Origin of the sequence: Pseudonocardia oroxyli (genome assembly GCF_900102195.1) — a bacterium.
In the GTDB taxonomy this organism is placed as follows: domain Bacteria; phylum Actinomycetota; class Actinomycetes; order Mycobacteriales; family Pseudonocardiaceae; genus Pseudonocardia; species Pseudonocardia oroxyli.
In genome coordinates this window covers 280,856-337,609 of the sequence record NZ_FNBE01000002.1, presented here as the reverse complement: position 1 = coordinate 337,609, position 56,754 = coordinate 280,856, and the positions used below count along the sequence as shown (strand labels likewise).

The 56,754-nt window shown below is 71.5% G+C and carries 56 protein-coding genes and 3 tRNA genes (2 of these 59 only partly in view); 14 read left to right on the top strand and 45 right to left on the bottom strand.

From position 1 onward, the window contains the following. The 10 genes from rpsS to rpsL form a co-directional block, all read right to left on the bottom strand. Window positions 1–30, bottom strand: the 5' end (the start) of a protein-coding gene (gene rpsS, locus BLS43_RS04295; protein ID WP_020622935.1) for a 30S ribosomal protein S19. It extends 252 nt beyond the left edge of the window; only the first 30 of its 282 coding nucleotides appear in the window; the start codon lies at window positions 28–30; its stop codon lies beyond the left edge, outside the window. Window positions 31–45: 15 nt separating this feature from the next. Further along, complete coding sequence (rplB, locus tag BLS43_RS04290; protein ID WP_093076984.1) at window positions 46–879, bottom strand: 50S ribosomal protein L2; 834 nt, start codon at window positions 877–879, stop codon at window positions 46–48. 16 nt (window positions 880–895) lie between these two features. After that, window positions 896–1,195 (bottom strand): 50S ribosomal protein L23, encoded by a 300-nt coding sequence (rplW, locus tag BLS43_RS04285; RefSeq protein ID WP_093076981.1) that lies wholly within the window; start codon window positions 1,193–1,195, stop codon window positions 896–898. Next, entirely contained in the window at window positions 1,192–1,869 is a 678-nt protein-coding gene (gene rplD / locus BLS43_RS04280; protein ID WP_093076976.1) for a 50S ribosomal protein L4, read from the bottom strand. The genes rplW and rplD overlap by 4 nt, the downstream gene beginning before the upstream one ends. Further along, window positions 1,869–2,522, bottom strand: a complete 654-nt coding sequence (rplC, locus tag BLS43_RS04275) for a 50S ribosomal protein L3 (protein ID WP_093076973.1) — start codon at window positions 2,520–2,522, stop codon at window positions 1,869–1,871. The genes rplD and rplC overlap by 1 nt, the downstream gene beginning before the upstream one ends. A 7-nt stretch (window positions 2,523–2,529) precedes the next feature. Next, on the bottom strand, window positions 2,530–2,835 hold the full coding sequence (rpsJ, locus tag BLS43_RS04270) for a 30S ribosomal protein S10 (protein ID WP_003938093.1): 306 nt from the start codon (window positions 2,833–2,835) through the stop codon (window positions 2,530–2,532). A gap of 419 nt (window positions 2,836–3,254) precedes the next feature. Then, the gene (gene tuf / locus BLS43_RS04265) at window positions 3,255–4,448 is read right to left on the bottom strand and encodes an elongation factor Tu (RefSeq protein WP_093076970.1); all 1,194 of its coding nucleotides are present in this window, start codon (window positions 4,446–4,448) and stop codon (window positions 3,255–3,257) included. Window positions 4,449–4,578: 130 nt separating this feature from the next. Further along, window positions 4,579–6,681 (bottom strand): elongation factor G, encoded by a 2,103-nt coding sequence (gene fusA / locus BLS43_RS04260; protein ID WP_093076967.1) that lies wholly within the window; start codon window positions 6,679–6,681, stop codon window positions 4,579–4,581. A gap of 44 nt (window positions 6,682–6,725) precedes the next feature. Beyond that, window positions 6,726–7,196: a 30S ribosomal protein S7 gene (gene rpsG, locus BLS43_RS04255; RefSeq protein ID WP_093076965.1), complete on the bottom strand. Its 471-nt coding sequence runs from the start codon at window positions 7,194–7,196 to the stop codon at window positions 6,726–6,728. Then, window positions 7,196–7,570: a 30S ribosomal protein S12 gene (gene rpsL / locus BLS43_RS04250; protein WP_093076962.1), complete on the bottom strand. Its 375-nt coding sequence runs from the start codon at window positions 7,568–7,570 to the stop codon at window positions 7,196–7,198. Before rpsL ends, rpsG begins: the two co-directional genes overlap by 1 nt. A 488-nt stretch (window positions 7,571–8,058) precedes the next feature. On the opposite strand from rpsL, the gene BLS43_RS04245 reads away from it, so the two are divergent. Continuing rightward, the gene (locus tag BLS43_RS04245) at window positions 8,059–10,338 is read left to right on the top strand and encodes an alpha/beta hydrolase fold domain-containing protein (protein ID WP_093076959.1); all 2,280 of its coding nucleotides are present in this window, start codon (window positions 8,059–8,061) and stop codon (window positions 10,336–10,338) included. A gap of 145 nt (window positions 10,339–10,483) precedes the next feature. On the opposite strand, the gene BLS43_RS04240 is transcribed toward BLS43_RS04245, so the two are convergent. The 3 genes from BLS43_RS04240 to rpoB form a co-directional block, all read right to left on the bottom strand. After that, complete coding sequence (locus BLS43_RS04240; RefSeq protein WP_093076956.1) at window positions 10,484–11,182, bottom strand: helix-turn-helix transcriptional regulator; 699 nt, start codon at window positions 11,180–11,182, stop codon at window positions 10,484–10,486. A gap of 157 nt (window positions 11,183–11,339) precedes the next feature. Continuing rightward, window positions 11,340–15,242, bottom strand: coding sequence for a DNA-directed RNA polymerase subunit beta' (locus tag BLS43_RS04235; protein ID WP_093076953.1), 3,903 nt, complete (start codon window positions 15,240–15,242; stop codon window positions 11,340–11,342). Between the two features lie 31 nt (window positions 15,243–15,273). Continuing rightward, the gene (gene rpoB, locus BLS43_RS04230) at window positions 15,274–18,780 is read right to left on the bottom strand and encodes a DNA-directed RNA polymerase subunit beta (RefSeq protein ID WP_237196632.1); all 3,507 of its coding nucleotides are present in this window, start codon (window positions 18,778–18,780) and stop codon (window positions 15,274–15,276) included. A 589-nt stretch (window positions 18,781–19,369) separates the two neighbouring features. Here rpoB and BLS43_RS04220 point away from each other — a divergent pair. Next, a complete protein-coding gene (locus tag BLS43_RS04220; RefSeq protein WP_093076944.1) occupies window positions 19,370–21,022 on the top strand; it encodes a class I adenylate-forming enzyme family protein in 1,653 nt (550 codons plus the stop codon). 58 nt (window positions 21,023–21,080) lie between these two features. Here BLS43_RS04220 and rplL read toward each other — a convergent pair whose 3' ends face one another. From rplL to BLS43_RS04135, 17 genes are all read right to left on the bottom strand, one after another. Then, entirely contained in the window at window positions 21,081–21,473 is a 393-nt protein-coding gene (gene rplL, locus BLS43_RS04215; protein WP_093076941.1) for a 50S ribosomal protein L7/L12, read from the bottom strand. Window positions 21,474–21,522: 49 nt separating this feature from the next. Beyond that, window positions 21,523–22,074, bottom strand: a complete 552-nt coding sequence (gene rplJ / locus BLS43_RS04210; protein WP_093076938.1) for a 50S ribosomal protein L10 — start codon at window positions 22,072–22,074, stop codon at window positions 21,523–21,525. Window positions 22,075–22,371: 297 nt separating this feature from the next. Then, the gene (locus BLS43_RS04205; RefSeq protein ID WP_093076936.1) at window positions 22,372–22,911 is read right to left on the bottom strand and encodes a nuclear transport factor 2 family protein; all 540 of its coding nucleotides are present in this window, start codon (window positions 22,909–22,911) and stop codon (window positions 22,372–22,374) included. A gap of 337 nt (window positions 22,912–23,248) precedes the next feature. Then, window positions 23,249–23,812: a hypothetical protein gene (locus tag BLS43_RS04200; RefSeq protein WP_143029935.1), complete on the bottom strand. Its 564-nt coding sequence runs from the start codon at window positions 23,810–23,812 to the stop codon at window positions 23,249–23,251. A 31-nt stretch (window positions 23,813–23,843) separates the two neighbouring features. After that, a complete protein-coding gene (locus BLS43_RS04195) occupies window positions 23,844–25,082 on the bottom strand; it encodes an MCE family protein (RefSeq protein WP_093076931.1) in 1,239 nt (412 codons plus the stop codon). Then, window positions 25,079–26,365, bottom strand: coding sequence for an MCE family protein (locus BLS43_RS04190; RefSeq protein ID WP_093076928.1), 1,287 nt, complete (start codon window positions 26,363–26,365; stop codon window positions 25,079–25,081). The genes BLS43_RS04195 and BLS43_RS04190 overlap by 4 nt, the downstream gene beginning before the upstream one ends. Then, entirely contained in the window at window positions 26,362–27,705 is a 1,344-nt protein-coding gene (locus BLS43_RS04185) for an MCE family protein (RefSeq protein ID WP_093076925.1), read from the bottom strand. The genes BLS43_RS04190 and BLS43_RS04185 overlap by 4 nt, the downstream gene beginning before the upstream one ends. Beyond that, complete coding sequence (locus tag BLS43_RS04180; RefSeq protein WP_093076922.1) at window positions 27,705–28,664, bottom strand: MCE family protein; 960 nt, start codon at window positions 28,662–28,664, stop codon at window positions 27,705–27,707. The genes BLS43_RS04185 and BLS43_RS04180 overlap by 1 nt, the downstream gene beginning before the upstream one ends. Next, on the bottom strand, window positions 28,661–29,824 hold the full coding sequence (locus BLS43_RS04175; RefSeq protein ID WP_093076919.1) for an MCE family protein: 1,164 nt from the start codon (window positions 29,822–29,824) through the stop codon (window positions 28,661–28,663). The genes BLS43_RS04180 and BLS43_RS04175 overlap by 4 nt, the downstream gene beginning before the upstream one ends. Next, a complete protein-coding gene (locus tag BLS43_RS04170; protein ID WP_093076916.1) occupies window positions 29,821–31,227 on the bottom strand; it encodes an MCE family protein in 1,407 nt (468 codons plus the stop codon). Before BLS43_RS04170 ends, BLS43_RS04175 begins: the two co-directional genes overlap by 4 nt. 28 nt (window positions 31,228–31,255) lie before the next feature. Next, window positions 31,256–32,083 (bottom strand): MlaE family ABC transporter permease, encoded by an 828-nt coding sequence (locus BLS43_RS04165; RefSeq protein WP_093076913.1) that lies wholly within the window; start codon window positions 32,081–32,083, stop codon window positions 31,256–31,258. 1 nt (window position 32,084) lies between these two features. Then, window positions 32,085–32,879, bottom strand: coding sequence for an MlaE family ABC transporter permease (locus BLS43_RS04160; RefSeq protein ID WP_093076910.1), 795 nt, complete (start codon window positions 32,877–32,879; stop codon window positions 32,085–32,087). Window positions 32,880–33,032: 153 nt separating this feature from the next. Next, entirely contained in the window at window positions 33,033–34,223 is a 1,191-nt protein-coding gene (locus tag BLS43_RS04155; RefSeq protein WP_093076907.1) for an ABC transporter ATP-binding protein, read from the bottom strand. 233 nt (window positions 34,224–34,456) lie between these two features. Then, complete coding sequence (locus tag BLS43_RS04150) at window positions 34,457–35,377, bottom strand: oxygenase MpaB family protein (RefSeq protein WP_093076904.1); 921 nt, start codon at window positions 35,375–35,377, stop codon at window positions 34,457–34,459. Continuing rightward, window positions 35,374–36,321, bottom strand: a complete 948-nt coding sequence (locus tag BLS43_RS04145; protein ID WP_093076902.1) for a R2-like ligand-binding oxidase — start codon at window positions 36,319–36,321, stop codon at window positions 35,374–35,376. The genes BLS43_RS04150 and BLS43_RS04145 overlap by 4 nt, the downstream gene beginning before the upstream one ends. 16 nt (window positions 36,322–36,337) lie before the next feature. Next, entirely contained in the window at window positions 36,338–37,444 is a 1,107-nt protein-coding gene (locus BLS43_RS04140) for an NDMA-dependent alcohol dehydrogenase (protein WP_093076899.1), read from the bottom strand. Window positions 37,445–37,522: 78 nt separating this feature from the next. Further along, entirely contained in the window at window positions 37,523–38,809 is a 1,287-nt protein-coding gene (locus BLS43_RS04135) for a sensor histidine kinase (protein WP_093076897.1), read from the bottom strand. Window positions 38,810–38,991: 182 nt separating this feature from the next. Here BLS43_RS04135 and BLS43_RS04130 point away from each other — a divergent pair, with 182 nt between their 5' ends. The 5 genes from BLS43_RS04130 (at window position 38,992) to BLS43_RS04110 (ending at window position 43,335) form a co-directional block, all read left to right on the top strand. Continuing rightward, window positions 38,992–39,639, top strand: a complete 648-nt coding sequence (locus BLS43_RS04130; RefSeq protein ID WP_093076894.1) for a response regulator — start codon at window positions 38,992–38,994, stop codon at window positions 39,637–39,639. 136 nt (window positions 39,640–39,775) lie between these two features. After that, a complete protein-coding gene (locus BLS43_RS04125) occupies window positions 39,776–40,186 on the top strand; it encodes a sterol carrier protein (RefSeq protein WP_093076891.1) in 411 nt (136 codons plus the stop codon). A gap of 49 nt (window positions 40,187–40,235) precedes the next feature. Then, window positions 40,236–40,493 (top strand): hypothetical protein, encoded by a 258-nt coding sequence (locus tag BLS43_RS04120; protein WP_093076888.1) that lies wholly within the window; start codon window positions 40,236–40,238, stop codon window positions 40,491–40,493. 232 nt (window positions 40,494–40,725) lie between these two features. Beyond that, a complete protein-coding gene (gene yczR / locus BLS43_RS04115; RefSeq protein WP_093076885.1) occupies window positions 40,726–42,180 on the top strand; it encodes a MocR-like transcription factor YczR in 1,455 nt (484 codons plus the stop codon). Between the two features lie 60 nt (window positions 42,181–42,240). Then, entirely contained in the window at window positions 42,241–43,335 is a 1,095-nt protein-coding gene (locus BLS43_RS04110) for a CaiB/BaiF CoA transferase family protein (protein ID WP_093076882.1), read from the top strand. Between the two features lie 105 nt (window positions 43,336–43,440). Here the strand turns inward: BLS43_RS04110 and rplA are convergent, their stop codons facing one another. From rplA to BLS43_RS04085, 5 genes are all read right to left on the bottom strand, one after another. After that, window positions 43,441–44,157 (bottom strand): 50S ribosomal protein L1, encoded by a 717-nt coding sequence (gene rplA, locus BLS43_RS04105; RefSeq protein WP_093076880.1) that lies wholly within the window; start codon window positions 44,155–44,157, stop codon window positions 43,441–43,443. A gap of 64 nt (window positions 44,158–44,221) precedes the next feature. After that, a complete protein-coding gene (gene rplK / locus BLS43_RS04100) occupies window positions 44,222–44,653 on the bottom strand; it encodes a 50S ribosomal protein L11 (protein ID WP_093076877.1) in 432 nt (143 codons plus the stop codon). A 55-nt stretch (window positions 44,654–44,708) separates the two neighbouring features. Next, window positions 44,709–45,608, bottom strand: a complete 900-nt coding sequence (gene nusG / locus BLS43_RS04095) for a transcription termination/antitermination protein NusG (protein WP_245707282.1) — start codon at window positions 45,606–45,608, stop codon at window positions 44,709–44,711. 48 nt (window positions 45,609–45,656) lie between these two features. After that, entirely contained in the window at window positions 45,657–46,004 is a 348-nt protein-coding gene (secE, locus tag BLS43_RS04090; RefSeq protein ID WP_093076874.1) for a preprotein translocase subunit SecE, read from the bottom strand. A 66-nt stretch (window positions 46,005–46,070) separates the two neighbouring features. Then, window positions 46,071–46,146: transfer RNA gene (locus BLS43_RS04085), tRNA-Trp, on the bottom strand. A 157-nt stretch (window positions 46,147–46,303) separates the two neighbouring features. On the opposite strand from BLS43_RS04085, the gene BLS43_RS04080 reads away from it, so the two are divergent. Next, entirely contained in the window at window positions 46,304–47,545 is a 1,242-nt protein-coding gene (locus BLS43_RS04080; protein WP_093076871.1) for a pyridoxal phosphate-dependent aminotransferase, read from the top strand. Window positions 47,546–47,596: 51 nt separating this feature from the next. Here BLS43_RS04080 and BLS43_RS04075 read toward each other — a convergent pair whose 3' ends face one another. The 10 genes from BLS43_RS04075 to rpmG (BLS43_RS04030) form a co-directional block, all read right to left on the bottom strand. Beyond that, entirely contained in the window at window positions 47,597–47,821 is a 225-nt protein-coding gene (locus tag BLS43_RS04075) for a hypothetical protein (protein ID WP_237196592.1), read from the bottom strand. 60 nt (window positions 47,822–47,881) lie between these two features. Then, on the bottom strand, window positions 47,882–48,301 hold the full coding sequence (locus BLS43_RS04070) for a MaoC/PaaZ C-terminal domain-containing protein (RefSeq protein ID WP_093076868.1): 420 nt from the start codon (window positions 48,299–48,301) through the stop codon (window positions 47,882–47,884). After that, window positions 48,298–48,732 carry an FAS1-like dehydratase domain-containing protein gene (locus tag BLS43_RS04065; RefSeq protein ID WP_093076865.1) on the bottom strand — a complete coding sequence of 145 codons (435 nt, stop codon included), beginning with the start codon at window positions 48,730–48,732 and terminating at the stop codon, window positions 48,298–48,300. The genes BLS43_RS04070 and BLS43_RS04065 overlap by 4 nt, the downstream gene beginning before the upstream one ends. A gap of 3 nt (window positions 48,733–48,735) precedes the next feature. Beyond that, the gene (gene rpmG / locus BLS43_RS04060) at window positions 48,736–48,903 is read right to left on the bottom strand and encodes a 50S ribosomal protein L33 (RefSeq protein ID WP_093076862.1); all 168 of its coding nucleotides are present in this window, start codon (window positions 48,901–48,903) and stop codon (window positions 48,736–48,738) included. Between the two features lie 44 nt (window positions 48,904–48,947). Beyond that, window positions 48,948–49,020 (bottom strand) — tRNA-Met (locus tag BLS43_RS04055). Between the two features lie 30 nt (window positions 49,021–49,050). Continuing rightward, window positions 49,051–49,123 (bottom strand) — tRNA-Thr (locus BLS43_RS04050). 90 nt (window positions 49,124–49,213) lie between these two features. Further along, a complete protein-coding gene (rpsN, locus tag BLS43_RS04045; protein ID WP_093076859.1) occupies window positions 49,214–49,510 on the bottom strand; it encodes a 30S ribosomal protein S14 in 297 nt (98 codons plus the stop codon). After that, entirely contained in the window at window positions 49,510–49,740 is a 231-nt protein-coding gene (gene rpmB / locus BLS43_RS04040) for a 50S ribosomal protein L28 (RefSeq protein WP_093076856.1), read from the bottom strand. Before rpmB ends, rpsN begins: the two co-directional genes overlap by 1 nt. Further along, window positions 49,737–49,964 (bottom strand): 30S ribosomal protein S18, encoded by a 228-nt coding sequence (gene rpsR / locus BLS43_RS04035; RefSeq protein WP_093076853.1) that lies wholly within the window; start codon window positions 49,962–49,964, stop codon window positions 49,737–49,739. The genes rpmB and rpsR overlap by 4 nt, the downstream gene beginning before the upstream one ends. After that, on the bottom strand, window positions 49,964–50,113 hold the full coding sequence (gene rpmG, locus BLS43_RS04030; protein WP_237198161.1) for a 50S ribosomal protein L33: 150 nt from the start codon (window positions 50,111–50,113) through the stop codon (window positions 49,964–49,966). Before rpmG (BLS43_RS04030) ends, rpsR begins: the two co-directional genes overlap by 1 nt. Before the next feature lie 100 nt (window positions 50,114–50,213). Here rpmG (BLS43_RS04030) and mrf point away from each other — a divergent pair, with 100 nt between their 5' ends. The 6 genes from mrf to BLS43_RS04000 all read left to right on the top strand — a co-directional run. Continuing rightward, window positions 50,214–51,440 carry a ribosome hibernation factor-recruiting GTPase MRF gene (gene mrf / locus BLS43_RS04025; protein ID WP_093076847.1) on the top strand — a complete coding sequence of 409 codons (1,227 nt, stop codon included), beginning with the start codon at window positions 50,214–50,216 and terminating at the stop codon, window positions 51,438–51,440. 1 nt (window position 51,441) lies between these two features. Then, a complete protein-coding gene (rpmF, locus tag BLS43_RS04020; protein ID WP_093076844.1) occupies window positions 51,442–51,606 on the top strand; it encodes a 50S ribosomal protein L32 in 165 nt (54 codons plus the stop codon). 157 nt (window positions 51,607–51,763) lie between these two features. Then, window positions 51,764–51,961, top strand: a complete 198-nt coding sequence (locus tag BLS43_RS04015; RefSeq protein ID WP_143029934.1) for a hypothetical protein — start codon at window positions 51,764–51,766, stop codon at window positions 51,959–51,961. Window positions 51,962–52,047: 86 nt separating this feature from the next. Continuing rightward, a complete protein-coding gene (locus tag BLS43_RS31605) occupies window positions 52,048–55,164 on the top strand; it encodes a helix-turn-helix transcriptional regulator (RefSeq protein WP_281245807.1) in 3,117 nt (1,038 codons plus the stop codon). 51 nt (window positions 55,165–55,215) lie between these two features. Next, window positions 55,216–56,478, top strand: a complete 1,263-nt coding sequence (locus BLS43_RS04005) for a cytochrome P450 (RefSeq protein WP_093076835.1) — start codon at window positions 55,216–55,218, stop codon at window positions 56,476–56,478. Beyond that, window positions 56,475–56,754 carry the 5' portion of a class I adenylate-forming enzyme family protein gene (locus BLS43_RS04000; protein ID WP_093076832.1) on the top strand. 1,361 nt of this gene lie beyond the right edge of the window, so the window shows 280 of its 1,641 coding nt (coding positions 1–280); the start codon lies at window positions 56,475–56,477; its stop codon lies beyond the right edge, outside the window. Before BLS43_RS04005 ends, BLS43_RS04000 begins: the two co-directional genes overlap by 4 nt.

The following is a 56,754-nucleotide window of genomic DNA, read 5'->3' as shown; positions in this document are numbered from 1 at the left end:
GAACGGGCCCTTCTTCAGGCTGCGCGGCATGTCTTACCTCCTGCTCTAGCGCTTCTTGCCGGTACGACGCCGGCGGACGATCAACTTGTCGGACGGCTTGGTGCGGCGGGTGCGGCCCTCGGGCTTGCCCGCGGGGTTGACCGGGTGGCGACCACCGGAGGTCTTGCCCTCACCACCACCGTGCGGGTGGTCGACCGGGTTCATGGCGACACCACGGACGGTCGGGCGCTTGCCCTTCCACCGCATGCGGCCCGCCTTGCCCCAGTTGATGTTGGAGTGCTCGGCGTTGCCCACCTCGCCGACGGTGGCGCGGCAGCGCACGTCGACGTTGCGGATCTCGCCGGACGGCATGCGCAGCTGCGCGTAGGGGCCGTCCTTCGCCACCAGCTGCACGCTCGAGCCGGCCGACCGCGCGATCTTGGCGCCGCCACCGGGGCGGAGCTCGATCGCGTGGATCACGGTGCCGGTCGGGATGTTGCGCAGCGGCAGGTTGTTGCCGACCTTGATGTCGGCGCGGGGGCCGGACTCGACCTTGTCCCCCTGCTTCAGGCGGGCGGGCGCGATGATGTAGCGCTTCTCGCCGTCCGCGAAGTGCAGGAGCGCGATCCGAGACGTCCGGTTGGGGTCGTACTCGATGTGCGCGACGGTGGCCGGGATGCCGTCCTTGTCGTTCCGCCGGAAGTCGATCAGGCGGTAGGCACGCTTGTGGCCGCCGCCCTGGTGGCGGGTGGTGACCTTGCCGTGCGCGTTGCGACCGCCCTTGTTGTGCAGCGGACGGATCAGCGACTTCTCCGGGGTGTCGCGGGTGATCTCCGCGAAATCGGAGACGCTGGAACCGCGGCGGCCGGGAGTCGTCGGCTTGTACTTACGGATACCCATGAGTCAGCTCAATCCCTCAGCTCGCCCGGGCACCGAAGACGTCGATGTCCTTGCTCTCCTCGGAGAGCGTGACGATCGCGCGCTTGGTGTCCTTGCGCTTGCCGTAGCCGGTCTTGGCGCGCTTGCGCTTCCCGGGGCGGTTCAGCGTGTTCACGCTGACGACCTTCACCCCGAAGACCTTCTCCACAGCGATCTTGATCTGGGTCTTGTTCGCGTCCGGGTGGACCAGGAAGGTGTACTGCTTGCCGTCCAGCAGGCTGTAGCTCTTCTCGGACACCACCGGCGCGAGCAGGATGTCGCGCGGGTCGGGGATCACTTGCCCGCCTCCTTCTCCGCGCGCTCGGCACGCTTCGTCTTGACCGCGATCGGGCCGGCCAGGAACGCGTCGAGCGAGGCCTGCGTGAACAGCACGACGTCGTTGACCAGCACGTCGTAGGTGTTCAGCTGGTCCGGCGCGATCAGGTGCACCTCGGGGAGGTTGCGCAGGCTCAGCAGGTTCACCGAGTCGTCCCGGTCGACGACCGCGAGGACCTTGGTCTCGGCGCCCGCGACGGCCGCGAGGGCCTGGCGCGCCGACTTCGTCGACGGGGTGTCCCCCTCGACCAGCCCGGAGACGACGTGGACCAGCCCGGCGCGGGCGCGGTCCGACAGGGCGCCACGCAGGGCGGCGGCCTTCATCTTCTTCGGGGTCTTCTGGGCGTAGTCGCGCGGCGTCGGGCCGTGGACGGTGCCACCGCCCGCGAACTGCGGCGCGCGGGTCGAGCCCTGGCGGGCCCGGCCGGTGCCCTTCTGGCGGTACGGCTTCTTGCCGCCGCCGCGGACCTCGCCCCGGGTCTTGGTGTCGTGCGTGCCCTGGCGGGCGGCCGCCTGCTGGGCGACGACGACCTGGTGCATCAGCGGGACGTTCGCGGTCACGTCGAAGACGTGCTCCGGGAGCTCGGCCGAACCGGTCTTCTCGCCCTTGGCGTCGACCACGTTGACGGTGGCCATTACTTCGCACCACCCTTCGCAGCGCTCTTCACCACGACGAGGCCGCCCTTGGGGCCGGGAACGGCACCCTTCAGCAGCAGCAGGCCGCGCTCGGCGTCGACGCGGTGGATCTTCAGGTTCTGCGTGGTCTGCCGCGCGACACCCATGCGACCCGCCATCCGCACGCCCTTGAAGACGCGACCGGGGGTGGCACACCCGCCGATCGAGCCGGGCGAGCGGTGCTTGCGCTGGGTACCGTGCGACGCGCCCAGGCCCTTGAAGCCGTGGCGCTTCATGACACCCGCGGTGCCCTTGCCCTTGGTGGTGCCGACGACGTCGACGATCGCGCCGGGCTCGAAGGCCTCGGCGGTGATCTCCTGGCCGAGCTCGTAGCTCGCCGCGTCGGTCGTGCGCAGCTCCACCGTGTACCGGCGCGGCGTGACGCCCGCCTTGGCGAAGTGGCCCGTCTCGGGCTTGTTCACCTTGCGGGGGTCGATCGCACCGAAGGCGAGCTGGACCGCGACGTACCCGTCCGTCTCCTGCGAGCGGATCTGGGTCACGACGTTCGGCCCGGCCTGAACCACGGTGACCGGAACAACGCGGTTGTTCTCGTCGAATACCTGGGTCATCCCGAGCTTGCGCCCCAGGATCCCGGTGATCTGCCTGTCGCTCATCGGTGCCCTACTGGATGTTGACGTCGACACTGGCCGGCAGGTCGATGCGCATGAGCGCGTCGACCGTCTTCGGCGTCGGGTCGAGGATGTCGATCAGCCGCTTGTGCGTGCGCATCTCGAAGTGCTCGCGCGAGTCCTTGTACTTGTGCGGCGAGCGGATGACGCAGTACACGTTCTTCTCGGTGGGCAGAGGCACAGGGCCGACCACACGAGCACCGGTACGCGTCACCGTCTCCACGATCTTGCGAGCAGACGCGTCGATTGCCTCGTGGTCGTAGGCCTTGAGCCTGATGCGGATCTTCTGTCCCGCCATGGTCGTGGGTCGTCCTCTTCTTCCTGCCGCCGTTGCGGTGTCTCCGGGTGTCCACCCGTCTGGGGAGCCCCGACCAGCTCGCTCGCACCACAAGTGATCGACGCACGGTTCTGCCGTGGCATCCGATGCGGATCTGGTGCGTCCGCGCTCTGTTCACGTCTCACCCAGTGGGCTCCGGTCCACGAGGTCGGGCGTGTCGCCCTACGCTTCGCATACCGGTCCCCGGGACTCCGCTCACCCCCCAGGGGGATCACTTCACTCCGGGGTCGGCACGGCGGGTATGTCACGGAGTATCGGAGGCCGACTTCCGCGTGCGCACCCGTCGCGCGCAACCCGTCAAGGATGCCACACCGAAAAATGTGGCCCTCAACCGGGGTGCGGCCCGTGCCCCACCAGGGGACACGGGCCGCAGAAGGGTCTTACTTGACGATCTTGGTGACCTGGCCGGCGCCCACGGTCCGCCCACCCTCACGGATGGCGAGCTGGAGGCCCTCCTCCATGGCGATGGGCTGGATCAGCTGGACGCTGATCTCCGTGTTGTCGCCCGGCATGACCATCTCGGTGCCCTGCGGGAGGGTCACCACGCCGGTCACGTCCGTCGTCCGGAAGTAGAACTGCGGACGGTAGTTGTTGAAGAACGGCGTGTGACGGCCACCCTCGTCCTTGCCCAGGATGTAGACCTGGGCCTCGAACTCGGTGTGCGGGGTGATCGAGTTCGGCTTCACGACGACCTGGCCGCGCTCGACGTCCTCGCGCTTGATGCCGCGGAGCAGCAGGCCGACGTTCTCACCCGCGCGACCCTCGTCGAGGATCTTGCGGAACATCTCGACACCGGTGACGGTGGTCGTGGTGGCCTTCTCGCGGATGCCGACGATCTCGACGGTCTCGTTGACCTTCACGATGCCGCGCTCGATACGGCCGGTGACGACCGTGCCGCGCCCGGTGATGGTGAAGACGTCCTCGACCGGCATGAGGAACGGCTTGTCGGTGTCGCGCTCCGGCTCCGGGATCGACTCGTCCACGGCGTCCATGAGCTCGAGCAGCTTGCCGCCCCACTCCGCGTCGCCCTCGAGCGCCTTGAGCGCCGAGACGCGGACGATCGGGAGGTCGTCGCCCGGGTAGTCCTGCGACGAGAGGAGCTCGCGGACCTCGAGCTCGACGAGCTCCATGATCTCCTCGTCGTCCACCATGTCGGCCTTGTTCAGGGCCACCACGATGTACGGCACGCCGACCTGGCGGGCGAGCAGCACGTGCTCACGCGTCTGCGGCATGGGGCCGTCGGTCGCCGCGACCACCAGGATGGCGCCGTCCATCTGCGCCGCACCGGTGATCATGTTCTTGATGTAGTCGGCGTGACCGGGGCAGTCGACGTGCGCGTAGTGCCGCTTCTCGGTCTGGTACTCGACGTGCGCGATCGAGATCGTGATGCCGCGCTGACGCTCCTCGGGAGCCTTGTCGATCATGTCGAACGCCGAGGCCTCGTTGAGGTCCGGGTACTTGTCGTGCAGGACCTTGGTGATGGCCGCCGTCAGCGTGGTCTTGCCGTGGTCGATGTGACCGATCGTGCCGATGTTGACGTGCGGCTTGGTCCGCTCGAACTTCGCCTTCGCCACTGTGCTGTCCTCCTGGACTTGGTATTCGTACTCCGCCGTGCTGACGGCAGGTCTTGGATTGAGAAGGTGGGGGCCGGGAATTGGCGGAGACCCTACCGATCCCCGGCCCACACCTCGCGAGCGGTCCGGACTACTCGCCGGTCGCCTTCGCGATGATCTCCTTGGCCACGCTCGAGGGGACCTCGGCGTAGCTGTCGAACACCATCGTGTAGTTCGCCCGGCCCTGGGTCCGCGACCGGAGGTCACCGACGTAGCCGAACATCTCCGACAGCGGGACCAGCGCCTTGACGACGCGGGCGCCCGCACGCTCCTCCATGGCCTGGATCTGGCCGCGGCGGGAGTTGAGGTCGCCGATGACGTCGCCCATGTAGTCCTCGGGCGTCGTGACCTCGACGGCCATCATCGGCTCGAGGATCGCCGGGGAGGCCAGCCTCGCGGCCTCCTTCAGCGCCATCGAGCCGGCGACCTTGAACGCCATCTCGGACGAGTCGACCTCGTGGTACGCACCGTCGACGAGGGTCAGCTTGATCCCGACGAGCGGGTAGCCCGCGAGGATGCCGTACTGCATGGCGTCCTGCGCGCCGGCGTCCACCGACGGGATGTACTCCCGCGGGATGCGGCCACCGGTGACCTTGTTGTCGAACTCGTAGAGCGCACCGTCGGTCGTGTCGAGCGGCTCCAGGTTGATCAGGACCTTCGCGAACTGCCCCGACCCACCGGTCTGCTTCTTGTGCGTGTAGCTGTACTTCTCGACGGCCTTGCGGATCGTCTCGCGGTACGCCACCTGCGGCTTGCCGATGTTGGCTTCGACCTTGTAGTCGCTCTTCATCCGGTTGACGAGCACCTCGAGGTGGAGCTCGCCCATGCCGGCGATGATCGTCTGTCCGGTCTCGTCGTCCAGGGAGACCTGGAACGTCGGGTCCTCTTCGGCGAGCTTCTGGATCGCGATGCCCAGCTTCTCCTGGTCCGCCTTCGTCTTGGGCTCGACGGCGACCTGGATGACCGGGTCCGGGAAGGTCATCGACTCGAGGACGATGGGCGCCTGCGGGTCGCAGAGCGTGTCGCCCGTGGTCGTGTCCTTCAGCCCGATGACCGCGTAGATGTGGCCCGCGAGGGCCTCGTCCACCGGGTTCTCCTTGTTGGCGTGCATCTGGAAGAGCTTCCCGATGCGCTCCTTGCGGTCCTTGGTCGAGTTGACGACCTGGGAGCCCGCGGCGACCCGGCCCGAGTACACCCGGACGTAGGTCAGCTTGCCGAAGAACGGGTGCGCGGCGATCTTGAAGGCCAGGCCCGCGAAGGGCTCGTCCTTGCTGGGCTTGCGGCTGGCCGGGGTCTCCCCGTCGGTCAGCGTGCCCTCGACCGGCGGCACGTCGTACGGCGAGGGCAGGTAGTCGATGACCGCGTCGAGCATGGGCTGGACGCCCTTGTTCTTGAACGCGGAGCCACAGAGCACCGGGTACGCCGAGCGGTCCTTCACGATCCGGCGGATGCCCGCCTGGATCTGCTCGACGGTCAGCTCCTCGCCACCGAGGTAGAGCTCCATGAGCTCGTCGTCGGTCTCGGCCACGGCCTCGACGAGGGCGGTGTGGTACTCCTCCGCGCGCTCCTTGAGGTCCGCCGGGATCTCCTCGACGGTGTAGTCCTCGCCCTTCTGCACGTCCCCACGCCAGGTGAGGGCACGCATGCGGACCAGGTCCACGACGCCGATGAAGTCGTTCTCCGAGCCGATGGGCAGCTGGATCGGCAGCGGCGTGGCGCCGAGCCGGTCCTTGATGGTGCCGACGGTGAAGTAGAAGTCCGCGCCGAGCTTGTCCATCTTGTTGACGAAGCAGATGCGCGGGACGTCGTACTTGGTGGCCTGCCGCCAGACCTGCTCGGACTGCGGCTCGACCCCCTCCTTGCCGTCGAAGACCGCGACGGCGCCGTCGAGCACGCGCAGCGACCGCTCCACCTCGACGGTGAAGTCGACGTGGCCGGGCGTGTCGATGATGTTGATCTGGTGGTCTTTCCAGAAGCAGGTCGTCGCGGCGGACGTGATCGTGATGCCGCGCTTCTGCTCCTCCTCCATCCAGTCCATCGTGGCCGCGCCGTCGTGGACCTCACCGATCTTGTAGTTGATCCCCGTGTAGTACAGGATCCGCTCGGTGGTGGTGGTCTTACCGGCGTCGATGTGGGCCATGATGCCGATGTTGCGGACCTTGGTGAGGTCCGTCAGCACATCCTGTGCTGCCACTTCTCAGCTCTCCCTAGACCAGGTTGGCGCGGACGGTCGGCCCGTCACCAGCGGTAGTGGGCGAAGGCCTTGTTGGACTCCGCCATCTTGTGCATGTCCTCGCGACGCTTGACGCTGGCGCCGAGACCGTTGCTCGCGTCGAGCAGCTCGTTCATCAGGCGCTCGACCATCGTCTTCTCGCGGCGCTGGCCCGCGTAGCTGACCAGCCACCGCAGACCGAGCGTGGTCTGCCGGACGGCACGCACCTCGACGGGCACCTGGTAGGTCGCGCCACCGACACGGCGGCTGCGGACCTCGAGGGCCGGCTTGACGTTGTCCAACGCGCGCTTGAGCGTGACGACCGGGTCGGTGCCGGTCTTGTCCCGGGTGCCCTCGAGCGCGGCGTAGACGATCCGCTCGGCGAGCGAACGCTTGCCGTCCTTGAGCACCTTGTTGATGAGCTGGGTCACCAGCGGCGAGCTGTAGACCGGGTCCGAGACGAGCGGACGCTTGGGAGCGGGGCCCTTGCGAGGCATCAGCTCTTCTCCTTCTTCGCGCCGTACCGGCTACGGGACTGCTTGCGGTTCTTGACACCCTGGGTGTCGAGCGAACCGCGGATGACCTTGTAGCGGACACCCGGGAGGTCCTTCACACGGCCGCCACGCACGAGCACGATCGAGTGCTCCTGCAGGTTGTGGCCCTCACCCGGGATGTACGCGGTGACCTCGATGCCGGAGCTCAGCTTGACGCGAGCGACCTTCCGCAGCGCGGAGTTCGGCTTCTTCGGGGTGGTGGTGTAGACGCGGGTGCAGACCCCGCGGCGCTGGGGCGAACCCTTGAGCGCGGCGGTCTTGGTCTTGCTGACCTTGTCCTCGCGGCCCTTGCGGACCAACTGCTGGATCGTGGGCATGAACCCTCTGTTCTCTTTCCCTGCTCGTGATGCTCAGGTGTCTCACCCGGGCGGAGGCCCGGCTGGGCGGATCGTGCGTGCCCGCTCGGGTCCGGGAGCCCCGGTTCCACTCCGGGTGCCGACCCCCGAGGTCGGGCGTGTCGCGACTCGTGCACCCACCGGGAGTCGGGGAACCCTCGGGAGCGTCCGGGACGGACGGAGGGCACGCGAATGAACGCGCGCACGTCACAAGGGTACGCGGCCCCGGAAACGAGGGTCAAAACGGGTCCACACCCGCACGCCTCGTCCGCCCGCCGGTCGTCTCCCGGCCACCGCCGCGTTCCCCGCAGGGTGCCGCATCCGCCCGACGCCGGGCAAGGCGACTCACCCGCTCGTCGCAGATCGACTCGCGCTCGCCGCACCCGACAGTCCTTCGGGCCCCGCCGGTGCCACGGACGGCCCGTGCGGCCCCTCGGCTGTCGTGACCTGCATCGTTACCCTCCCCGATCATGCGCCTCACACTGCCGTGTGCCGCTGTCCGCACGGCGACCCGACTGCTGGTCGCCCCGTCGCTCTCGCCCCGACTGCCGACGTCGGTCGCCCGCAGGCTGGTCGACGTCCAGGGCAGACTGCTGCCCGTCCCGCGCGGGACCCGGACGGACCGGACCGCGGACGGACTGCGTGTCCGGACCCCCGGGGCCGACCCGCAGCGCCGCGTGCTCTTCCTGCACGGCGGCGGCTACATCGTCGGCTCGCCCTGGTCGCACCGCTCGCCGGCGGCCTGGCTCGCGGAGTCCACGGGCGCGCCGGTCGACCTGCTCGACTACCGGCTCGCCCCGGAACACCCGTACCCGGCGGGGCTGGACGACGCGGAGCAGGCCTATACCGCCCTGCTCCGCACGCACTCTGCTCAACACCTCGCCCTCGCCGGAGATTCCGCGGGCGGCGGGCTGGTTCTCGCGCTGCTGCTCCGCCTGCGCGACAAGGGGATCCCGCTGCCCGCGACCGTCGGGCTGATCTCGCCCTGGGTGGACCTCTCGCTGACCGATCCGCACATCGAGGGCAACGCGGGCTCCGACGCGATGCTGGGGCCGGGCCTGCTCCGGGCGGGACTCGAGGCGTACCTCGGGGGCCGCCCGGTCCCGCCCGAGCTGCGGCCGCTGGAGGCCGACCTCTCCGGTCTGCCGCCGGTCCACGTGCTGGCGGGTGCGGACGAGGTGCTGGTCGGGGATGCGGACCGGCTGGTCGAGAAGCTGGACCGGGTCACCTACCGCCGCTCCCCCGGCATGTGGCACGACCACGCCCTCGAAGCGGGCCTGCTCGACCGCGCGCACGCGGACGTCCGCGAGCTCGGCCTGGCGCTGCGCCGGGACCTGGCCGCCCGACGGCCGCGGGTCGCCGTCGTCGGGGCGGGGTTCGGCGGCATCGGGATGGGCACGGCGCTGCGGGAGGACGACCTCGGCGAGGTCACGGTGCTGGAGAAGGCGGCGCGGCCGGGCGGGGTGTGGCGGGACAACACCTATCCCGGCGCGGCCTGCGACGTCCCCTCCCACCTCTACTCGTACTCGTTCGCCGCGGGCGACTGGAGTCGCCGCTTCGCCCCGCAGCCGGACATCCTGCGCTACCTGGAGGGGGTCGCGGGTGAGCTCCCCGTCCGCTACGACACCGAGGTCACGTCGGCGAGCTGGGACGACGCCGCGGCGGTGTGGCGCCTGGCCACGTCCGACGGCGAGATCGAGGCCGAGGCCCTGGTCTCCGCCTGCGGGCAGCTCTCCCACCCCGCCGTTCCCGAGCTGCCCGGCCTGGGGTCCTTCACCGGCCCCGTCTTCCACTCCGCCCGCTGGGACCACTCGGTGGACCTGCGCGGCAAGCGGATCGGCGTCGTCGGCAGCGGCGCGAGCGCCATCCAGTTCGTGCCGGCGATCGCCCCGGAGGCCGCCCGGGTGACGGTCTTCCAGCGCTCCGCGCCGTACGTCATCCCGAAGACCGACCGCCCCTACCGACGGCCCGCCTCGCGCCTGCGCGCCCGGCTGGCGCGCACCTTCTGGACCGGGTTCTTCGAGTTCGGCGCCCTCGGCTTCACCGCGATCAAGCCCTTCGCCCGCGTCTTCGCCCTGGCCCACCACGCCCAGCTGCGCCTGCAGGTCCCCGAGGCGGGTCTGCGGTCCCGGCTCGCGCCCGACTACCCCGTCGGGTGCAAGCGGGTGCTGCTCTCGTCGGACTGGTTCCGGGCGCTCGCCCGGCCGAACGTGGAGGTCCGGACGGAGAAGATCGTCGAGGTCACCGCGGAGGGCCTCCGGACCGCGGACGGCGTACTCCACCCGTGCGACGTGATCGTCTTCGGCACGGGGTTCCGCACCCAGGACTTCCTGGCGCCGATGCGGGTGACCGGGCGCAGCGGGCGGGAGCTGTCCGAGGAGTGGCGGGACGGGGCGCGGGCCCACCTGGGCGTGACGGTCCCGGGCTTCCCGAACCTGTTCGTGCTCTACGGTCCCAACACCAACGTCGGGTCCGGCTCGATCGTGCACATGCTGGAGTGCCAGATCCGCTACGCGCGCGAGGGCATCCGGCGGCTCGCGGGCGGCGCCCGCTCGATCGAGGTCCGCCCCGACGTGGCGTCCGCCTACGACGTCGAGATGCAGGGCAGGCTCGGCGACAGCGTCTGGACCGAGTGCACCAGCTGGTACCGCACCGACTCCGGCCGCATCACCAACAACTGGCCGGGCACCATGCGCGAGTACGCCCGCCGCACCGCCGACTTCGACCCCGCCGAGTACGTCCTCGACTGAGGGGCGGGGCGGGTGCACGTTTCGTGCTCTCAGCGCTGTCCGGGCAACGCTGAGGGCACGCGAACGCTGATCATGCCGCGCTGAGCGCACGAAACGTGGGCTCTCAGTGCGCCCGGCGCGCAGCGCGCTCCACGATCCCGCCCGGCTACCCGCGGGCGGCGCGGGCGGCGAGCTCGGTGCGGTTCTGCACGCCGGTGCGGGCGAAGATCCGCTTGAGCGTCTGCTTCACCGTGTTCGCGCTGATGTGCAGCGCGGCGCCGATCTCGGCGTTCGTCCGGCCGCGTACGACGAGCGCCACGATCTCGCGGTCCCGCGCGGTCAGCGGCAGCGCCGACCCCGGCTCGACCGGCTCGGTGGGGAAGCGGGCGACGAGGGCGGACACGTGGTGGGCGAGCGCGGCGGCCCGGCCGATCTCCGCGGCGGTGAACGGTGCCGCGCCCCGCCGCCGGGTGAACCCGAGGGTTCCCACGATCCGCCCCTGTCCCAAGAGGGGGGCCGCGATGTAGTGCTCCAGGTCCGCGGGCGCCATCACGTGGTCGTAGAGGTCCGTCGCGTGCCAGCGATCCGGCCCGAGCAGGTCCAGCGCGCTGACCGCGACGTGCTCGGCGACGATCAGGTCGAGGACCGGGTCACAGTCGCGGCCGAGATCCTCGTAGCGCCGCAGCACCGAGTCGCTCAGGCCGACCGCGTCCGCCGAGACCGGGCGGTCGTCCGGTCCGTGCAGGTAGATGGCCCGCACATCGCTCCCCAGGGCCGCGCCCGCATGCTGCAGGAACGCCGCGCGCACGTCCGCCACGGAGCCGGCGGCGGCCATCCGGTCCGCCACCACCTGGAGCGCGCTCATCGAAGTACTCACCCGGGTACTAGCTCGGAAGCGTGTGTGGATTCGAGTATGACAGCCCGTCCGCAGCCCAGGGGGGTGCCGCGGGCGGGCCCACCGCTCCCGAGACGACGAACGGGCCGGCCACCCGAAGGTGACCGGCCCGTTCGCGTGCTGCGGACTAGCGGAAGTCCCGACCGAAGTCGTAGTCGTCCAGCGGGACCGCCGCACCGGTGCCGGTGCCGAACACGTCGGGGCTGTAGTAGCCGTCGTCGTAGCTCGGCAGCGCGTAGGCGGCCGCGCGGGCCTCCTCCGTGGGCTGCACCTGGATGTTGCGGTACCGGCCGATCCCCGTGCCCGCGGGGATCAGCTTGCCGATGATCACGTTCTCCTTCAGCCCGACGAGCTTGTCGCGCTTCCCGTTGATCGCGGCATCGGTGAGGATCCGGGTGGTCTCCTGGAACGAGGCCGCGGACAGCCACGACTCCGTCGCCAGCGAGGCCTTGGTGATCCCCATGAGCACCGGGCGGCCGGAGGCCGGCTCGTTGCCCTCGGACACCACGCGCCGGTTCTCCGACTCGAACTCGCCCCGCTCGGCGAGCGCGCCGGGCAGGAACTCGGTGGCACCCGAGTCGATGATCGTCACCCGGCGGAGCATCTGCCGGACGATGACCTCGATGTGCTTGTCGTGGATGTCCACGCTCTGCGTGCGGTACACCTTCTGCACCTCACGCACGAGGTGCAGCTGCACCTCACGCGGACCCATGACCCGCAGGACCTCGTGGGGGTCCGCGGTGCCCTCGAGCAGCAGCTGCCCGACGGCCACGTGGTCACCGTCGCGGAGCGGGCGCTCCTCGCCGTCGGCCACGGTCATGGCCAGCCACTGACGCTTCGACAGCTTCTCGTAGACGATCTCCTCGCCGCCGTCGTCCGGCGTGAGGGTGATCTTCCAGAAGCGGTCGCCGTCCTCGATGCGGATCCGGCCGTCGACGTCCGCGATGGGCGCCTTGCCGCGCGGCACGCGAGCCTCGAAGAGCTCCGTGACACGGGGCAGACCGGTCGTGATGTCGTCACCGGCGACACCACCCTGGTGGAAGGTACGCATCGTCAGCTGCGTACCCGGCTCACCGATGGACTGGGCGGCGACGATGCCGACGGCCTCGCCGACGTCCACCAGCTTGCCGGTGGCCATCGAGCGGCCGTAGCACATGCCGCAGATGCCGGTGGTCGACTCGCAGGTCAGGGCGCTGCGCACCCGGATCGACCGGATGCCCGCCGCCACGAGGGCGTCGAGTGCCGGGTCACCGAGGTCACCGCCCTTCTCGACGATGACGTTGCCGTCCGCGTCCTTGACCTCGTCCGCCGAGCAGCGGGCGTACACCGACGTGCGGATGTAGCGGTGCGGGATCAGCGTCCCGTCCGCCGTCTCCTCGGTGACGGCCATGTTCACGGCGCGGGAGGTCCCGCAGTCGACCTCGCGGACGATGACGTCCTGCGACACGTCGACCAGACGACGGGTCAGGTAACCCGAGTCGGCGGTCCGCAGCGCGGTGTCCGCCAGACCCTTCCGGGTGCCGTGCGTGGAGATGAAGTACTCCAGCACCGTCAGGCCCTCGCGGAAGTTCGCCTTGATCGGCCGGGGGATGTACTCACCCTTGGGGTTGGCGACCAGACCACGCATGCCGGCGAGCTGCCGGACCTGCGTCATGTTGCCCGCCGCGCCCGACTTCACGATCATCGGGATCGGGTTGTCGTCGGGGAAGTTGTCCTCCATGGCCTTGGCGACCTCTTCGGACGCCTGGGTCCAGATCTTGACCATCTCGTCGTTGCGCTCCTGGTGGGAGAGCGCACCGCGCTGGTACCGCTTGTTGACCTGGTCCGCCTTGGCCTCGTACGAGTCCAGGATCTCCTGCTTGTTCGGCGGCACCACGACGTCGTCGATCGCGATCGTGACGCCGGACCGGGTGGCCCAGTAGAACCCGGCGTCCTTCAGGCGGTCGAGGCACTGCGCGACCTCGGTCATCGAGTACTGCTCGGCCAGCTCGTTGATGATCGCGGCCTGGCGCTTCTTCGGGAGCGCCTCGTTGACGAACGGGTAGTCCGCCGGGAGGAGCTCGTTGAAGAGCACCCGGCCCAGGGTCGTCTCGGCGAGCCAGACGTCTCCCTCGGGCACCTCGATGCCGGCGACCGGGGCGACCCCGGGGAGCCGGATCTTGATGGGCGCCTGCAGGTGCAGGGCCTTGCGGTCGTACGCCATGATCGCCTCGGCGACCGAGCTGTACGACTGCCCGTTGCCGAAGGCGTCCGGCCGCTCGCGGGTCAGGTGGTACAGACCCGTGACCATGTCCAGACGCGGCATGGCGAGCGGACGACCCGACGCGGGCGACAGGATGTTGTTGCTCGAGAGCATCAGCACCCGGGCCTCGGCCTGGGCCTCGGCCGACAGCGGCAGGTGGACGGCCATCTGGTCACCGTCGAAGTCCGCGTTGAACGCCTCGCAGACCAGCGGGTGCAGCTGGATGGCCTTGCCCTCCACCAGCTGCGGCTCGAAGGCCTGGATGCCGAGGCGGTGCAGCGTGGGCGCACGGTTGAGCAGCACGGGGTGCTCGGAGATGACCTCCTCGAGCACGTCCCACACCTGCGAGCGCCCGCGCTCCACCATCCGCTTGGCGGACTTGATGTTCTGCGCGTGGTTCAGGTCGACCAGCCGCTTCATCACGAACGGCTTGAACAGCTCCAGCGCCATCTGCTTGGGCAGACCGCACTGGTGCAGCTTGAGCTGCGGGCCGACGACGATGACCGAACGGCCGGAGTAGTCGACGCGCTTGCCGAGCAGGTTCTGACGGAACCGGCCCTGCTTGCCCTTGAGCAGGTCGGACAGCGACTTGAGCGGCCGGTTGCCCGGGCCCGTCACCGGACGGCCGCGGCGGCCGTTGTCGAACAGCGCGTCGACGGCCTCCTGCAGCATCCGCTTCTCGTTGTTGACGATGATCTCGGGCGCGCCGAGGTCGATCAGTCGCTTGAGGCGGTTGTTCCGGTTGATGACCCGGCGGTACAGGTCGTTCAGGTCGGATGTGGCGAAGCGGCCACCGTCGAGCTGCACCATGGGGCGCAGGTCCGGCGGGATGACCGGGACGCAGTCGAGCACCATGCCCATGGGCGAGTTGCCCGTGGTCTGGAACGCGGCGACGACCTTGAGGCGCTTGAGGGCGCGGAGCTTCTTCTGCCCCTTGCCGCTGCGGATGATCTCCCGCAGCTTCTCGGCCTCGGCCGGGATGTCGAAGGTCTGCAGCAGGTTCTGGATCGCCTCGGCACCCATGGCGCCGGTGAAGTAGTCCCCGTACCGGTCGTACAGCTCGCGGTACAGCGACTCGTCCGGGATCAGCTGCTGGACGTCCAGCTTCGAGAACGTCGTCCAGATCTCGTCCAGCCGGTCCAGCTCGCGCTGGGCGCGGTCGCGGAGCTGGCGCATCTCGCGCTCGCCACCGTCCTTGACCTTGCGGCGCACGTCACCCTTGGCGCCCTCGGCCTCGAGCTCGGCCAGGTCGGCCTCGAGCTTCTGGGCCCGGGCCTCCAGGTCCTGGTCGCGGCGCTGCTCGACCCGCTTGCGCTCCACGCTCATCTCGTTCTCGAGCGTGGACAGGTCCTGGTGACGCAGCTCGGTGTTCACCGAGGTGATCACGTAGGCGGCGAAGTAGATGATCTTCTCGAGATCCTTCGGCGCCAGGTCGAGCAGGTAGCCCAGCCGGCTCGGCACACCCTTGAAGTACCAGATGTGCGTGACCGGGGCGGCCAGCTCGATGTGGCCCATCCGCTCACGCCGCACCTTGGCGCGAGTGACCTCGACGCCGCAGCGCTCGCAGATGATGCCCTTGAACCGGACGCGCTTGTACTTGCCGCAGTAGCACTCCCAGTCCCGGGTCGGACCGAAGATCTTCTCGCAGAAGAGTCCGTCCTTCTCGGGCTTGAGGGTGCGGTAGTTGATGGTCTCCGGCTTCTTGACCTCGCCGTGCGACCACTGGCGGATGTCCTCAGCGGTAGCCAGGCCGATCCGCAGCTCGTCGAAGAAGTTGACGTCGAGCAAGATTGACTTCCTTCTCTACGGTTCGGCCGGGTCAGTTGACGACGTCGTCGACGGTCATCGAGTCGCTGCCGGGGCGGCTGGACAGGTTGATGCCCAGGTTCGCCGCGGCGCGCTCGAGGTCCTCGTCGTCCGTGTCGCGCATCTCGATGGCGGCACCGTCGGAGCTGAGCACCTCGACGTTCAGGCAGAGCGACTGAAGCTCCTTCAGCAGCACCTTGAACGACTCCGGGATGCCCGGCTCGGGGATGTTCTCCCCCTTGACGATGGCCTCGTAGACCTTGACCCGACCCACCACGTCGTCCGACTTGATGGTGAGCAGCTCCTGCAGCGTGTACGCCGCGCCGTAGGCCTGCATCGCCCAGCACTCCATCTCACCGAAGCGCTGGCCACCGAACTGGGCCTTACCGCCGAGCGGCTGCTGGGTGATCATCGAGTACGGACCGGTGGAACGCGCGTGGATCTTGTCGTCCACCAGGTGCGCCAGCTTCAGGATGTACATGTAGCCGACGGCCACCGGGAACGGGTACGGCTCGCCGGAGCGCCCGTCGAACAGCTGCGCCTTGCCGTCCGGCCCGACCATGCGGTCGCCGTCCCGGTTCGGCCGCGTGCTCGCCAGGAGCCCGGTGATCTCGTTCTCCTTGGCACCGTCGAACACCGGGGTGGCCGTGTTCGTGTCGGGGGCCACGGAGTAGAGCTCCTCGGGCATCTTCGACGCCCACTCGGGCTTGCCCTCGATCTCCCAGCCGGACTTGGCGATCCACCCGAGGTGGGTCTCCAGGACCTGGCCGATGTTCATCCGTCGCGGCACACCGTGCGTGTTCAGGATGATGTCGACCGGGGTGCCGTCCGGCAGGAACGGCATGTCCTCGGCGGGCAGGATCTTGCCGATGACGCCCTTGTTGCCGTGGCGCCCGGCGAGCTTGTCGCCGTCGGAGATCTTGCGCTTCTGGGCCACGTAGACGCGGACCAGCTCGTTCACGCCGGGGGGCAGCTCGTCGTCGTCGTCCCGCGAGAACACGCGGATGCCGATGACCTTGCCGTTCTCGCCGTGGGGCACCTTCAGCGACGTGTCGCGCACCTCGCGCGCCTTCTCGCCGAAGATCGCGCGGAGCAGGCGCTCCTCCGGGGTCAGCTCCGTCTCGCCCTTGGGCGTGACCTTGCCGACCAGGATGTCGCCGGGCTGGACCTCGGCGCCGATCCGGATGATGCCGCGCTCGTCCAGGTCCGCGAGGACCTCCTCGGAGACGTTCGGGATGTCCCGGGTGATCTCCTCGGCGCCGAGCTTGGTGTCCCGGGCGTCGATCTCGTGCTCCTCGATGTGGATCGAGGTGAGCACGTCGTCCTGCACGAGGCGCTGCGACAGAATGATCGCGTCCTCGTAGTTGTGGCCCTCCCACGGCATGATCGCCACGAGCAGGTTCTTGCCCAGGGCCATCTCGCCGTTCTCGGTGCACGGCCCGTCGGCGAGCACCTGGCCCACCTCGACGCGCTGGCCCTCGTCGACGATCGGCTTCTGGTTGTTGCAGGTGCCCTGGTTCGAGCGCCGGAACTTGTTCAGCCGGTACGTCTGCCGGGTGCCCTCGTCCGCCATGACGGTGATGTAGTCGGCGCAGAGCTCCTCGACCACACCCGCCTTCTCGGTGACGACCACGTCGCCCGCGTCGACCGCGGCGCGCAGCTCCATGCCGGTGCCGACGAGCGGCGACTCGGAGCGGAGCAGCGGCACGGACTGGCGCTGCATGTTCGCGCCCATGAGGGCGCGGTTCGCGTCGTCGTGCTCGAGGAACGGGATGAGCGCGGTCGCGACCGACACCATCTGCCGCGGGGAGACGTCGATGTAGTCGACGCCCGTGGGCGAGATCAGGTCGACCTCGCCGCCCTTCATGCGGACCAGGACGCGGTCCTCGGTGAAGGAGCCGTCCGCGTTCAGCGGCGCGTTGGCCTGCGCGACGACGAAACGGTCCTCCTCGTCGGCCGTCAGGTAGTCGATCTGGTCGGTGACCTTGCCCTCGACGACCCGGCGGTACGGCGTCTGGATGAAGCCGAACGGGTTGACCTGGGCGAACGTGCTCAGCGAGCCGATCAGGCCGATGTTCGGGCCCTCGGGGGTCTCGATGGGACACATGCGGCCGTAGTGCGACGGGTGCACGTCTCGCACCTCGAAGCCCGCCCGCTCACGCGACAGACCACCCGGACCCAGCGCGGAGAGCCGCCGCTTGTGCGTCAGCCCGGCGAGCGGGTTGTGCTGGTCCATGAACTGGGACAGCTGCGAGGTGCCGAAGAACTCCTTGATCGCGGCCACGACGGGCCGGATGTTGATCAGGGTCTGCGGCGTGATGGCCTCGACGTCCTGCGTGGTCATCCGCTCCCGGACGACGCGCTCCATCCGGGACAGGCCCACGCGGACCTGGTTCTGGATGAGCTCGCCGACGGTGCGCAGACGACGGTTGCCGAAGTGGTCGATGTCGTCCGTCTCGACGGGGATGTCCCGCCCGTCCTTGGCCGCCATCTCCGTCTCGCCCGCGTGCAGGCGCACGAGGTACTCGATGGTGGTGGCGATGTCCTCCTCGGTCAGCGTGCCGACCTCGGTGGGCTCGGTCAGGCCGAGCTTCTTGTTGACCTTGTACCGGCCGACCTTGGCGAGGTCGTAGCGCTTGTCCTTGAAGAACAGGTTCTCCAGGAGCGTCTGCGCGCTCTCGCGGGTCGGCGGCTCGCCCGGGCGCAGCTTGCGGTAGATGTCCAGCAGCGCCTCGTCCTGCCCGGCGGTGTGGTCCTTCTCCAGCGTCGCGAGGATGGTCTCGGAGAACCCGAACCGCTCGCGGATCGCCTCGGTGGTCCAGCCGAGCGCCTTGAGCAGCACGGTGACCGGCTGGCGGCGCTTGCGGTCGATGCGGACACCGACGGTGTCGCGCTTGTCCACGTCGAACTCCAGCCACGCGCCGCGGCTGGGGATGACCTTGACCGAGTAGACGTCCTTCTCGGTGGTCTTGTCGATGGCGTGGTCGAAGTAGACGCCCGGGGAACGGACGAGCTGCGACACGACGACGCGCTCGGTGCCGTTGATGATGAACGTGCCCTTGTCCGTCATCACCGGGAAGTCACCCATGAACACCGTCTGGCTCTTGATCTCGCCGGTGGTGTTGTTGGTGAACTCCGCGGTGACGAACAGCGGGGCACCGTAGGTCATGTCCTTGTCCCGGCACTCCTCGACGGAGGCCTTGACCTCGTCGAAGCGGGGGTCGGAGAAGGACAGCGACATGGACCCCGAGAAGTCCTCGATCGGAGAGATCTCCGTCAGGATCTCCTCGAGCCCGCCGACGGGGTTCTCGTCCCCGGCGTCGATACGGCGCTGGAACCACGCCTCGTCGCCGACCAGCCACTGGAACGACTGGATCTGCAGGTCCAGGAGGTCCGGGACCTCCAGGGGCTCGGCGATCTTCGCGAAGGAGACGCGGGTGGGTGCGCCGGGGAAGTTCGGGTTCGCCGAGACGACGCTCCCAGGGGTCGCAGTGGTCACGGTGGCGCGGGAGACAGCCAAGATGCGTCCTTCCGAGAACTACGCTCTCGTCTGGCGAATGCGGCCCCTCAGGCGCTACCGTCTTCGTCGTCCGCACCGGGTACCGGGCCGTACCGTGGCCGATCCGGGCGACGTTGTCGGGTGTCACCGGGGAGCTGAACTCGCCGTCTGTTGTCAGGGCGCGGCCACCCGACCAGGTCCGCCGAGCACGATGACGGACCTTCCGACCGGCTCGAAGACCGGTGAGACTTCCGACAGCGTGCACGCCGAACCTGGGCGGAGGCAGCGCAAAGAGTCAGTCTAGCCGCCGATGCAGCCGCTGTCGAGACACGTCGCTCAGCTCACCAGGGTCAGCCAAGCACCGTGACGTAAGAGTGACCTGACAGGCGCACCGAGTCAAGACCGTACGCGTCGGTAAGTGGTCCTTCTCGGAGGACGACCGGCAAAGACGTGGTGGCGACCACCCGGTCGACGGTCGGCCCGCCGCGCGTCACCATCTGCCGCTCGGCCGAGAGTTCACTCTTCCGGACCATCCGAGGATCCAGTTTACGCCTCCGTCGCGAGGGGCGATCATGGGACCTGCTCCCTCACCGTCGACGGAGGACCACTCGTGAGTGTCTACGACTCCAAGCCCTGGCTCGCCCGCTACGACGACGGGCAGCCCGCCTCGCTGACTCCCGAGTTCCCGGACATGGTGTCGCTGTTGCGGGCCACAGTCGCCGCCCACCCGGACGCGGACGCGATCCGGTACTTCGACGGCCGGATCAGCTACGCCGAGCTCGACGCCCGGTCCGACGCCCTCGCCGTCGGGCTGCTCGACGCGGGGTTCGCCCCCGGCGAGCGCGCGGCCCTGTTCGTGCAGAACGACCCGCAGTACGTCGTCGCGCTGATCGCGGTGTGGAAGGCGGGCGGGATCGCCGTCAACGTCAACCCGATGAACCGGGAGCGGGAGCTCACGCTGCTGCTCACCGACTCCGGGGCCGCCGCGCTGGTCACCCTCGAGTCGATGTATTCCGTCGCCGCGGCGGTGCTGGCGGAGACCGACGTGCGGATCGTGGTCACGACCTCGGAGCTGGAGGACCAGACCCGGAACGACCCGCGGATCCTCGGCGGGGTCTCCCGGGTCGCCCACGAGGGCACGCTGGACCTGGCCGAGCTCGTCGCGCGGTTCCGGGGGCGGCGCCCGCCCGCGGTCGACCTCGCGCCGGAGGACACGGCCGTGCTCACCTACACCTCCGGCACCACCGGCCCGCCCAAGGGGGCGATGAACACCCACGCCAACCTGGTGTTCAACTCCCAGACCTACCGGCAGCTCTGCGAGCTCGGGCCGGACGACGTGATCCTCGGCGTCGCCCCGCTGTTCCACATCACCGGGCTGATCGGACACGTCACCGCCGCGCTGCTGCTGGGCTGCCCGCTGGTGCTGTTCCACCGGTTCGACCCCGCCGTGGCGCTGGAGGTCATCGAGCAGGAGCGGGCGACGTTCACGGTCGGCTCCATCACCGTGTTCATCGCGCTGATGAACGCGCCCGGCGCGCGTCGGGAGTCCCTGTCCAGCCTGACGAAGATCTGGTCCGGCGGGGCGCCGATCCCGCCGTCGACGGTGAAGGCCTTCGAGAGCACGTTCGGGCAGTACATCCACAACATCTACGGGCTCACGGAGACGACCTCGCCGAGCCACGGGGTGCCGGCCCACGCGCAGGCACCCGTCGACGAGGCGTCCGGGGCGCTGTCGGTGGGCGTGCCCGTCTACGACACCGTGGTGCGGATCGTGGGCGAGGACGGCGAGGACCTGCCGCCCGGCGAGGTGGGCGAGATCGTCACCACCGGGCCGCAGGTGGTGAAGGGGTACTGGAACAAGCCCGAGGAGACCGCCAAGGCGCTGCCCGGCCGGTCGCTGCACACCGGCGACGTGGGGTACATGGACTCCGACGGCTGGTTCTACATCGTCGACCGCAAGAAGGACCAGATCAACGTCTCGGGCTACAAGGTCTGGCCGCGCGAGGTCGAGGACATGCTCTACGAGCACCCGGCCGTGCGCGAGGCCGCGGTGATCGGGGTGCCGGACGACTACCGGGGCGAGACCGTCAAGGCCTTCGTCTCGCTGCGCCCGGGGGCCTCGGCGACGGCCGCGGAGCTGATCGCCTTCACCAGGGAGCGGATGGCGGCCTACAAGTACCCGCGGCAGGTGGAGTTCCTCGACGAGATCCCGAAGACGGTCAGCGGCAAGCTCCTGCGCCGCGAGCTGCGCGACCGGCCCTGAGAAGCCCGAAGGGCGGGCACCCGAGGTGGGTGCCCGCCCTTCGCGCGTGGAACGGCTGTCAGGTCAGCGAGACCTTGGCGCCGGCCTCCTCGAGCTTCGTCTTGGCGGCCTCGGCCGCATCCTTGGCGACGCCCTCGAGGACGGGCTTCGGGGCGGACTCGACGAGGTCCTTGGCCTCCTTGAGGCCCAGGCCCGAGACCAGCTCGCGGACGACCTTGATGACCTGGATCTTCTTGTCACCGGCGGCGTCGAGGACGACGTTGAACTCGTCCTTCTCGGCCTCGGCCTCGGCCGGGGCACCACCGGCGGCGGGGCCGGCGGCCGCGACGGCGACCGGGGCGGCCGCGGTGACCTCGAAGGTCTCCTCGAACTTCTTCACGAACTCGGAGAGCTCGATGAGGGTGAGCTCCTTGAACGCGTCGAGCAGCTCGTCGCTGGACAGCTTCGCCATGACTGGCTCCTTCTGTGTTGCTGAGTGTGTGGGGGGTGGTGGAGCCGGATCAGCTCTCGGCGGCGGCCGCGTCGGGCTCGCCACCTTCGGCGGCCTTCTTGTCGGCCAGGGCCTGGACCAGACGCGCGACCTGAGACGCCGGAGCGTTGAACAGACCGGCGGCCTTGGCGAGGTTGCCCTTCATCGCGCCGGCCAGCTTGGCCAGCAGGACCTCGCGGGACTCGAGATCGGCGAGCCGCTCGACCTCCGTGCCGGTGAGGGCACGGCCGTCCATGTAGCCGCCCTTGATCACCAGGCCCTTGTTGTCCTTGGCGAAGGTCTTCAGCGCCTTGGCGGTGTCGACCGCCTCGCCGGTGACGAACGCGATCGCCGTCGGGCCGGCCAGGAGCTCGTCGAGGCCGTCGATGCCCGCATCCGCCGCCGCACGCTTGACCAGCGTGTTCTTGGCGACGCGGAAGCTGGCGTTCTCGCCCAGCGCGCGCCGCAGCTCCTTGAGCTGCGCCACGCTCAGACCGCTGTAGCCCGTGACCACCGAGGCGGACGAGCCCCGGAAGCGCTCGGCGATCTCCTCGACCGCCTCGACCTTGTCGGGACGTGCCATGTGGTGCCTCCTCTCGGGTGTCGGGTGGGACCACCGCATCCGGTCCGGAGACGACGAACGCCCCGTGCGCAGGGCACGGGGCGTAGGAGGCGCACGACGGCGCTACTGCAACCTCGTCCTCCTGCGCGGGCCGCCCGGCGAGCCGGACCTTCGTATGCCCCGAGGGGCACAGACCTGCGGTCTTCGGTGGAACTGACGACAAGCATACGCGCGGCCGTCCCGGCCCGACGCCGGGGGGTCGAGATGAACCTCAGCCACGTCGCGAGGGGTCGCGGACGTGGCTGAGGTTCATCTCGGTCAGGCGACCTGGACGTCCGCGATCTTCCACTGCCCGTCGACGTACTGGCCGGTCACCGTCAGCCTGCCGGCCGCCGCGACCTGCTGCTGGTCACCGGCCGCGCGGGTGGCCTGCTGGTCGAGGAAGACGACCATCGTCGCCCGGTCGCCCTCGATGGACTCGACGGCGGACTGGCTGATCGTCGCGGTGACGACGGCCTGCTGCTGCGGGGCCAGGTTCCGGACCTCGCCGAAGAGCTGGTCGAACTGCTGCCCGAACTCCGGCGTGATGACCGTGCGGGCCGCCGCCTCGTTCTGGTCGAGCCGGGTGAAGTCGTAGGAGTAGACGGTCTTCACCGCATCCCCGAGCTGTTGGCTGACCTGCGTGGTCGCCGCGACGTCCACCAGCGCGGCGTTCCGCGCCGCCGCGGTGTGGCTCATCGTCCACCAGCTCACCCCGGCCAGCACGGCCAGCGCGACGAGGACCACGGTCACCCCCGCCAGGATCGCGGTGCCGCGCCGGGTGGTGGGCGGGGCGGGGAGCCGCGGGCGCCGGAGCACGCCGAACCGCCCCCCTGCCGGCGCCGCGGAGGTCCCCGACGCTTGGGCGTCCCGAGCGTCCCGAGCGTCGCTGGGTGGTGCTTGGGCGTCCCGAGCGTCAACGGCGTCGGGCGCGGAATCCGTGGCCACTGACGCTTGGGCGTCCCGAGCGTCAGTGAGTGGCGCTCGGGCGTCCCGAGCGTCAACGGCGTCGGGGGCGTCAGTGGAGTCGAGGGCGGCGCGCTCGGGGCGGGACGACGGGCGACCCGCGACCGTGGGGCGGCGGATGCCGGTGCTCGCGCGGCGCCGCTTGCCGGTGGTGGTGCCGTTCTGGGGAGTCATGACCTGTTCCTCCTGGTCAGCTCGCGCCACCGGGCGCACGGACGGGGGCCAGCCTGCTGACCTTCCAGCCGTCGTCCGTCTTGGTCATCTCGAGCTGGAGGCGCTGTCGGGTGGTGATGGGCTGCTGGCCGTCCGGGGTGACCTGCACGTCCACCCCGACGAGCACCCGGGCGATCCCGGCCTGCTCGTTCAGCTCGCTCACGGCGGCGTCGGACACCGTGGCGGCGGTGGTGCGCTTGGACTCCCCCACGAACTGCGCGTACTGCGCCCGGTTGGTGCGGAACTCGTCCAGCACGGCGCCGGTCGAGGTCTGCTCCCAGCGGTCGAGACCGCCGTCGACGTCGTGGAAGTCCAGGGTGTTCAGGCTGATCGCGGCCTGCCGGGCGGCGACGAGGACGTCGTCTCGCTCCTCGGCGAGCGTGCGCCCGCCGCTGAGCAGCGTGGTCAGCCAGAGCACCCCGAAGACGACCGCGGCCAGGGCCGCGACGGCCGCGGCCAGCTGCAGGGCACGGCCGCGACGCGAGGGGGCGGCGTCGGGGGTGGGGGCGTCGACCTGACGCTCTGACACGGGGGCTGTCATGCGTGGTTCTCCATCCGGTGGGGGAGCGACCTCAGGCGAGGATCCCGGCGGGAGTGCTGAGGGGGAGCGTAGGCACCACGGGGCCGTCCGCACCCGCGGGAAGCGGCTGTTCGGCGGACGGGTTCCCACCGGCGGTGGCCGGTGCGTTCGGCGTGGTGGAGTCCTTCTGCCGGGGCGCGTTCTGGGCCCCGCGGACGTTGGTGGGGCTGCCCTGGGGCTCGGCGCAGTAGGCCTTCGCGTTGGCCGGGATGTCGCTGACGTCGCTGCCGGCGCGGTGCGGGGTGCCCTCGTACCCGGCGACACAGGGGACCGGGTCGAAGACGTTGAGCACGAGCCCGAGGTGCGCGGTGCCGTCGTTGGGCGCCACCGTGTACGAGTTGGCGACGGCACCGGGGTAGGTCGCCAGGAGCTGGTTCAGGTTCGCCTGTCGGGGCTCCGCGATCCGGGAGACGGTCAGCAGGTTCGCGACCACCTCCGACAGCCCGCCGCCGCTCTCGCGGAGCAGCCCGCGGATCTGGTCGGCGGCCTGCGGCGCGGTGTCGATCAGCCGGCGCAGGTCGGGGTCGGAGGTCTTCAGCTGCTCGGCGAGCAGCTTGAGCGAGGACGCGAAGTCCGCGAACTGGCCCGCCGTGTCGTTCTGCGTGGTCAGCACGGTCCGGCCGTCTCGCAGCAGGTCCCGCGTCTGCGGCAGGGCCTCGATCGCGGCGCGGGAGAACTCGTCGGTGGTGTCGAGCAGCCGCTGCAGCGGCACGCCGGTGTTCGCGAAGCCCCGCCCCAGCTCGTCGACGACGGTCTGGAGGCTGTCCAGCGGCACCGACCGGACGAACCCGTCGAGGCTGCCGACGAGCTCGTCCACCTGCACCGGGACCGTCACCCGGGAGGCCGGGATCACCGTTCCCGACGCCAGCACGGGGCCGCCGTCGGACGCGGGCTGCAGGTCCACGTACTGCTCGCCGATCGCGGAGAGGTTGCGCACAGCGGCATTGAGGTCCGCCGGGATGTCCGGGCCGCCGCGGTCGAGGTCGAGCTGGACGTCGACGCCGTCCCCGGTGAGGGTGAGCGGGCCGACCCGCCCGACGCTCACTCCGCGGTAGGTCACGTCCGCGCCGGTGAAGATGCCGCCGGAGTCCTTGAGCGACAAGGTGACCGGGTAGGTCGTGGCGCCGAAGACCCGCCCGAGGTCCGCGTAGCGGAAGCCGACGTAGCCCACGCCGACGACGGCGATCACCAGCAGCGCGAGCAGCTGGAGCCGGATGGTCCGGGTGATCATCGACCGCCTCCCAGCAGTCCGCCGAGCAGGCCGCCGCGCCCACCCGAACCGGTCGGCGCCCCGGGGTCGCCCGAGCCGTCCGTCGGCCCGGGCGGGACGGGGGTGGCCGTGCGCGGGACCGTCGACGGGGGGTCCGCCCGGCCCTGGCCGGTGGTCGTCGGGACCGGGCCGAGCAGCGGGATCTGCGGCTGCCCGGACCCGTTGCCGCCCACGAGCGGGGCGAGCAGCTGGGCCGTGGGCGGCAGCTGACCGAGGATCGGCAGGTCCGGGCTGAGCGGGGTGTTACCGCGGATCAGGTTGTCGAGCAGGTTCTTCGCGTCGGCGTCGACCCGCACGTAGAGGTTCGCGTAGTCGCCCGCGAAGGCGTCCTTGCCCGCGTCGGTGAAGGGGAAGGAGCCGATCAGCTGCAACGAGTTCGGCAGGTCCTGACCCGACTCGGCGAGCTTGGCCAGGGTGGGCTGCAGCGCCTTGAGGTCGGCGAGGACGTCCTCGCGGCTCCGGTCGATCGTGTCGGTCGCCGTGCCGGAGAGCCGGTCGAGCGCCTGGAGCATGTCGACGAGCTGTCCGCGCTGGCGCTCCAGCTCGGCGATGCCGGGCTCGAGGTTGTCGAGCGCGTTCTCGATCTGGGGCCGCCGGTCGTTCAGGGTCGCGGCGAGCCGGTTGATGCCGTCGAGGGCGCGGGTGATCTCGCCCTTGCGGTCGTCGAGCGCGCCGACGAGCGTGTTCAGGTTGTCCAGCAGCGAGCGGATCTGCGGCTCGCGACCGGTCAGCGCCGCGTTCAGCTCGGTGGAGATGGTCTTGATCTGCGCGACGCCGCCGCCGTTGAGCAGCATGGACAGCGCGCCGAACACCTCCTCGACCTCGACGGCGCGGCCGGCGCGCTCGATCGGGATCTGCCCGCTGTCCCGCAGCGAACCGGTGGCGCCCTGCGCGGGTGCCGCGAGCTCCACGAACTTCTCGCCGAGCAGCGACGTCGTGCGCACCCGGGCGGTGGCGTCGGCGGGCAGCGCGACCGCGCCGTTCACGGCGACGGTGACGCGGGCGTTCCAGCTCTGCGGGTCGACGTCGATGCTGCGCACGGTGCCGACGCTGACGTCCGCCACCTTGACCAGGGACTGGGGCACGAGGTCCACGACGTCCGGGAACTCGATCGTCACCTGGTACGGGTCGTCGCCGAGGTCCGCGCCACCGGGGAGCTCGACGCCGCGCAGGCCGCCGGAGAGCACCCCGCAGCCGCTGAGCGCGAACGTGGCGACGGTCAGGGCCGCGACCAGCCGCTTCACGAGCCACCTCCGAACAGCGTGGAGAAGAAGCCGCCGATGCCGCCGGACTCCTGGGGGGCCGCCGGGCCCGCCGGGGCCGTCGTCGGCGCCGCGGGCAGCGGGGCCGCCGGAGCGCCACCCTGCTGCGGGGCGGGTGCCGCGGGGTCCGGGTTCTGCCCGGTGGGCGGCGGGATCGTCGGGATCGCCAGACCGGCCACCGGGATGGGCCGGCCCTTGTACAGCGAGTCGAGGATCTGCACCGGGCTCGGGATCACGCCCGGGTCCGGGAGCTGCCGGCAGGCGTCGAGCAGGCCGGTCAGGGCCTGCAGCTGCTCCGGCGTCACCGTCTTGACCTGGTCGCAGACGATGTACAGCAGGCCGCCGCTGCCCAGCTCGTTGAGGTTCGCCCGGGTGTCGAGGGTGCCGCTCGCCCCGTTGTAGGTGTTGGCGAGGTTGGAGACGCCCAGCGGCGCCACGTCCAGGATCTCGGTGAGCGCCCGGCGCTGCTCGACGAGGGTGGAGGTCACGTCGCTCAGCCGGTCGACGTTCGAGCGCAGGATGTCCCGGTTGTCCCGGACGAAGCCCGCGACGTCCCCGAGCGCGATGCCCAGGTCGTGCAGCGCGCCGCCGAGCTCCTCGCGGTCGTCGGCGAGGAAGCCGGTCACGTCCGCGATGCGGCCGTTGAACTCGCGCACCTTCGCGTCGTCCTGGGCGAGGGTCTGCGTGAACTTCTGCAGCTCGGTGACGGTGCCGTAGAGATCGTCACTGGACCCGGCGAGTGTCGAGGACAGGTTGCCGAGCCCGGTGATCGTGTCGTTGAGCGCCTGGCCGTTGCCCGCCAGGTTCTGCGCGCCGACGTCGAGGGCGTCGGACACCGCGCCGTTCGCGTTCGCCCCGTTGGGCCCCAACGCCTTCGACAGCTCCGTGGCCGTGCGCGCCAGGTCGTCCACGCCGAGCGGGACGGCGGTGCGCTCGAGCGGGATCGTCGCCCCGTCCGGGAGCTGCGGCGCGTCCTCGGCGACGGTCGGGAAGAGCTGGACATAGCGGCCGGTGACCAGGCTCGGCGACACCACGGCGGCCTTCGCGTCCGGCGCGAGGTGCACCTTCGGGTCGGTGATGGTCATGTCGACCTTCACCTGCGTGCCCTCCGGGGTGATCGTGTCGATCGTCCCGACGGGCACGCCCAGCACGCGCACCTCGTTGTCCTCGAACAACGCCGAGGCGTTGGTGAAGTACGCGGTGACCTTCCGGCCGCCGCCGGAGTTGATCAACCACACCCCGGTGGCCGCCAGCACGGCGATGACGGACCCGAGCGCCACGATCTGGATCAGGCGCTTGTCCCCCGCCCACGATCCGGCCATCAGCAGCCTCCTGGGTTCAGCGGGCCGAGCGTCGGGACCGGCAGCAGACCGCAGATGTAGTTGTCGAACCAGCGCCCGTTGCCGAGGGCGTTGGAGAACAGCCGCACGAAGACCGCCTCGTTCTTCAGCGTCTCGGCGAGGTTGTCCTGGTTGCGCTGCAGCACCGCGACGACGCGGTCGAGGGTCTCCAGCGTCGGCCGCAGCTGCTCCCGGTTGTCCGCCACCAGGCCCGACAGCTGCTGCGAGAGCAGCCGGGTGCCGGAGAGCAGCCGGTCGATCGCGTCCCTGCGCTTCTGCAGCTCGCCGAGCAGCAGGTTGCCGTCGGAGAGCAGCTGGTCGAAGTCCTGCCTGCGGTCCGCGAGGATCCCGGACAGGTTCCGGGCGCCCGCCAGGAGCTTCCGGATCTGCTCGTCCCGGCTGGAGATCGTCGTGGACAGCCGGGACAGCCCGTCGAGGGTGCCGCGGACGTCGTTCGGGGTGTCGCGGAAGGTGTCCGAGAGCGTCTCCAGGCTGGTGGCCAGCTGGGCCGTGTCGATCTGGTCGATGGTGCCGGAGAGCCCGTTGAAGGCCTCGACGACGTCGAACGGCGAGATCGTCCGCTCCCGCGGGATGGCCACGGACGGGTCGAGCTCCTGGTCGCCCTGCACGTCGAGGGCCAGGTACTTCGAGCCGAGCAGCGTGGCGATCTCGATGGAGGCCGCGGTGCGGTCCCCCACCCAGGCCGAGTCGACGCGGAAGTCGACGGCCACGTGGTCGCCCTCGAGCTCCACCGACGTCACCCGCCCGACCTCGACGCCGGCGACGGTCACCCGGTCGCCCGACTGCAGCCCGGCGGCCTCGCCGAACTCGGCCTGATAGGTCCGGCCGCCGAAGAGCGACGGGGCCTGGAAGGCGACGACGGCGACCACGGCGATGAGCACGAGCCCCACCACGGCGAGCAGGACGGGACGGCGGGTCATCGGTTCCCTCCCGTCAGCGGGGCGAAGATGGGCAGGTCGGGGGCACCGGGCGGCACCAGGCCGTTCGCCAGCTGTTGCAGCGCGGGCGGCACGCCGGGCACCAGCGGCGGGGACTGGCCCTGCACGCCGTCGGGGTCCGGGCCGCAACGCGGCGAGTCGGACTTGAACACGGGGATCTCGACGGCGGGCAGGAGGTCACCCAGCCCGATCGAGCCGGAGGCCCCGCAGAGGTAGAACTGGAACCAGCTGCCGTAGCTCGCCGCGCGGCTGATCGTGTTCAGCTTGCCCGGCGCGAACTGCAGGAACCGCTCGATGGTCGGCTCCGCCCGGTCGAGCCGGCCCGCCAGGTCACCGAGCGCGGAGATGTCCTGGCGCAGGGGCTCGCGGGCCTCGCGGAGGAAGCCGCCGGTGGTCTCGGTGAGGTCGCCGAGCGAGGTGATGGCGTTCCCGATGGGCTCGCGGTCCTGGGCGAGCCCGGACACCAGCTGCCGCAGCGAGATCACCAGCTGGTTGAGCTGCTCGTCGTGGCTGTTGACGGTGTCGAGCACGCCGTTGAGGTTGTCGACGACCTGGCCGATGACCGCGTCCCGGTCGGCGATGGTGCTGGTCAGGGACGCCGTGCTGGCCAGCAGGCTGTCGATGGTCCCGCCCTGCCCCTGCAGGGTGCTGACGATCTCGTTCGACAGCCGGTTGACCTGCTGCGGGTCGAGGCCCTGGAACAGCGGCTTGAAGCCGTTGAACAGGGTCGTCAGGTTGAGCGGCGGCCGGGTCTGCGCCACCGGGATGGTGTCGCCCGGGGCGAGCCTGCCGCTGCCGCCGCCCTGGGCCAGGGAGAGGAAGCGCTGCCCGATCAGGTTCTTGTAGAGCACGCTCGCGGTCACCGACTGCGGGACGGTCAGGGTCGAGTCGACGCTGAAGTCCACCTGCGCCTCGCGCCGGTCCACGATCTCGATCTTGTCGACGGAGCCGACCGCCACCCCCGCGATCCGCACGTCGTCCCCGACCAGCAGGCCGTTGACGTCGGTGAAGCGCGCCGAGTACGTCGTCTTGTCCCCGCCCTGGCTGTTGGCGATGGTCAGCGCGAGCACGGTCGTCGCCAGGGCGGTGACCAGGGCGAACGCCAGGAACTTGGTGAGCGGTCCGAGCGGGAGCTGCTTCACGTGAAGGTCACCTCCGCACCGCGGTAGAGCGGGCCCACGAGCACGGAGCCCCACTCGGGGACCTCACCCGGCGCGACGCCCTGCCGGGCGCCGACGAGCTCGGCGATCTGCTGCTGCTCCCCCGGCGAGTTGGTGATGCCCATGTCGTACGAGATCGGCTTCACCGTGCCGCCCGCGCCGACCTGGGTGCCCGGCCGCCACGCGAACCCGCGGACCAGGTCCCACGAGTACGTGCCGTCGAACGTGCCGTAGTCCTCCACGCCGAACTGCGCGGGCGGCCCGACGGGCTGGCCGACGGGCGGGGCGGGCGGCACCGCGCCGTCCCGGAACGGACCGTCCGGCGGGTACTGCGGCCCGGGGTCGATCATCGGGTAGCAGCGCGGGCCCCGGTCGTCCCGGTACTCCGGCTCGTCCTGGTTCGGGATGTACTTGCCCATCGTCGGGCCGATCTCGAGGGTGATGTGCACGCCCGGCTCGTTCGTCCCCTTGCCGAACACCTGGTCCAGGTACGGGATCAGGCCGGTGACCTGGGAGAAGAAGCACGGCAGCTCGGGCGAGTAGCGCCGCAGCGTCTCCAGGGTCGGCCTGCCCGAGGCGGCGAGCCGGATCAGGTTCTCCTTGTTGGCGTCCAGGAAGGCCCGCAGGTCGTCCGAGGCGCCGCCCACGGAGGCGTAGAGCGCACGCAGGTTCGCCGCCTCGTCGGTGATGGTCCGGCTGGTCGTGGTGAGCGCGTCGAGCGCGTCGAGCAGGTCGGGTGCGGCGTTCGACAGGTTCTCGGAGAAGTCCGCGAGCTGGGAGATGTCCTCCTGCAGGTCCGGGATCGCCGGGCGCAGGCCGCCGGTCAGCGTGTTCAGCTGCTCCAGGGTCCGTCCGAGCTGGTCGCCGCGGCCCTGCAGCCCCTGCGACAGCGCGCCGAGGGTCGTCGCCAGGTCCTGCGGCCTGACCGCCTGGAGCAGCGGGAGGAGATCGTCGAGCACCCGCTCGACCTCGATGCCCGCCACGCTGCGGTCCTGCTGGATGGTGTCGTAGGAGGCGAGCTTCACGGCCCCGGGGTCCGAGGGCGGGACCAGCGACACGAACTTCTCGCCGAAGAGCGTCTTGGGCAGCAGGCGGGCGGTGACGTTCGCCGGGATCAGGTCGGCCTTGTCCTCGTCGATCATCAGCTCGACGTCCGCGCCACTGCCCGTCGTGCTGATCTGCTCCACCCGCCCGACGATCAGGCCCCGGATCTTGACGTCCGCCTTCTCGTTGAGCTGCGTCCCGACCCGGTCGACGTGCAGGGTCACCGGCACGCCGCCGCGGAACGCACCCGCGTACCGGGCCACCGCCAGCCCCAGCAGCAGCGCGATGACCAGCACGAACACCAGCCCGCGCAGCGCCTTCCCACCGTCGACGGTTCTCATGTCGCCACTCGCACGCTCGTGTCGGCCCTCATCCCGCGACCCGCACGCTCGTGTCCGTCCCGAACAGGACCAGGGTCAGGAAGAAGTCCAGGATCGCCGTGCTCACGATGGACAGCCGGACCGCGCGCCCCACGGCGACGCCGACGCCCGCAGGCCCGCCGCGGGCGTGGTAGCCGTAGTGGCAGTGGATCAGGATGACCACCGTGGCGAAGATGATCACTTTCAGGTAGGACGCCAACACGTCGCTGACCGGCAGGAACAGGTCGAAGTAGTGGTCGTACGTGCCACCCGGCAGCCCGTTGATCACGGTCACGTTGATCCGCGCCGCGGCGAAGCTCATGAGCAGGCCGATGGTGTACATCGGCAGCACGGCGATGATCCCGGCCAGCACCCGCGTCGTCACGAGGAAGGGGACCGACGGGACGGCCATGACCTCCAGCGCGTCGACCTCCTCCGAGATCCGCATCGCGCCGAGCTGGGCGGTGAAGCCCGCACCCAGGGTCGCGGTCAGCGCGGCCGCCGCGACCAGCGGCGCGATGTCGCGGGTCGTGAAGTACGCGGTGATGAAGCCGGTCAGGGCCTCGACGCCGAGCGAGTCGAGCGCGCGGAAGCCCTGCAGACCGACGAGCGAGCCGACGAACAACGACAACGCGGCCATGACGCCCGCGGTGCCGAGGATGACGATCAGGGCACCCGAGCCGAAGCTGACCTCGGCGAGCAGCCTGCCGATCTCCTTCGGGTAGCGGCGGACGGTGCGCGGGATCCACGCGATCGCGCGCGCGTAGAGGGACAGCTGGTCGCCCAGCTCCTCCAGCTGTCGGACCGGCTCGCGGACGAGCTGCGCTGCACGTGCCACGTCAGATGCCCTTCGGGGGAACGAGCTCGAGGTACAGGGCCGTCAACACGAGGTTGATCAGGAAGACCAGGACGAAGGAGATGACCACGGACTGGTTCACCGCGTCGCCGACCCCCTTGGCGCCCGGCGGCGGGTTGAGCCCGCGGTAGGCGGCCACGATCCCGGCGACGAAGCCGAACAGGAACGCCTTGACCTCGCTGACCACGATGTCGCTGACCTGGGCGATCGCCGAGAAGCTCGCGACGTACGCACCGGGCGTCCCGCCCTGGATGATCACGTTGAAGAAGTAGCCGCCGCCCACCCCGACGACGGTCGCGAGGCCGTTCAGCACCACGGCGGTGGTCGCCATGGCGAGCACCCGCGGCACGACGAGGCGCTGGATCGGCGAGATGCCGAGCACCTTCATCGCGTCGATCTCCTCGCGGATGGTGCGCGCCCCCAGGTCCGCGCACACCGCGCTGCCGCCCGCGCCGGAGATGAGCAGTGCGGTGACGATCGGCGCCGCCTGCTGCACGATGGCGAGCACCGAGCCCGCGCCCGTCTGGCTCTGCGCCCCGAACTGCTGGGTCAGGGACGCCAGCAGCAGCGCGATCGTCGCGCCGAACGGAATGGTGAACAGCGCCGTGGGCAGCGCGGAGACCTTCGTGACGAACCAGGTCTGCTCGATGTACTCGCGCAGCTGGAACGGCGGCCGGAAGATCTGCTTCGTGATGTCCAGGCCCAGCGCGAACAGCCGGCCCACGGGGGTGAGGGCACGGGTGATCGGGCTGGGGCCTGCCTGCTGGGGAGCGGACACGACATTCCTCGGGGAGCCTGTGCGTGGCGATCGTCGCCAGGGCGACGATCGCCGCTCACGAGGGGCGGGCGGGGAGCAGGTTCGCGGTGGATCTCGGGGGATCCCCCGCGACGGGGTGCGGTCGGGGCCGGGTGGGGAGCCCGGCCGGGTGGGCTAGCGGAAGCGGTGCCGACCGGGGCCCGCGGTGGGCCCGGACGGCGGTCGGGTGGTGATCGGGGAACCGAGCGGAGGTTCGGGGGCCTCAGGGTTCTCGGGGTTCTCGGGGTTCCGGGGGTGCTCGGGGGTCTGGGGGGCGTCGAGCCGCGGGATGGTCTGCGTCGGCGCCTCGGCGGCGGGAGCGCTGTAGGGGCTGGCTCCGACGGCGGTGGCGCGCTGCGGGACCTCCTGCTGCTGCGACCGCAGGATGGCCTCCTGCGCGGCGGGCGGCAGGGTGTGCATCATGTCCCGCACCCGCGCCTGCCTGCGCTGCACCGCCTTGCGCTCCGGCAGCCCCGCCGTCGCCTCCAGCTGCGGCTTGACCGGCGGCAGGCCCTCCAGCTCCTCGATCTCGGCCATCTCCCGGGCCGCCTGCGCGGTGTCCTTCTCCTCCGACATCCCGATCGGACCCTGCCGGCGGCCGTTGAGGAACTGCGCGACGACCGGGTCCTCGCTGGTCAGCAGCACCTCGCGCGGACCGAACATGGCCAGGTGCTTGCGGTAGAGCATGCCGATGTTGTCCGGCACGGTCTGCGCGGTGTTGATGTCGTGGGTGACGATCAGGAACGTCGAGTCGGTCTGCGCGTTCAGGTCGATGATCAACTGGTTCAGGTACGCCGTGCGGACCGGGTCCAGACCGGAGTCCGGCTCGTCGAACAGGATGATCTCCGGGTCCAGCACCAGCGCCCGGGCCAACCCGGCCCGCTTGCGCATCCCGCCGGAGATCTCGCCCGGCAGCTTCCCCTCATCACCCTTGAGCCCCACCATGTCCATCTTCTCCGCCACGATGTCGCGGATCTGTGCCTCGGACTTCTTGGTGTGCTCCCGCAGCGGGAACGCGATGTTGTCGTAGAGGTTCATCGAGCCGAACAGCGCGCCGTCCTGGAACAGCACCCCGAACAGCTTGCGGATCTCGTACAGCTTCGACTCGCTACACCGCACCAGGTCGGTGTCGTGGATGACGATCGAGCCCCGCTCGGGCTTGAGCAGCCCGATCAGCGACTTCAAGAACACCGACTTCCCGGTGCCCGACGGGCCGAGCAGCACGCTGACCTCACCCGGCGGCAGCGTCAGTGTGACGTCCGACCAGATGTTGGCGCGCCCGAAGGACTTGGTCAGCCCCTCGACCTTCACCTCGACACCAGGCACGTCGCCTCCTTGCGCGTTCCGGGCGCCCGACCGTGGGCGCACCCGTCCTGGAGCGTCCAACGACGCCGACCCAGTCTGGTTACTCCTCGGTATCCCCGTCTCACCAGGGGGTCGGTTCGCGACCTGAGAACACCGGCGACGGGCCGTGACGGCGACGCGGCGGTCCGTCGCCGTGTGCGCACGCAACGACCCATCGCTACTCCGTCCGGCCCCATGCCGGTACAACCGGGTTCTCAGGTTGCGGATGGAGTGACAGGGCTCGAGTTCACTCGATCGGAGTACGTGTCGTGCGGGACCGGGCAGCCCCGCGGGAAGGTCCCGAGCTGTCGGACGTCGTAGCCGTTCGGGTAGCTCCGGATGTTCGGCGAGTCCTTCACGAAGTGGGGACGGGTGCGGACCGGGAACCGGCGCAGCAGCCGACCGCGCGCCCGCAGCGCGCCCCGCGACAGTGCCTGGAACCACCGCGGCGGAGCCGGGTAGCGGAACGCCTCGCGCAGCGGGGCGTCCATCAGGGACCGGGAGAAGGCGTCGATCAGCGCCGCGGGCGCCTTGTCGTTCGGCGGGAACGTGCAGAGCAGCGCCAGCGTGGAGTCCGCGACGGCGCGCCCGCCCGGGTCGAACGCGAGGTGCGCGCGCTCGTACTCGTCGTGGATCGTGCAGAACTCCTGCCAGGTGTCCGGGATGCCCTTGATCCCCATGTGCCTGCCGAGCTCGCGGTAGTAGTTCGCGCTCGCGACCTTCTCGGTCTCGGAGAAGGGCCGCCAGCCGTAGGCGTCCATCCAGCGGATGGGGCTCACGACGAACGTGGACAGCGTGTAGAGCAGGTCCCCGTTGCTGATCGGGTAGCTGCGGTGCATCTGGTTCATGCGCCGGATCGCGTCGGTCCCGGTGCCCTGGAAGCCGTGCTCGAGCACCGCCTCGAGGATCAGCCCGGTGTCGTCGTAGCGCTTCTGCACGCGCTCGGTGAACTCGCCGGTCTCCGCCAGCAGCTTCCCGATCGTGGGCACGGCGTAGGTGCGGAACAGCGCGAAGGACAGCGCCTGGTTGACGTCCCACGGGAACTCGTAGAGGGTCATCAGGCGGTTGATCTCGACGTAGTCGGTGTGCGGGTCGAGCTGCTCGATCTCCCGCAGCCGGGCGTAGCGGGAGCTCATACCGCCGCCAGCTCCTTCTGGTCCTCGACGTGGAAGCGCTCCTCCAGGGCCTCCGGCGAGGCGTCGACGTCGATCGCGAGGAGGTCCGCCCCGCGGGCCGACTCGATGGCGCCGAGCCTGCGGCCCAGCTTGTCCATCGCGTACTCGGCCATCTCCGAGATGTCGATGCCGAAGGGTGCGGTGTCGTACTGCTCGAAGGTCGCGGTGACGACCCCCATCGCCGGGACGAGGAGCTCCTGCATGCGCTCGTCCACGGCGTCGAACAGGCTGTCGTCGGCGGCGACGTGGCGGCGGCAGGTGAAGGTGCCCCACGCCATGTGGCGGCGCTCGTCGTCCCCGATGTGCTTGATCACCTGCTGGATGCCGGGCAGGATGCCGCGGCTCGCACAGACCTTCTGCCAGGCGAAGTAGCCGGTCAGCGCCAGGGTGCCCTCGACGATGTGGTTGTAGGTGACCGAGGCCCGGATCTGGTTGCGCGGGCTCGGGTCGTGCGCGAGGGCGTACAGCGAGTCCGGGAGCTGCTTGGTGAAGATCTCCATGTACGCGTCGTTGAACGAGATGAACTCGTGGAGATCGGTGGTCATGCCGACGGCGTCGAACCAGAGCCGGAAGGCCTGCGTGTGCTTGGCCTCCTCGTAGACGAACTGGGTCAGGTACATCTCGTCGGCGAACCGGCCCTCGGCGGCCATCGCGGCGACGAAGGGCTGCAGGTCCTGGGTCACCGACTCCTCGCCCGCGAGGAACTGGGCGGCCAGCGCGCAGGTCCACCACCGCTCGTCGTCGGTCATGGCCGCGAAGTCCTCGGCGTCCTGGCTGAAGTCGATGCTCGCCGGGTCCCAGTGCTTCCCGTTCCCCTTGCGGAACAACCGCATCGGGAACGACTCGTGCTTCAGGCCGCCTGCTGCCAAGCTGGCGAACCCCTGACGGTTTCCGTGTTCGATCATGTCGGCTCCCTTGCCGTCAGAATCGGATGAGGCCCCGGATGTTGCGTCCGGCCCGCATGTCCGCATACCCCTCGTTCACCTGGTCGAGGGTGTACTCCCTGGTGATCAACTCGCGGAGCTTGAGCCTGCCGAGGTTGTGCAGCTCGAGCAGGCGCGGCACGTCGTGCTGGCCGTTCGAGCTGCCGAACAGCGCACCCCGGATCTGCTTCTCGTAGAGGGTCAGCTCGAGCAGGGACAGGCTCGCGGTCTCCTGCTCGGCCTTGCCCAGCGCGGTCACGACCACCCGCCCCCGCTTGCCGACGAGCTGCAGCGCCGGCTGGAGGTCGTCTCCCTCGGCGACGCCCGTGGTGAGGATGGCGGCGTCCGCCAGCTGGCCCCGGGTCAGCTCGGAGACGATCGGCCAGGCCTCGTCGATGCTGCTCGCCACGTGGGTGGCGCCGAGCTCGATCGCCTTGTCCCGCTTGAACTCCACCGGGTCCACGGCCACGACGTACCGGCAGCCCGCGTTCACTGCGCCCTGGATCGCGTTGGCCCCGATCCCGCCGATCCCGATGACGACGCACGCGTCCCCCGCCCGCAGGTCGGCCGTGCGGACCGCGGAGCCGAACCCGGTGGTGACGCCGCAGCCGACGAGCGCGGCGAGGTCGAGCGGGAAGCCCTCGTCGATCTTCACGACGGACTTCACCGGCACCACGGTGTGCTGCGCGAACGTCCCCAGAAGGCACATCTGCCCGATGTCCTCGCCGCGGGCGTGCACCCGGTAGGTCCCGTCCAGCTGGGGGCCGAGGGTGGCGCCCGCGCCGTCGTCGCAGAGCGAGGTCATGCCGCGCACGCAGTACGAGCAGCGGCCGCAGCTGGGGAGGAAGGTCATCACGACGGGGTCGCCGACGGCCACCTCGGTCACGCCGGGGCCCACCTCACGGACGCGGCCCGCGCCCTCGTGCCCGCCCACCATGGGGTAGGCGACCGGAAGGTCGCCGGTCACCAGGTGCTCGTCGGAATGGCACAGGCCGGAGGCGGTCAGCTCGACGAGGACCTCACCGGGGCCGGGTGGGTCGAGCTCGACCTCCTCGACCTCCCATTTGCCGCCGAGTTCCCACAGCACCGCTGCTCGGGTCTTCATGGACACCGAGCATGACGGCGATCACGTCCCGGGGCACCGGCCCACGGGTTCCGCGCCTGACCCGCGGGGGCCGGCCGGTCAGGCGGGATCGAGGGGGAGCGTCAGGTGGGCGACCAGGCCGCCGCCGGTGCGCGGCCGCAGCTCCAACTCGCCGTTCATGGCCCCGACCAGCGCCTCCACGATCCACAGCCCGAGCCCGGCGGTGCCGCGGCGTTCCCCGATGGCCACCCCCTTCGACGTCACCACCCCCTCCTGGCCCGGCGGCAGACCGGGCCCGCGGTCGCGCACCTGCGCGGTCAGGATCCCGTCCACGTGGGACAGGGCCAGCTCGACGGGCGCGTCCCCGCTGTGGCGCGCGGCGTTCTCGGCCAGGTTCGTCAGCACCCGGCGGAGCCGCTGGGGGTCGCAGCGGACCACGGCGCCCGGGGGCTCCACCGTGATCCGCCTGCGCGCGGGGGCCACCGCGGCCGCGTCGAGCACCGCCTCGGCCAGCTCGGCCAGCACCACCGGCCGGTCGGTGACCCGGCCGAGGGGACTGCCGTCCCGCACCGCGAGATCGGCCAGCCCCTCCAACATGTCCCGCAGGTGCACGGCGTGCTCGGCCAGCAGCCGGATCGCGGAGTCCGCGGCGGACGGCGAGAGCCTGCCCGCGGCGAGGTCCGCGGTGAGCGCGGTGAGGGAGGCGACGGGCGTCCGGAACTCGTGCAGGACCACGCGGACGCCGTCGAGCCGGGCCCGCTGTGCGGCGACCAGACGCGCCCGCAGCTCCCGCTCGGACACCAGCTTCTCGTGCTCGGCCACGGCCCGGGCCCGCGACTCCGCCGCGACGACGAGCTGGCGCTCGAGCATCCGTGCCAACACCCCGACCAGCACCGCCGCCGCCACGAGGAACCCGCTCCACCACGCCCCGGTGAGGAGCCGCTCGGCCGGCGGGACGTCCGCGTCCGAGCCGAGCACGCACGCGACCGTGAACCCGATCCCGACGCCGAGCGCCCCCAGCCTGCCGACCACCGGGCCCGCGCGCAGCGACATCGCGATGGCGATCAGGGGCAGCACCGCCACGAAGATGCTGTCCGCTCCCCCGGTCAGCCCGCAGGCGACCAGGACCAGCAGGCCGTCGATGACGGTGAGCACCGCGGGCCGCACGGGCAACGGGCGCTCGGCCCACTCGGTGACCAGCAGGGCCGCGGCGTAGAGCGCGGTGCCCGCGACGATCGTCCACACCACCCCCGGCCGACCCCGCGCCAGCTCCGGCCCGATGACCAGCGCCAACCCGACGGCCGCCACCACCGCCGCCCGGATGACCACCGCCGCGCGCTCCTCGGCCGAGTCCGACCGGCGGGTCCAGGGCCCGTAGACCTCCACGCGACTCCCTCCACCGCACCGACAGCACCGCACAGACAGCACCGCACTGACAGCACCGCAGGCGCCGATGCGGGCAGGGTAGCCGGCCCGCGCGCCCGTCCCCGCTCCGGCGGACGGCGCGAGAGTGATCGCCGGCGCGCCCCAGCGGGGGGTGACGGCACGACACCGCCTACGCTCGCCCCGTGCCGGAAGGCCCCTACACCGTCGTCATCGTGGACGACCACGCCCTGTTCGCCCAGGGTCTGGCCCTGCTGCTGGAGTCCCGGGCCGGCGAGACCTTCCAGGTCGCGGGCTCGACGACCGCGGGCGAGGAGGCCGTGGCACTCGTCGGGAGGAACCGGGCGGACGTCGCCGTCGTCGATCTCGCCCTGCCGCCGCTCGGCGGGGTGGAGACCATCCGGCGGATCAAGGCGGCCTACCCGACCACGCGGGTACTCGCCCTGTCCGGGACCGAGGACCTGGACCTCGCCGCCGCCGCGCTGCGCGCCGGTGCGGACGGCTACCTGGCCAAGTCCGCCGACCCGGAGGTGCTGGTCGCGCCGCTGCTGTCGGTGCTCGCCGGGGTCCGCGTGGTGCGCGCCGAACTGCTCGACGCGCTGCTCGTGTCCGCCGACCGCACCGCCGACGGGCTGCTGGACCGGCTCTCCGAGCGGGACGTCGAGCTGTGGCGGCTACTCGCCCGCGGGCTCGAGACCAGCGAGATCGCCCGGCCGATGCTGGTCAGTGAGCGGACCGCCAAGCGCATGATCGCCTCGTTGCTGCACAAGCTCGGCGCGGCCAACCGGATCGAGGCCGCCGCCCTCGCCGGGCGGGCCGGGCTGCTCGACTGAGCCCGAGCGGCTCGCGCGGCTCGAGGGGTTTCCGGGCCGATGTCACCCGTGGGCCGGCCGTGGCCCCCTCGGGGCGTCGCCCCGCAGGCCCGGGCGGGCCAGACTCGGCCGCAACCGAGCGGAGAGGGGCTGCATCGTGGCGGCATTCACGGGCGAGGCCGAGGTGTACGAGTACCTGGGCGGGGTGTTCCGGATGGGCATGGAGGACACCGCGCTCGTCGAGAAGCTCAAGCCGTCGGGGGTGGTCCTGCGGATCACCTACACCGATCCGGACGCGGTGCTCACCGTGGACATGCCGAACTCGCAGATCTTCGAGGGCGCGGGCAACGGGCCGGACCCGAACGTCGAGCTGTTCATGACCGCGGACACCGGCAACCGGTTCTGGCTGGGCAAGGTCGTGCTGCCGGTCGCCCTGGCGAAGGGTCAGGTGCGCGCGAAGGGTCCGGTCGCGAAGCTGCTCAAGGTGCTCCCGCTCGCCAAGGGACTCTTCGGGCCGTACAAGGCGAGCCTGGAGGAGAAGGGGCGCACCGACCTGCTGGCCGCCTGATCGGGTGATCCCGCAGGCGACCGAACGGGGGTGAGCCGATACTCCGTCCGTGGACCTGCCGGAGACCGTGACCATCGACGTGCAGATGTGGACGTCGTTGCGCGGGCGGTTGCACGACTTCACCGTCGTCGTCGCGGACACCCCGGATCCGGCACCCCGCGACGCCGACGAGTGGCATCGGTGGACCGAGGCCGTGCTCGCCGACGTCGCGGACCGGGACGGGTGGCAGTCCGGCCGCTACTACTTCACGACCGAAGGGGACGGGCTCGGGACGCTGACCCGAGACCACTGGGAGTACCGGGCCTGAGTCGTGGTGGCCGGTCCGCCGCGGAGCGCAGCCGCGACCAGGCGGCCTGCACGTCGCCCCACGGGGTGTGGGCGCGGCGCGCGGCACCGTGGGGCGAGCGGCTGTCCACGCCGTAGCGCGGTGCCGCGAGGGCGATGAGGACGAGGACCGAGAGCAGGACGGTAGCTGTCATGACTCCAGTCTGCGTAAGATTGGCCCCTCCCGGGATAGCCAATCATGCAGAGGTGGACTGATGGCTCGTCGGATCGGCAGTGCGAGCTTCAGCCGCCTCCTCGGCACCTGGCGCCCGCCGGACGACCGCGGCCTGGCCGTGGCCCTCGCCGACCGCGTCCGCCTGCTCATCCTGGACGGCAGGCTGGCGCTCGGCACCCGGATTCCCGCGGAGCGGGAGCTCGCCGCCGCGCTCGACGTCAGCCGGACGACCGTCGCCGCCGCCTACGAGACGCTGCGCACCGACGGCTACCTCGACAGCAGGCGGGGGTCGGGCAGCGTCACGCGCGTCCCCACCCCCGCGGGCGGCGATCCGCTCGAACCGGAGACCCCCTTCTCGCCGCTGGTCGGCGGCACCCTGCTCGACCTGGCCCACGCGGCCCTCTCCGCGCCCACCGACGCCCTCCGCCGGGCCGCCGCGGACGCCGTCGTCGAGCTCGACGGCCATCTCGGCGGCCACGGCTACTCCCTCGCGGGGACCCCGGAGCTGCGCCGCGCCGTGGCGCACCGGTTCACCGCGCGCGGCGTGCCGACCACACCCGACCAGATCCTCGTCACCACCGGCGCGCAGAACGCGATCGCGCTGCTCATGAGCCTGTTCACCAACCCCGGCGACCGGGTGCTCGTGGAGCACCCCACCTACCCCAACGCGCTCGACGCGATCCGGGCCCGCGGCGCTCGCCCTGTCCCCGTGCCGCTCACGAGCACCGGCTGGGACGTGGAGCTGCTGCGCGAGACCGTCCGGGACGCCAACCCCGCGCTGATCTACCTGGTCCCGGACTTCCACAACCCGACGGGGGCGGTGATGGCCCCCGCCGACCGCGCCGCCGTCGTCGACCTCGCCCGGCGGACCCGCACCCCGCTCGTCGTGGACGAGACGCTCACCGAGCTCCCCCTCGACGTCCCCCCGCCGACGCCGGTGGCGGCGGGCGCCCCGGAGTCGCCGCTGGTGATCACCATCGGGTCCGCCAGCAAGGTGTTCTGGGGCGGCCTGCGGATCGGCTGGATCCGGGCCGCGGCGCCGCTCGTGCGCCGGTTGGCCGGGCTGCGCCCCGCCGTCGACCTGGGCGGGGCGGTGCTGGACCAGCTGGTGACCGCCCGCCTGCTCGACGACGTCGAGAGCGTTGTCGCCGAGCGGCAGCAGGATCTGCGCGCGGCGCGGGCGGACCTGCGCGCGGGCCTGGCCCGAGCCTTCCCCGACTGGCGCCCCAACCACCCGTCCGGCGGCCTGTCCCTGTGGGTCGACCTGGGCGAACCGGTCTCCAGCAGGCTGGCGGGCGCGGCGCGGCGGCACGGTCTGCTGCTCGCCGCCGGACCGCGGTTCGGGGTGGACGGCGCGTTCGAACGCCATCTCCGGCTGCCGTTCACGCTGCGGCCCGACCGGATGGCCGAGGCGCTGGATCAGCTCACCGCGGCCTGGCAGGGTCTGGACCACCAGCCGGAGACGGGGGCCGACGAGGCCGTCGCGGTCGCGTGACCCGCCCCGTACAGTACCGGCAGTACTGAACGATCGATCGATTATGCAAGGGTGGTACAGGTGGCACCTCGGAGCGGACCCCTCGCCGGCGTACGGGTCGTCGAGCTCGCCGGAATCGGGCCCGGCCCGCACGCGGCGATGATCTTGGGCGATCTCGGCGCCGAGGTCGTACGCATCGACCGGCCCGGCGGCCTGCAGATCGGCGGGCCCGTCGACCCGACGCTGCGCGGGCGGCGGCGGGTCGCGGCCGACCTCAAGACCGCGGAGGGCCGCGAGACCGTGCTGCGGCTGGTCGAGCAGGCCGACGTGCTGCTGGAGGGCTACCGCCCCGGCGTGACCGAGCGGCTCGGCGTGGGACCGGCGGAGTGCCACGCGCGCAACCCGAAGCTCGTCTACGGCCGGATGACCGGCTGGGGCCAGGACGGCCCGATGGCCGACCGCGCGGGCCACGACATCAACTACATCTCGCTGACCGGCGCGCTGCACGCGATCGGCCGCGGGAACGGCGAGCGCCCGGTGCCGCCGCTGAACCTGGTCGGCGACTTCGGCGGCGGCTCGATGCTGCTGGTCATCGGCGTCCTCGCCGCGCTGTTCGAGGCGCGCGGGTCCGGCGAGGGCCAGGTCGTGGACGCCGCGATGGTCGACGGGGCCAGCCTGCTGGTGCAGATGGTGTGGTCGATGCTGAGCGTGGGTGCCTGGCAGGACGCGCCGGGCGCCAACCTGCTGGACGGGTACGCGCCGTTCTACGACACCTACGCCTGCGCGGACGGCGGGTTCATGGCCGTGGGAGCCATCGAGCCACAGTTCTACGCGCAGCTGCTCGAGGGCCTGCAGATCGACCCGGCCGACCTGCCACCGCAGATGGATCCGACGTCCTGGCCCACGATCAAGGCGCGCTTCACCGAGGTCTTCGCCAGGAAGTCCCGGGACGAGTGGGCCGCGATCTTCGACGGGACGGACGCCTGCACCACGCCGGTGCTGGCCTTCGGCGAGGTCGCGAACCACCCGCACATGGCCGCGCGGAGCACGATCGTCACGCAGGACGACGTGCCGCAGGCCGCACCCGCCCCGCGCTTCTCCCGGACGGCGACCCGGGTGCTGGGCAAGGCCTCGGAGCTCGAGTCGGTCGACGACGTGCTGGCCGACTGGACCTGAGCGTCCGACTCGCGTGGCCCGAGTGCGGGACTCGCGGGGCCGGTGGTCCCGGAACGACGAACGCCCCCTCCCGGTCGGGAGGGGGCGTTCGGGTCGCGTCGAGACTCAGACGGTCTCGTCCACCAGCAGGTTGCGGGTGCGGTTCGGGTCGACCGGGATACCCGGGCCCGTGGTCGTGGAGACCGTGATCTTCTTGATGTAGCGGCCCTTGGCGGCCGACGGCTTGGCCCGCAGGATCTCGTCCAGCGCGGCGCCGTAGTTCTCCACCAGCTTCTCGGTGTCGAACGAGGCCTTGCCGATGACCAGGTGCAGGTTGGCCTGCTTGTCGACCCGGAAGTTGATCTTGCCGCCCTTGATGTCGGCGACGGCGCGGGTCACGTCCGGGGTGACGGTGCCGGTCTTCGGGTTCGGCATCAGGCCACGCGGGCCCAGGATGCGCGCGATCCGACCGACCTTGGCCATCTGGTCCGGGGTGGCGATGGCGGCGTCGAAGTCCAGCCAGCCGCCCTGGATCCGCTCGATCAGGTCCTCGGCGCCGACGACGTCGGCACCCGCGGCCTCGGCCTCGGCGGCCTTGTCGCCGACGGCGAAGACGATGACCCGGGCGGTCTTACCGGTCCCGTGGGGCAGGTTCACGGTCCCGCGGACCATCTGGTCCGCCTTGCGGGGGTCGACGCCCAGCCGCATGGCGACCTCGACGGTCGCGTCCATCTTGGTGCTCGCGGTCTCCTTGGCCAGCGTCGCGGCCTGGAGGGGCGAGTACAGGGTGTCGCGGTCGATCTTGGCCGCGGCCTGCTCGTAGATCTTGCTGCGCTTTGCCATCTTCAGTCCTTCAGAAGAAGAGTCGTGGTCCGAGCCGCGCCCGGCTCTCCCACGCGAACGGTGGTCAGTTGACCGTGATGCCCATCGACCGGGCGGTGCCGGCGATGATCTTCGCGGCGCCGTCGAGGTCGTTGGCGTTGAGGTCGCGCATCTTGAGCTGCGCGATCTCCCGCACCTGGTCCATGGTCACGGACGCGACCTTGGTGGTGTGCGGGGTGCCGGAGCCCTTCTCGACGCCCGCCGCCTTGAGCAGCAGCTTCGCCGCGGGCGGGGTCTTGAGCTCGAAGGTGAACGAGCGGTCCTCGTACACCGAGATCTCGACCGGCACCACGTCGCCGCGCTGGGCCTCGGTGGCGGCGTTGTACGCCTTGCAGAACTCCATGATGTTCACGCCGTGCTGACCCAGCGCGGGGCCGACCGGCGGGGCGGGCGTCGCGGCGCCCGCCTTGATCTGGAGCTTGATGATCGCGGAGAGCTTCCGCTTCTTGGGAGGCATTCTGTGTTCCTTGAGTGTCGACTTCTCCCGCGCGGACCTGCCCCGCGCGTGAAGCTTAGATCTTGGAGACCTGGCTGAAGGCCAGCTCGACCGGCGTCTCTCGGCCGAAGATGCTGACCAGCACCTTCAGCTTCTGCGCGTCGACGTTGACCTCGTTGATCGTGGCCGGGAGAGTGGCGAACGGGCCGTCCATGACGGTGACCGACTCGCCGACCTCGAAGTCGACCTCGACCGCCGCGGAACCGCCGGAGGACGACGTCGACGCGCCACCCCCGGCCGCCGCGGCCGCCTTCTCCTTGGGCGCCTCCTGCTTCGGCAGCAGGAACTTGAGCACCTCGTTCAGGGTCAGGGGCGACGGCTTGTTCGTCGCGCCCACGAACCCGGTGACGCCCGGGGTGTTGCGGACGGCGCCCCACGACTGGTCGTTGAGCTCCATCCGGACCAGGATGTAGCCGGGCAGCACCTTGCGCTGCACCTGCTTGCGCTGGCCGTTCTTGATCTCGGTGACCTCCTCGGTGGGCACCTCGACCTGGAAGATGTAGTCCTCGACGTCCAGCGTCTGCACGCGCGTCTCGAGGTTGGTCTTGACCTTGTTCTCGTAGCCGGCGTAGGAGTGCACGACGTACCAGTCACCCGGTGCGCGGCGCAGGGCCTCGGTCATCGCGGCGACCGGGTCCTCCTCCTCGGCGGGCTCCTCGGCGAGTGCCTCGTCCGTCGCGGTCTCGTCCGCGATCTCGGCGACGGTCTCGTCGGTGTCGACGCCGTCCGCGTCCTCGAGGTCGGCGTCCTCGGCCGCGGACTGCGCCTCGAGCGTCTCGGCCGCGGCACCCGCGGTCTCGACGTCCTCGGGGTCGGTGTAGGAGTCGGACGCCGCGTCCTCGCCGTGGGCCAGCTCGACGTCGGTCTCCTGGACCGGCGTCTCGTCCTCGGCCGGGCGGCCGTCTGGGGAGGTCACGTGCTTCTCGCTTCCGTCGTCAGCTTCTCGGGTGGGTCCGGTACCCGGCTATGCCCCGAACAGGGCCTCGACGCCCAGTCCGAACACCCAGTCCAGCAGCGACACCAGCGCGACCATGAAGGCGACGAACACCAGGACGACGATCGTGTAGGTGACCAGCTGCTTGCGCGTGGGCCAGATGACCTTGCGCAGCTCCGCCACGACCTCGCGGAGGAACCGGACCAGCCGCGCGAAGATCGACGCCTTCTTGGGCGCGCTCTCGCCGCGGGAGCGGGTGGGACGACCCTTGCCCGCCGTCACCGCGCCGGAGGCCTCGGACCCGGATGACGACGCGCGGCGTCCGCGGCGGTCTGCCGCGGACCTGGGGCGCTCGCGCCCCGCCTCCTCGTCGCTCACCTGTTCGTCCTCACCGACGGGCGCACGCCCGCCTTCGCCTCACGTTCGGATGGTCCTGTCCCGGTGTGGCAGGGGTGACAGGACTTGAACCTGCAACCTGCGGTTTTGGAGACCGCTGCTCTGCCAGTTGAGCTACACCCCTTCGCCACTCCGCACCGCCCGGGGACGGGCGCGGAGCAGGCGCACCGAAAGATCCGGTGCGCCCGGCGGGACGAGTCTACGACACCCGCCGCAGTGCCCCGCACCGGGCCGGAAACCCACTCGCACGAGGGTACCCGTCGTGCGCGAGGATGAGGGCCATGTCCGCACCGACTGGATCTGCACAGACAGGATCGGCACCGAAGCCGCGGGTCTCCGCACGGATCGGCGGGATCGCCGAGTCCGCCACGCTCGCCGTCGACGCGAAGGCGAAGGCGCTCAAGGCCGAGGGCCGCCCGGTGATCGGCTTCGGCGCGGGCGAGCCGGACTTCCCGACGCCCCCGGCGATCGTCGAGGCGGCGCAGGCGGCCGCGGCCGACCCGAAGAACCACCGCTACTCCCCCGCGGGCGGGCTCCCCGAGCTCAAGGCCGCGATCGTCGCGAAGACCAAGCGGGACAGCGGCTACGAGATCGCCGCGAACCAGGTGCTCGTGACCAACGGCGGCAAGCAGGCCGTGTACCAGACCTTCGCCACCCTGCTGGACCCGGGCGACGAGGTCATCCTCCCGGCCCCGTACTGGACCACCTACCCGGAGGCGATCACCCTCGCGGGCGGCACCCCCGCGGTCGTGGTGACCGGTCCGGAGACCGACTACCTGCCCAGCGTCGAGCAGCTCGAGGCCGCGCGCACCGAGAAGACCAAGGTGCTGCTGTGGTGCTCGCCCTCGAACCCGACCGGCGCGGTCGCGTCCCGTGAGCTGACCGAGGCCGTGGGCCGCTGGGCCGTCGACAACGGCGTGTGGGTCGTCACCGACGAGATCTACGAGCACCTCACCTACGACGGCGCCGAGGCCGTCTCCATGCCCGTCGCCGTGCCCGAGCTCGCGGACACCTGCGTGGTGCTCAACGGCGTCGCGAAGACCTACGCGATGACCGGCTGGCGGGTGGGCTGGATGGTCGGCCCCACCGACGTCATCAAGGCGGCGACGAACCTGCAGAGCCACCTGTCGTCGAACGTGGCGAACGTGTCGCAGCGCGCCGCGATCGAGGCCCTCACCGGCTCGCTGGACGCCGTGGACGAGATGAAGCGCGCCTTCGACCGGCGCCGCCGGACGATCGTGGAGCTGCTGTCCGCGATCCCGGGCGTCGAGTGCCCTACCCCGAAGGGCGCGTTCTACGCCTACCCGGACGTGCGCGGCCTGCTGGGCAAGGAGATCCGCGGCCGGCACATCGAGACCAGCCTCGACCTCGCCGCCGTGGTGCTGGAGGAGGCCGAGGTCGCGGTGGTCCCGGGCGAGGCCTTCGGCACCCCCGGCTACTTCCGGCTCTCCTACGCCCTGAGCGACGACGACCTGAAGACCGGCGTCACGCGGATGGGTGAGCTGCTGGCCGAGGCGAAGTAGCGGGCGCACACGAAGGGCGGGCGACCCGAGGGTCGCCCGCCCTTCGGCGTTCTACTTGTCGGTGTCGGCGAGGTCCGCCAGTGCGGCGGCGCGCTTCGCGTACTTCCACTTCGCGAGGTCACCGACGGTCTTGATGCCGAAGGCGGCCAGCTGCTCGTCGTGCTTCTCGGTGAGGCCCTCGAGCGCGGACGGCGGCGCCTTGAGGATCTCGTCCGCGGTCTTCTCTTCCCAGGCCTTGTCCACGAGCTTGCCGAACTTCACCGTGCTGCTCCTCACGTCGACGGATCGTCGGGACGCAGACTGGCCCTCCCGCGCCATCGGAGCAACAGGACACACCTACTCGGGGAGGAGAACCTCCGCCTGCGCGCGCCCGAGAACGCCCTTGCCGTCGTAGACGGCCTTGATGTCCACTTTCGCGATCCCGTCGGAGACCCCGGTGACCGTCGCGGTGACGAGCACGGTGGCCCCCTCGTCGTCGTCCGGGACCAGGACGGGGCGGGTGAAGCGGGCGCCGTAGCTGCGGATCCGGGCGGGGTCGCCGACCCAGTCGGTGACGATCCGACCGGCGGCCCCGAGGGTCAGCATGCCGTGCGCGATCACGCCCGGCAGGCCCGCGATCCCGGCGACGCGGTCGCTCCAGTGGATGGGGTTCAGGTCGCCGGAGGCGCCCGCGTAGCGGACGAGGTCCGCGCGGGTGAACCGCAGCTCCAGCGGCGGCAGCTCGGTGCCCGCGACGACGGGGCCCTGCTCGCTCATGCCTGGGTCACCAGCAGGCTCGTCGTCGTGGCGACGGGCTCGTCCGCGGTGGCCACCTCGCAGCGCAGGGTCAGCATGTGGCTGCCCGCGCGCGTGGTGAGGGAGTCCACGTGGATCGTGGTGAACAGCTCGTCTCCCGCGACGATGGGCCGGTGGAACACGATGCGCTGGTCGCCGTGGACCATGCGGGTGTAGTCCCAGCCGAACGCCGGGTCCTTCAGGAACGCCTCGATCAGCGGCATGGTGAAGGTCGTGGAGAACGTCGGGGGCGCCACGACATCACGATGCCCCGCTGCGCGCGCGACCTCGCGGTCGTGGCACAACGGGGACGTGTCACCGATCGCGGTGGCGAACTCGCGGACCTTCTCCCGGCCGACCTGGAAGGGGCCGGTGGTGGGGAGAGCCCGCCCGACGAAGGACTCGTCGGGCACGGATCAGCGGGTCTCGCGGTGCGCGCGGTGGGTGCCGCAGTTCGGGCAGAACTTCTTCACCTCGAGCCGGTCGGGGTCGTTCCGCCGGTTCTTCTTGGTGATGTAGTTGCGGTGCTTGCACTCCTCGCACGCAAGAGTGATCTTCGGACGGACGTCCGTCGCCTTGCCCATGGGAGTGCCTCTTCCTGCTGACCAGCTGTTGTTCGTCGAATGTGTAGCGGTGGCCGGACTTGAACCGGCGACACAGCGATTATGAGCCGCTTGCTCTACCACCTGAGCTACACCGCCTTGCGAGCCTCGTCACCGAGTCCCGCTCGGAGCCCCTTTACGGAATCGAACCGTAGACCTTCTCCTTACCATGGAGACGCTCTGCCGACTGAGCTAAAGGGGCGGCGCGGTCTTGCAGGGTTGCCCCTGCGAGCCGTGGAGAACTCTACACAACGCCGCGCGGGACCCCCTGCACGGGGGTCCCGCACCGCGCTCACCAGCTGGACTTGGTGACTCCCGGCAGCATCCCGGCGTGGGCGAGCTCCCGCAGCCGCACCCGCGAGACGCCGAACTTGCCGAGGTAGCCGCGCGGGCGGCCGTCGGTCGAGTCCCGGTTGCGGACGCGCGTGGCGCTCGCGTCCCGCGGCTGGCGGTTCAGCTCGCGCTGCGCCTCCGCGCGCCGCGCGGGGTCGGTGCGGATGATCTCCTTGAGCTCGCGGCGGCGCTCGGCGTGGCGGGCCACGATCCTCTTGCGCCGCTCGTTCGCGGCGATCTTCGCCGTGCTCGCCATCAGACCTTCTCCCCCCGCGCGCGGATCCGGGCGACGGCCGCCTCGATCCCGATCCTGTCCACGGTCTTGATGCCCTTCGCCGAGAGCCGCAGCCGCACCCGCCGCCCCTCCGACGCCAGCCAGTACGACTTGACCTGCACGTTCGGGTCCCAGCGTCGGCTCGTGCGGACGTGCGAGTGCGAGACCTGCTTCCCGAAGCCCGGCTCGCGGCCGGTGAGCTGACACCTCACCGGCCGGTCCCCGGGTAGGGCAGCAGCGCCATCTCGCGGGCGTTGCGGATGGCGACCGCGACCCGCTTCTGCTGCTCCGGAGTGAGCCCGGTCACCCGGCGCGCCCGGATCTTGCCCCGGTCGGAGATGAAGGTGCGCAGCAGCGCGGTGTCCTTCCAGTCGATCTCCTGACCCTTCTTGAGCGGGTTCCGCTTCTTGCGCACCGGGCGGTCGGGGCGCGGCATCAGCGCTCCTCCCTGAACTCGACGTGCGCGCGCACGCGCGGGTCGTACTTCTTGAGCACCAGCCGGTCCGGGTCGTTCCGGCGGTTCTTGCGGGTCACGTAGGTCGTGCCCGTTCCAGCGGTCGAACGCAGCTTCACGATCGGCCGCACGGCGGCGGACTTGGCTGCCACGCCACCCTCCTCTCGATATGGAAACGGTTGTCGTTTACAGTAACACCCCGCCCCCCGAACCCCTTCCCGAGGAGGAACCGTGACCGAGCTGCTGGTCGTGACCGGTCTGGAACCCGTCGGCGTCGAGCGGGTGATCGACCGCGTCCGCACCGCCGACCCGGACGCCGTGGTGATCCACCACGCGCTCGACGACGTCGGGGCCGGGATCGTGCGCCGGCGCATCCGCGACCGGCACCGGGACGACCGGGAGACGCTGCGGCTCGCGCACGACTGCGTGTCCTGCACGCTGCGCCTCGACCTGCTGCCGCTGGTGCGCTCCCTGGCCGGGCGGGTCGAGCGGATCGTGCTGCACCTCGACCCGGTGCTCGAACCCGAGCAGGTGTGCTGGGCACTGCAGCACGTCGTGATCGGCGACGGCCCCCTGGCCGACGCGGTGGACGTCCGCGGCGTCGTCACCGCGCTCGACGCCCGGACCTGGCTGGACGACGCGAGCGGGGACGAGCAGGTCGGGGAGCGGGGGCTCGCCGACCTGCCGGACGACGACCGCACCGTCGCCCAGGTCGTCGTCGCGCAGGCGGAGTTCGCCGACCTGATCGTCCACACCGGCGCCGTCGACGCCTGGGAGCAGGCGCGCACCGACGCGGTGCTGGCCCGGCTGGCCCCGACCGCGATCCGGGCACACCTGGCGGCCCTGGACGACGACCTGGTGCTGCTGCGCCGGGCCCACGCCGAGGCCCGCCGGGGCGACCCCGACGACGTGCACGCCTCCCTGCTGCGCGGCTCCCCGCCGCTGGAGGCGGACTGCGGCGTCCGGCTGCTGGCGTTCTCGGCGCGGCGACCGTTCCACCCCGACCGGCTGCACGCGGCGATCGACCTGCTGCTGGAGGGGATCGTGCGGGTGCGCGGACGGATCTGGCTGGCCACCCGGCCTGCGGAGGTCCTGTGGCTGGAGTCGGCGGGCGGCGGGCTGCGGATCGGCGGGGCGGGCACGTGGCTGGCCGAGCAGTCGCCGGACGCCTGGGAGTCCGTGCCGCCGGAGCGGGCGGCGATCGCCGCGCTCGGCTGGCACCCGCGCTTCGGCGACCGGGCGCAGGACGTGGTGGTGCTGGCCCACGCCCTGGACGCCGAGGGCCTCGACGCCGTACGGGCGGCCCTGGAGGGCGCCCTGCTGACCGATGCGGAGCTGGCGGGACCGTGGGAGTTCCCCGACCCGTTCGGCTTCGCCCACACCGACCCGTGCGACGAGCGCGTCCGCGCCGACGACACGGTCGCCGAGTCCGGGCTCGCCCGGGGAGAGGAGCACTGACATGGCGGTGCCGAAGCGGAGGACGTCCCGGAGCAACACGCGGTCGCGGCGGGCGCAGTGGAAGGCCCAGGCGCCGGACCTGGTGGAGATCACGGTCGACGGGCGCCGCCTGCGGGTGCCGCGTCGGCTGGTCCCGGCGTACCGGCGCGGCCTGCTGCGCGACTGAGGGCGGCCCGGGCCGCGGTCGGCCCTGACGTCGGCCCTGACGTCGGCCCTGCGGTCGGGGCTGAGGCCTCACCCCTTACCCCGCACCCGGCCGCGGGCCGCAGGAGTACGTGATCGCCCGATGTCCGGGCGGGGGCCTCAGGCGGAGTGTTCTCGTCATGAGTACCGACGTGACCTTCCTGCAGACCCTGGTGGACGAGCGGCGCGGCGAGCTGCTGGCCGAGGCCCGCACCGCCCGCCTGGCGGCCCTGGCCCGGCGGTGGCGGCGCAGCGAGCGGGCGCCCGCTCCGCCGGCACCACCCCACCCGCCCGAGCCCACACCGCCGCAGCGGCGGGTGCCCGCCGCCGCCCGCTGAGCCCGTCCCGCGGGCCTGTGGACAACCCGGGTGGCGGAGCCCGAGAGGGGGCGGTTCCGTCGGGGGGCCGTGCGAGCATGACCACCATGCCGAGACCGGGAGTGGGGATCGGACTGGTCGGCCGCCGGGCCGAGCGGTCCGTCCTCCTGGCCGCCCTGGAGCGGGCCAGGGCGGGTCGGGCGGGCGGCGTGCTGGTCTCCGGGGACGCGGGGGTCGGCAAGTCGCGGCTGGTCGCGGAGCTGACCGCCGCGGCGGGAGACGCGCTGGTGCTGGTCGGCCGTTGCCTCGACACGGCGGGGGCCGAGCTGCCCTACCTGCCGTTCACCGAGATCGTCGGCCAGCTCGGCCCCGAGCCGATCGCCGCGCACCCCGGCCTGCGCAGGCTCACCCCGGACGGATCGGACGCCGAGCGCGGGGGGCGGGAGCTGGGCCAGCTCCAGGTCTTCGAGGCGCTGCTCTCGGCGCTCGGCGCGCTGGACCGGCCGGTGGTGGCGGTGGTCGAGGACCTGCACTGGGCGGACCGCTCCAGCCGGGACCTGCTGGTGTTCCTGCTGTCCCGGCTGGCCGAGCAGCGGCTCCTGGTGGTCGCGACCTACCGGGCGGACGATCTGCACCGCAGGCACCCGCTGCGGCCGGTGCTCGCCGAGCTCGTGCGGCTCCCGGCGATCGAGCGGCTCGACCTCGCACCGCTCCCGCCCTCGGACGCGTTCGCGCTGGTCAGCTCGCTGGCGGCGGACCTGGGACTCGGTGAGGCGGAGCTCCGCGGCCTGGCCGAGCGCAGCGAGGGGAACGCGTTCTTCGCCGAGGAGCTGGTGTCGGCCGCGGGCGGCGGGGGGCTGCCGGAGGCGCTGGCGGACGTGTTGCTCGCCCGCTTCGAGCGGCTGCCCGCCCCCGCGCGCCAGGTGCTGCGGGTGGCCGCGGTCGCCGGGCGCAGCGTCGCGGAGGACACCCTCGCCGAGGCAGGCGACCTGGAGCCGGGCGCGTTCACCGAGGCGGTGCGCGAGGCGGTGGCCCACCAGGTGCTGGTGACGGACGCCCACGGCGAGCTCGCCTTCCGCCACGCCCTGCTCCGGGAGGCGGTCTACGCCGACCTCCTGCCCGGCGAGCGGGGCCGCCTCCACGCCCGCTACGCCGACCTGATCACCGCGCGGATGGCCCGACCGGAGGGCCGGGACACCCGGCTCGGGCCTTCGCCCGCCGCGGCGCTCGCACACCACGCCCTGGCCGCGCACGATCTGCCCCGCGCCCTCGCGGCGGGCGTGCAGGCCGCGCGGGACGCGGACCGCCTCGGCGCGCCCGCGGAGGTCCTGCGCCACGCCGAACGCGCGGTCGAGCTGTGGCCCGCCGTGCCGGACGCGGAGGCCGTGGCCGGCGTGGACGAGCTCACGGTCACGCTGTGGGCCGCCTGGTCGGCGAGCGCGACCGGGGACCCCGAGCGCGGTCTGGCCCTGAGCAGGCGCGCCCTCGAGCTGGCGGACGGGCTGGACGATCCCGAGCGCGCGGCGGACGTCCGGGTGCGGCACGCGATCCGGCTCCTCGAACGCATGGACGGCGGACCGGGCGCGGTCGCCGCCACGCGCGAGGCGATCTCCCTGCTGGAGGGGCGTCCGCCCGGGGCCGAGCTGGCCTGGGCGCACGCCATCCTCGCCCGGGCGCTGTGGCGGACGGACGAGGTCGGGGAGCTGCGGGAGCACGGCGAGGAGGCGCTGCGCGTGGCCCGCGCCGCCCGCGAAGCGCTGCGCGGGTCGGCCGGGGCCGCGGCGGCGATCGTCGGGGTGGCCGGGGTGTGGGAGGCGGGCGCGGGCCGGGCGGACCTGGCGCTCACCGAGGCCCTGCAGGACGTGGCGGCGGTGGAGGCGGACGCGCTGATCAGCCTGGCGGTGCTCGAGGAGTTCGAGGGCAGGCCCGCCCGCAGCCGGGAGCTGCTGACCGAGGCGCTGCCGCAGGCCCGCGGGTCCGCGAACACCGGCGTGGAGCTGCGGATCTTCTACAACCGCGGGATGTCCTTCCTGGAGGAGGGGTCGCTGGCCGAGGCGTCCGCGGAGTTCGCGGCGGGCGGCGCGCGGGCCACCGAGACGGGCACGACCTGGAGCGCCTACGGCATGGACATGCGGGTCGCCCAGCTCGTCAGCGAGTTCATGGCGGGGCAGTGGGCCGCCGCCGAACGCACGGCCCGGCTCGGCGGCGCCCGGGTGGGGCCCGCGATCGCGGGGCGGCTCGCCGCGGCCGGGCTGCTCGTGGCCGTGGGGCGCGGGCGGCTGGCCGAGGCGGAGGCACGCTGGCGTGCGCTGGACTCGCGGGACCAGCAGGACGACCAGGTCGTACTGCTGCTGGGGCAGGCTGGCGCGGAGGCGGCCCGGCTGCGCGGGGACACCGCCGAGGCGATCCGCCGGGTGGAGACGGCGCTGGCCGACCTGGACCGGCTGGTCCCGCACCACCTGGCCTCGATCTCGCTCGCCGCGCTCGGGATCGCCGCGCTGCCCGTCGGCGGGGCCGCGGGTCCCGCCGAGACCCTGCTCGGCACCGCCGAGGCGGCGGCGGCGCACGGGACCCCTCGCAGCGGGGTGGTCGGGGTGGAGGGCCGGGCCTGGCTCGCCCGGGCCCGCGCGGAGGCCGCCCGGGTGCGCGGGGAGGACGATCCGGCCGTCTGGAGCGAGGTCGTCGAGGCCTTCGGCTACGGCGAGGTGTACCGCCAGGCCGAGGCCCTGCTGCGCCGGGCCGAGGCGGCGCTGCGGCTCGCGGGCGGCCAGGTCGACCGGGCACGCACCGACCGGGCCCGGGTCGATCGGGCAGCGGCGGGCAGGCTGCGCGAGGAGGCCGCCGCGGACCTCGCGGCCGCGCTGGAGATCGCCGACCGGATCGGCGCCGAGCCCCTCGCCGCCGCGGTGCGGGCCGCCGCCGAGCGGGCGGGCGCCGCGGTCGCGGCCGCCCGGGCCCCGTCGGCGGGCGTCTCGGCGGCCGAGCCCGCGACCGGCGGGGCGAGCGGGGCGGGCCCGCTGACCCCGCGGGAGCACGCGGTGCTGAAGCTGGTCGCCGAGGGCCGCACCAACCGCCAGGTGGGCGAGGCGCTCTACATCTCCGAGAAGACCGTCTCGGTGCACCTGTCCCGGGTCATGGCCAAGCTCGGCGCCTCCAGCCGCACCGAGGCCGTGGCGATCGGGTACGAACGTGGCGTCATCCCTCCCCGAGCGACCGTTCAGTAACTAGACTGCTGTGGTGCCGGTCACCGTCGACCGGCGGGGAGGACCGCACGGATGCCGCTCACCCACCAGCGCCCGGACCTGTCGGACATCGAGGGCTTCTGGACCCGCCCCGTCGAGGAGCGGGCGGCGGCCTTCGCCTGGCTCCGCGACCACGATCCCGTCGCGTTCTACGCCGAGCCGGACTTCGGCTATCTGGCGCCCGGGCCCGGCTTCTACGCGGTGACCCGCCTGGACGACGTCGTGACGGCCAGCCGGACCCCGCAGGTGTTCACCTCGGGAGCGGGCGCCACCTCGGTGGTGGACCAGCCGCCGGAGTTCCGCGAGTTCTTCGGCTCCATGATCAATCTCGACGACCCGCGGCACGCCCGGCTGCGCCGCATCGTGTCCCGGGGCTTCACCCCGCGCCGGCTGGGGATGCTCGTCGAGGACGTGGAACGGGCCGCCACCCGGATCGTCGACGACGTGATCGACCGCGGCGAGTGCGACGCGGTCACCGAGATCTCCGCGGTCCTGCCGCTCACGATCGTGTGCGACCTGATGGGCATCCCGGAGTCCCAGCACCGCTTCGTGTTCGACCGCACGAACGTCATCCTCGGCGCGCAGGACCCGGAATACCGGACCGAGGGCACGGACGTCGTGACCGCCCTGCTCACCGCGGGCGGCGAGCTGTCCGCGCTGATGACGGACCTCGGGGCGGTGCGCAGGCGCAACCCGACGGACGACCTCACCTCCGCCCTGGTGACCGCCGAGCTCGACGGCGAGCGGCTCACCCCGGAGGAGCTGGCGAGCTTCTTCATCCTGCTCGTGGTGGCGGGCAACGAGACCACCCGCAACGGGATCAGCTGGGGCCTGCAGCTGCTCACCGAGAACCCGGACCAGCGCGCGGTGTGGCTCGCGGACGTCGACGGCATCACCCCGACCGCCGTCGACGAGATCGTCCGCCTGGCCTCGCCGGTGATCTACATGCGGCGCACGCTCGCGGAGCCCGCCGTCCTCGGCGAGACCCCGCTCGAGGCGGGCGCCAAGGTCGCGCTGTTCTACTGGGCCGCGAACCGGGACCCCGCCCACTTCCCGGACCCGGACCGGTTCGACGTGCGGCGCTCCCCCAACCCGCACGTCGGGTTCGGCGGCCCCGGCCCGCACTTCTGCCTCGGCGCCCACCTCGCCCGCCGCGAGATGTCGGTGATGTTCCGCGAGCTGCTGACCCGGATCCCGGACATCGCGGTCACCGGTGAGCCCCGGCGGCTGCAGTCCATGTTCATCAACGGGATCAAGCACCTGCCCGTCTCCTTCACCCCCGGCGGTTCCCGATGAGCTACCCCGAGGTCCCGGTGGGAGCGGTGCTCGCGGGCTCGGCGCGGCGCTGGCAGGACCGCGTCGCCCTGCACTACGGCACGCGCGAGCTGACCTACACGCAGCTGTACGAGCGGGCGTGCGCGTTCGCGAACGCCCTGCGCGAGGCGGGGATCCGTCCCCGGGACGTCGTCGCGATCCACCTGCCCAACTGCCCGCAGTACGCGATCGCCTACTACGGGATCCTGCTCGCGGGCGGCACGTTCACGCCTGCGAACCCGTTGCTCCCGCCCGCGG

Coding starts and splice junctions, on each gene's coding strand:
- rplB (WP_093076984.1), bottom strand. CDS start 879: ATGGGTATCCGTAAGTACAAGCCGACGACTCCCGGCCGCCGCGGTTCC.
- rplD (WP_093076976.1), bottom strand. CDS start 1,869: ATGGCCACCGTCAACGTGGTCGACGCCAAGGGCGAGAAGACCGGTTCG.
- rplC (WP_093076973.1), bottom strand. CDS start 2,522: ATGAGCGACAGGCAGATCACCGGGATCCTGGGGCGCAAGCTCGGGATG.
- rpsJ (WP_003938093.1), bottom strand. CDS start 2,835: ATGGCGGGACAGAAGATCCGCATCAGGCTCAAGGCCTACGACCACGAG.
- rpsG (WP_093076965.1), bottom strand. CDS start 7,196: ATGCCTCGCAAGGGCCCCGCTCCCAAGCGTCCGCTCGTCTCGGACCCG.
- rpsL (WP_093076962.1), bottom strand. CDS start 7,570: ATGCCCACGATCCAGCAGTTGGTCCGCAAGGGCCGCGAGGACAAGGTC.
- BLS43_RS04245 (WP_093076959.1), top strand. CDS start 8,059: ATGCGCCTCACACTGCCGTGTGCCGCTGTCCGCACGGCGACCCGACTG.
- BLS43_RS04240 (WP_093076956.1), bottom strand. CDS start 11,182: ATGAGCGCGCTCCAGGTGGTGGCGGACCGGATGGCCGCCGCCGGCTCC.
- rplL (WP_093076941.1), bottom strand. CDS start 21,473: ATGGCGAAGCTGTCCAGCGACGAGCTGCTCGACGCGTTCAAGGAGCTC.
- rplJ (WP_093076938.1), bottom strand. CDS start 22,074: ATGGCACGTCCCGACAAGGTCGAGGCGGTCGAGGAGATCGCCGAGCGC.
- BLS43_RS04200 (WP_143029935.1), bottom strand. CDS start 23,812: ATGACAGCCCCCGTGTCAGAGCGTCAGGTCGACGCCCCCACCCCCGAC.
- BLS43_RS04195 (WP_093076931.1), bottom strand. CDS start 25,082: ATGATCACCCGGACCATCCGGCTCCAGCTGCTCGCGCTGCTGGTGATC.
- BLS43_RS04185 (WP_093076925.1), bottom strand. CDS start 27,705: ATGGCCGGATCGTGGGCGGGGGACAAGCGCCTGATCCAGATCGTGGCG.
- BLS43_RS04180 (WP_093076922.1), bottom strand. CDS start 28,664: ATGACCCGCCGTCCCGTCCTGCTCGCCGTGGTGGGGCTCGTGCTCATC.
- BLS43_RS04170 (WP_093076916.1), bottom strand. CDS start 31,227: ATGAGAACCGTCGACGGTGGGAAGGCGCTGCGCGGGCTGGTGTTCGTG.
- BLS43_RS04150 (WP_093076904.1), bottom strand. CDS start 35,377: ATGAGCTCCCGCTACGCCCGGCTGCGGGAGATCGAGCAGCTCGACCCG.
- BLS43_RS04145 (WP_093076902.1), bottom strand. CDS start 36,321: ATGATCGAACACGGAAACCGTCAGGGGTTCGCCAGCTTGGCAGCAGGC.
- BLS43_RS04140 (WP_093076899.1), bottom strand. CDS start 37,444: ATGAAGACCCGAGCAGCGGTGCTGTGGGAACTCGGCGGCAAATGGGAG.
- yczR (WP_093076885.1), top strand. CDS start 40,726: ATGGCTCGTCGGATCGGCAGTGCGAGCTTCAGCCGCCTCCTCGGCACC.
- rplA (WP_093076880.1), bottom strand. CDS start 44,157: ATGGCAAAGCGCAGCAAGATCTACGAGCAGGCCGCGGCCAAGATCGAC.
- rplK (WP_093076877.1), bottom strand. CDS start 44,653: ATGCCTCCCAAGAAGCGGAAGCTCTCCGCGATCATCAAGCTCCAGATC.
- BLS43_RS04080 (WP_093076871.1), top strand. CDS start 46,304: ATGTCCGCACCGACTGGATCTGCACAGACAGGATCGGCACCGAAGCCG.
- BLS43_RS04070 (WP_093076868.1), bottom strand. CDS start 48,301: ATGAGCGAGCAGGGCCCCGTCGTCGCGGGCACCGAGCTGCCGCCGCTG.
- rpmG (WP_093076862.1), bottom strand. CDS start 48,903: ATGGGCAAGGCGACGGACGTCCGTCCGAAGATCACTCTTGCGTGCGAG.
- rpsN (WP_093076859.1), bottom strand. CDS start 49,510: ATGGCGAGCACGGCGAAGATCGCCGCGAACGAGCGGCGCAAGAGGATC.
- rpsR (WP_093076853.1), bottom strand. CDS start 49,964: ATGCCGCGCCCCGACCGCCCGGTGCGCAAGAAGCGGAACCCGCTCAAG.
- rpmF (WP_093076844.1), top strand. CDS start 51,442: ATGGCGGTGCCGAAGCGGAGGACGTCCCGGAGCAACACGCGGTCGCGG.
- BLS43_RS04015 (WP_143029934.1), top strand. CDS start 51,764: ATGAGTACCGACGTGACCTTCCTGCAGACCCTGGTGGACGAGCGGCGC.
- BLS43_RS31605 (WP_281245807.1), top strand. CDS start 52,048: ATGCCGAGACCGGGAGTGGGGATCGGACTGGTCGGCCGCCGGGCCGAG.
- BLS43_RS04005 (WP_093076835.1), top strand. CDS start 55,216: ATGCCGCTCACCCACCAGCGCCCGGACCTGTCGGACATCGAGGGCTTC.